The organism is Actinoallomurus sp. NBC_01490, from assembly GCF_036227085.1.
In the GTDB taxonomy this organism is placed as follows: domain Bacteria; phylum Actinomycetota; class Actinomycetes; order Streptosporangiales; family Streptosporangiaceae; genus Actinoallomurus; species Actinoallomurus oryzae.
On sequence record NZ_CP109433.1, the window covers coordinates 1,302,070 to 1,357,934 of the forward strand.

The 55,865-nt window shown below is 71.1% G+C and carries 54 protein-coding genes (2 of these 54 only partly in view); 35 read left to right on the top strand and 19 right to left on the bottom strand.

Going from position 1 to position 55,865, the window contains the following annotated elements; all coding sequences use genetic code 11:
* From OG417_RS06650 to OG417_RS06675, 6 genes are all read left to right on the top strand, one after another.
* Positions 1–157, top strand: partial view of an FtsK/SpoIIIE domain-containing protein gene (locus tag OG417_RS06650; RefSeq protein WP_329251237.1) — the 3' portion only. 2,381 nt of this gene lie to the left of the window's left edge; the window shows 157 of its 2,538 coding nt (coding positions 2,382–2,538); its start codon lies beyond the left edge, outside the window; its stop codon occupies positions 155–157.
* 87 nt (positions 158–244) lie between these two features.
* Complete coding sequence (locus tag OG417_RS06655) at positions 245–892, top strand: hypothetical protein (protein ID WP_329251241.1); 648 nt, start codon at positions 245–247, stop codon at positions 890–892.
* Between the two features lie 81 nt (positions 893–973).
* Positions 974–1,462 (top strand): PH domain-containing protein, encoded by a 489-nt coding sequence (locus OG417_RS06660; protein WP_329251244.1) that lies wholly within the window; start codon positions 974–976, stop codon positions 1,460–1,462.
* Between the two features lie 16 nt (positions 1,463–1,478).
* Positions 1,479–2,450 carry an adenylate/guanylate cyclase domain-containing protein gene (locus tag OG417_RS06665; RefSeq protein WP_329251246.1) on the top strand — a complete coding sequence of 324 codons (972 nt, stop codon included), beginning with the start codon at positions 1,479–1,481 and terminating at the stop codon, positions 2,448–2,450.
* Positions 2,451–2,550: 100 nt separating this feature from the next.
* Entirely contained in the window at positions 2,551–4,044 is a 1,494-nt protein-coding gene (locus OG417_RS06670; RefSeq protein WP_329251249.1) for an SEL1-like repeat protein, read from the top strand.
* A gap of 53 nt (positions 4,045–4,097) precedes the next feature.
* Positions 4,098–5,582 (top strand): tetratricopeptide repeat protein, encoded by a 1,485-nt coding sequence (locus OG417_RS06675; RefSeq protein WP_329251252.1) that lies wholly within the window; start codon positions 4,098–4,100, stop codon positions 5,580–5,582.
* 202 nt (positions 5,583–5,784) lie between these two features.
* Here OG417_RS06675 and OG417_RS06680 read toward each other — a convergent pair whose 3' ends face one another.
* Positions 5,785–6,669, bottom strand: a complete 885-nt coding sequence (locus OG417_RS06680; protein WP_329251254.1) for a LysR family transcriptional regulator — start codon at positions 6,667–6,669, stop codon at positions 5,785–5,787.
* 89 nt (positions 6,670–6,758) lie between these two features.
* Between OG417_RS06680 and OG417_RS06685 the strand changes: the two genes are divergently transcribed.
* From OG417_RS06685 to OG417_RS06715, 7 genes are all read left to right on the top strand, one after another.
* Positions 6,759–8,114, top strand: coding sequence for an MFS transporter (locus OG417_RS06685; RefSeq protein ID WP_329251255.1), 1,356 nt, complete (start codon positions 6,759–6,761; stop codon positions 8,112–8,114).
* Positions 8,115–8,214: 100 nt separating this feature from the next.
* Positions 8,215–9,129 carry a hydroxymethylglutaryl-CoA lyase gene (locus OG417_RS06690; protein ID WP_329251257.1) on the top strand — a complete coding sequence of 305 codons (915 nt, stop codon included), beginning with the start codon at positions 8,215–8,217 and terminating at the stop codon, positions 9,127–9,129.
* Positions 9,130–9,207: 78 nt separating this feature from the next.
* On the top strand, positions 9,208–11,277 hold the full coding sequence (locus tag OG417_RS06695) for an RNA degradosome polyphosphate kinase (RefSeq protein ID WP_329251259.1): 2,070 nt from the start codon (positions 9,208–9,210) through the stop codon (positions 11,275–11,277).
* Complete coding sequence (locus OG417_RS06700; protein WP_329251262.1) at positions 11,270–12,154, top strand: NUDIX hydrolase; 885 nt, start codon at positions 11,270–11,272, stop codon at positions 12,152–12,154. Before OG417_RS06695 ends, OG417_RS06700 begins: the two co-directional genes overlap by 8 nt.
* Before the next feature lie 53 nt (positions 12,155–12,207).
* Entirely contained in the window at positions 12,208–13,293 is a 1,086-nt protein-coding gene (locus tag OG417_RS06705) for an S-(hydroxymethyl)mycothiol dehydrogenase (protein ID WP_329251264.1), read from the top strand.
* On the top strand, positions 13,290–13,922 hold the full coding sequence (locus OG417_RS06710; RefSeq protein ID WP_329251267.1) for an MBL fold metallo-hydrolase: 633 nt from the start codon (positions 13,290–13,292) through the stop codon (positions 13,920–13,922). Before OG417_RS06705 ends, OG417_RS06710 begins: the two co-directional genes overlap by 4 nt.
* Before the next feature lie 88 nt (positions 13,923–14,010).
* Entirely contained in the window at positions 14,011–15,225 is a 1,215-nt protein-coding gene (locus tag OG417_RS06715; RefSeq protein ID WP_329251269.1) for a protein kinase domain-containing protein, read from the top strand.
* Positions 15,226–15,349: 124 nt separating this feature from the next.
* Here OG417_RS06715 and bfr read toward each other — a convergent pair whose 3' ends face one another.
* Both bfr and OG417_RS06725 read right to left on the bottom strand, forming a co-directional pair.
* Complete coding sequence (gene bfr, locus OG417_RS06720; protein ID WP_329251271.1) at positions 15,350–15,838, bottom strand: bacterioferritin; 489 nt, start codon at positions 15,836–15,838, stop codon at positions 15,350–15,352.
* Between the two features lie 67 nt (positions 15,839–15,905).
* Positions 15,906–16,100, bottom strand: coding sequence for a (2Fe-2S)-binding protein (locus tag OG417_RS06725; protein ID WP_329251273.1), 195 nt, complete (start codon positions 16,098–16,100; stop codon positions 15,906–15,908).
* 494 nt (positions 16,101–16,594) lie between these two features.
* Between OG417_RS06725 and OG417_RS06730 the strand changes: the two genes are divergently transcribed.
* Positions 16,595–17,671: an RNA-guided endonuclease InsQ/TnpB family protein gene (locus OG417_RS06730; RefSeq protein ID WP_329251275.1), complete on the top strand. Its 1,077-nt coding sequence runs from the start codon at positions 16,595–16,597 to the stop codon at positions 17,669–17,671.
* On the opposite strand, the gene OG417_RS06735 is transcribed toward OG417_RS06730, so the two are convergent.
* A complete protein-coding gene (locus tag OG417_RS06735) occupies positions 17,648–18,112 on the bottom strand; it encodes an RNA polymerase sigma factor (protein WP_329251278.1) in 465 nt (154 codons plus the stop codon). The genes OG417_RS06730 and OG417_RS06735 overlap by 24 nt on opposite strands.
* Positions 18,113–18,267: 155 nt before the next feature.
* Here OG417_RS06735 and glgX point away from each other — a divergent pair, with 155 nt between their 5' ends.
* From glgX to OG417_RS06765, 6 genes are all read left to right on the top strand, one after another.
* On the top strand, positions 18,268–20,352 hold the full coding sequence (glgX, locus tag OG417_RS06740; protein WP_329251280.1) for a glycogen debranching protein GlgX: 2,085 nt from the start codon (positions 18,268–18,270) through the stop codon (positions 20,350–20,352).
* Entirely contained in the window at positions 20,345–22,627 is a 2,283-nt protein-coding gene (treY, locus tag OG417_RS06745) for a malto-oligosyltrehalose synthase (RefSeq protein WP_329251283.1), read from the top strand. The genes glgX and treY overlap by 8 nt, the downstream gene beginning before the upstream one ends.
* The gene (gene treZ / locus OG417_RS06750; RefSeq protein ID WP_329251286.1) at positions 22,624–24,327 is read left to right on the top strand and encodes a malto-oligosyltrehalose trehalohydrolase; all 1,704 of its coding nucleotides are present in this window, start codon (positions 22,624–22,626) and stop codon (positions 24,325–24,327) included. The genes treY and treZ overlap by 4 nt, the downstream gene beginning before the upstream one ends.
* A gap of 149 nt (positions 24,328–24,476) precedes the next feature.
* Positions 24,477–24,953, top strand: coding sequence for a hypothetical protein (locus OG417_RS06755; protein ID WP_329251288.1), 477 nt, complete (start codon positions 24,477–24,479; stop codon positions 24,951–24,953).
* Positions 24,954–25,475 carry a hypothetical protein gene (locus OG417_RS06760; RefSeq protein ID WP_329251291.1) on the top strand — a complete coding sequence of 174 codons (522 nt, stop codon included), beginning with the start codon at positions 24,954–24,956 and terminating at the stop codon, positions 25,473–25,475. It abuts the gene before it with no gap.
* Between the two features lie 122 nt (positions 25,476–25,597).
* Entirely contained in the window at positions 25,598–25,786 is a 189-nt protein-coding gene (locus OG417_RS06765; RefSeq protein WP_329251293.1) for a hypothetical protein, read from the top strand.
* Between the two features lie 69 nt (positions 25,787–25,855).
* On the opposite strand, the gene OG417_RS06770 is transcribed toward OG417_RS06765, so the two are convergent.
* On the bottom strand, positions 25,856–27,025 hold the full coding sequence (locus OG417_RS06770; protein ID WP_329251295.1) for an acyl-CoA dehydrogenase: 1,170 nt from the start codon (positions 27,023–27,025) through the stop codon (positions 25,856–25,858).
* Positions 27,026–27,124: 99 nt separating this feature from the next.
* On the opposite strand from OG417_RS06770, the gene OG417_RS06775 reads away from it, so the two are divergent.
* Positions 27,125–28,459 carry a UDP-glucose dehydrogenase family protein gene (locus OG417_RS06775; RefSeq protein WP_329251297.1) on the top strand — a complete coding sequence of 445 codons (1,335 nt, stop codon included), beginning with the start codon at positions 27,125–27,127 and terminating at the stop codon, positions 28,457–28,459.
* A gap of 131 nt (positions 28,460–28,590) precedes the next feature.
* Here OG417_RS06775 and OG417_RS06780 read toward each other — a convergent pair whose 3' ends face one another.
* A complete protein-coding gene (locus OG417_RS06780; protein WP_329251299.1) occupies positions 28,591–28,947 on the bottom strand; it encodes a hypothetical protein in 357 nt (118 codons plus the stop codon).
* Positions 28,948–29,382: 435 nt separating this feature from the next.
* Between OG417_RS06780 and OG417_RS06785 the strand changes: the two genes are divergently transcribed.
* Positions 29,383–29,754 carry a LytR/AlgR family response regulator transcription factor gene (locus OG417_RS06785; RefSeq protein WP_329251301.1) on the top strand — a complete coding sequence of 124 codons (372 nt, stop codon included), beginning with the start codon at positions 29,383–29,385 and terminating at the stop codon, positions 29,752–29,754.
* Positions 29,755–29,807: 53 nt separating this feature from the next.
* A complete protein-coding gene (locus OG417_RS06790) occupies positions 29,808–30,260 on the top strand; it encodes a CoA-binding protein (RefSeq protein ID WP_329251304.1) in 453 nt (150 codons plus the stop codon).
* Between the two features lie 10 nt (positions 30,261–30,270).
* Here the strand turns inward: OG417_RS06790 and OG417_RS06795 are convergent, their stop codons facing one another.
* Entirely contained in the window at positions 30,271–30,633 is a 363-nt protein-coding gene (locus OG417_RS06795) for a dihydrofolate reductase family protein (RefSeq protein ID WP_329251307.1), read from the bottom strand.
* Between the two features lie 29 nt (positions 30,634–30,662).
* Between OG417_RS06795 and OG417_RS06800 the strand changes: the two genes are divergently transcribed.
* Positions 30,663–31,238 (top strand): TetR/AcrR family transcriptional regulator, encoded by a 576-nt coding sequence (locus tag OG417_RS06800; RefSeq protein WP_329251309.1) that lies wholly within the window; start codon positions 30,663–30,665, stop codon positions 31,236–31,238.
* Positions 31,239–31,250: 12 nt separating this feature from the next.
* Here OG417_RS06800 and purE read toward each other — a convergent pair whose 3' ends face one another.
* Genes purE through OG417_RS06815 form a run of 3 tightly spaced genes read right to left on the bottom strand, consistent with a single transcriptional unit; the run spans position 31,251 to position 34,047 of the window.
* The gene (gene purE / locus OG417_RS06805) at positions 31,251–31,739 is read right to left on the bottom strand and encodes a 5-(carboxyamino)imidazole ribonucleotide mutase (RefSeq protein WP_329251311.1); all 489 of its coding nucleotides are present in this window, start codon (positions 31,737–31,739) and stop codon (positions 31,251–31,253) included.
* Complete coding sequence (locus OG417_RS06810; protein WP_329262145.1) at positions 31,736–32,848, bottom strand: 5-(carboxyamino)imidazole ribonucleotide synthase; 1,113 nt, start codon at positions 32,846–32,848, stop codon at positions 31,736–31,738. Before OG417_RS06810 ends, purE begins: the two co-directional genes overlap by 4 nt.
* Positions 32,849–32,901: 53 nt before the next feature.
* Entirely contained in the window at positions 32,902–34,047 is a 1,146-nt protein-coding gene (locus tag OG417_RS06815) for an acyl-CoA dehydrogenase family protein (protein ID WP_442875662.1), read from the bottom strand.
* A 199-nt stretch (positions 34,048–34,246) separates the two neighbouring features.
* On the opposite strand from OG417_RS06815, the gene OG417_RS06820 reads away from it, so the two are divergent.
* Positions 34,247–34,810: a GtrA family protein gene (locus tag OG417_RS06820; RefSeq protein WP_329251313.1), complete on the top strand. Its 564-nt coding sequence runs from the start codon at positions 34,247–34,249 to the stop codon at positions 34,808–34,810.
* 111 nt (positions 34,811–34,921) lie between these two features.
* On the opposite strand, the gene OG417_RS06825 is transcribed toward OG417_RS06820, so the two are convergent.
* From OG417_RS06825 to OG417_RS06835, 3 genes are all read right to left on the bottom strand, one after another.
* A complete protein-coding gene (locus tag OG417_RS06825) occupies positions 34,922–36,202 on the bottom strand; it encodes an ATP-binding protein (protein WP_329251316.1) in 1,281 nt (426 codons plus the stop codon).
* 60 nt (positions 36,203–36,262) lie between these two features.
* On the bottom strand, positions 36,263–36,934 hold the full coding sequence (locus OG417_RS06830; protein WP_141956913.1) for a response regulator transcription factor: 672 nt from the start codon (positions 36,932–36,934) through the stop codon (positions 36,263–36,265).
* 128 nt (positions 36,935–37,062) lie between these two features.
* Entirely contained in the window at positions 37,063–38,622 is a 1,560-nt protein-coding gene (locus OG417_RS06835) for an acyl-CoA carboxylase subunit beta (protein WP_329251318.1), read from the bottom strand.
* A gap of 59 nt (positions 38,623–38,681) precedes the next feature.
* Here OG417_RS06835 and OG417_RS06840 point away from each other — a divergent pair, with 59 nt between their 5' ends.
* Positions 38,682–39,614, top strand: a complete 933-nt coding sequence (locus OG417_RS06840) for an ASCH domain-containing protein (protein ID WP_329251321.1) — start codon at positions 38,682–38,684, stop codon at positions 39,612–39,614.
* On the opposite strand, the gene OG417_RS06845 is transcribed toward OG417_RS06840, so the two are convergent.
* The 3 genes from OG417_RS06845 to OG417_RS06855 all read right to left on the bottom strand — a co-directional run bounded on the left by OG417_RS06845 (position 39,598) and on the right by OG417_RS06855 (position 43,165).
* Positions 39,598–40,626, bottom strand: a complete 1,029-nt coding sequence (locus tag OG417_RS06845) for a zinc-dependent alcohol dehydrogenase family protein (RefSeq protein WP_329251324.1) — start codon at positions 40,624–40,626, stop codon at positions 39,598–39,600. The two genes, OG417_RS06840 and OG417_RS06845, sit on opposite strands and share 17 nt — an antisense overlap.
* A gap of 69 nt (positions 40,627–40,695) precedes the next feature.
* Complete coding sequence (locus tag OG417_RS06850) at positions 40,696–41,418, bottom strand: hypothetical protein (protein WP_329251327.1); 723 nt, start codon at positions 41,416–41,418, stop codon at positions 40,696–40,698.
* A gap of 142 nt (positions 41,419–41,560) precedes the next feature.
* Positions 41,561–43,165: an LCP family protein gene (locus tag OG417_RS06855; RefSeq protein WP_329251330.1), complete on the bottom strand. Its 1,605-nt coding sequence runs from the start codon at positions 43,163–43,165 to the stop codon at positions 41,561–41,563.
* 80 nt (positions 43,166–43,245) lie between these two features.
* Here OG417_RS06855 and OG417_RS06860 point away from each other — a divergent pair, with 80 nt between their 5' ends.
* Positions 43,246–44,262: a glycosyltransferase family 2 protein gene (locus OG417_RS06860; protein WP_329251332.1), complete on the top strand. Its 1,017-nt coding sequence runs from the start codon at positions 43,246–43,248 to the stop codon at positions 44,260–44,262.
* Here OG417_RS06860 and ispD read toward each other — a convergent pair.
* On the bottom strand, positions 44,225–44,944 hold the full coding sequence (gene ispD / locus OG417_RS06865; protein WP_329251335.1) for a 2-C-methyl-D-erythritol 4-phosphate cytidylyltransferase: 720 nt from the start codon (positions 44,942–44,944) through the stop codon (positions 44,225–44,227). The two genes, OG417_RS06860 and ispD, sit on opposite strands and share 38 nt — an antisense overlap.
* Before the next feature lie 231 nt (positions 44,945–45,175).
* On the opposite strand from ispD, the gene OG417_RS06870 reads away from it, so the two are divergent.
* The 8 genes from OG417_RS06870 (at position 45,176) to OG417_RS06905 (ending at position 52,117) form a co-directional block, all read left to right on the top strand.
* The gene (locus OG417_RS06870; RefSeq protein ID WP_329251338.1) at positions 45,176–46,837 is read left to right on the top strand and encodes a CDP-alcohol phosphatidyltransferase family protein; all 1,662 of its coding nucleotides are present in this window, start codon (positions 45,176–45,178) and stop codon (positions 46,835–46,837) included.
* Positions 46,838–47,028: 191 nt separating this feature from the next.
* Entirely contained in the window at positions 47,029–47,721 is a 693-nt protein-coding gene (locus OG417_RS06875) for a DUF5941 domain-containing protein (protein ID WP_329251341.1), read from the top strand.
* Positions 47,718–48,449, top strand: a complete 732-nt coding sequence (locus tag OG417_RS06880) for a phosphocholine cytidylyltransferase family protein (RefSeq protein ID WP_329251345.1) — start codon at positions 47,718–47,720, stop codon at positions 48,447–48,449. Before OG417_RS06875 ends, OG417_RS06880 begins: the two co-directional genes overlap by 4 nt.
* Positions 48,449–49,522 (top strand): iron-containing alcohol dehydrogenase family protein, encoded by a 1,074-nt coding sequence (locus OG417_RS06885; RefSeq protein WP_329251347.1) that lies wholly within the window; start codon positions 48,449–48,451, stop codon positions 49,520–49,522. Before OG417_RS06880 ends, OG417_RS06885 begins: the two co-directional genes overlap by 1 nt.
* Complete coding sequence (locus tag OG417_RS06890) at positions 49,500–50,291, top strand: CDP-alcohol phosphatidyltransferase family protein (protein WP_329251349.1); 792 nt, start codon at positions 49,500–49,502, stop codon at positions 50,289–50,291. The genes OG417_RS06885 and OG417_RS06890 overlap by 23 nt, the downstream gene beginning before the upstream one ends.
* 23 nt (positions 50,292–50,314) lie before the next feature.
* A complete protein-coding gene (locus OG417_RS06895; protein ID WP_329262150.1) occupies positions 50,315–51,148 on the top strand; it encodes a glycosyltransferase family 2 protein in 834 nt (277 codons plus the stop codon).
* A gap of 111 nt (positions 51,149–51,259) precedes the next feature.
* Positions 51,260–51,469 (top strand): hypothetical protein, encoded by a 210-nt coding sequence (locus OG417_RS06900; RefSeq protein ID WP_329251352.1) that lies wholly within the window; start codon positions 51,260–51,262, stop codon positions 51,467–51,469.
* Positions 51,470–51,766: 297 nt separating this feature from the next.
* On the top strand, positions 51,767–52,117 hold the full coding sequence (locus tag OG417_RS06905) for a hypothetical protein (protein WP_329251355.1): 351 nt from the start codon (positions 51,767–51,769) through the stop codon (positions 52,115–52,117).
* Between the two features lie 44 nt (positions 52,118–52,161).
* Here the strand turns inward: OG417_RS06905 and OG417_RS06910 are convergent, their stop codons facing one another.
* Together OG417_RS06910 and OG417_RS06915 are read right to left on the bottom strand one after the other, a co-directional pair.
* Complete coding sequence (locus tag OG417_RS06910) at positions 52,162–54,186, bottom strand: hypothetical protein (protein ID WP_329251358.1); 2,025 nt, start codon at positions 54,184–54,186, stop codon at positions 52,162–52,164.
* Positions 54,183–55,865 carry the 3' portion of a hypothetical protein gene (locus tag OG417_RS06915; protein WP_329251361.1) on the bottom strand. It continues 261 nt past the right edge of the window, so only the last 1,683 of its 1,944 coding nucleotides appear in the window; the start codon falls outside the window, past its right edge; the stop codon is at positions 54,183–54,185. The genes OG417_RS06910 and OG417_RS06915 overlap by 4 nt, the downstream gene beginning before the upstream one ends.

Below are 55,865 nucleotides of genomic sequence, written 5' to 3' on the forward strand. Positions count from 1 at the left end.
TTTGGACGTACGCGACAGCGAGCTGACGCCGCTGCCGGGCGGGCAGTTGCAGAGCTGGACTCCGCGGAAGCGGCGCGCGCTCTTCTACGACCAGCGCACCGGCAGCGCGCCACAGCCGATCATCCCGTTCACCGTACTGAGCGACCAGGGTGAGTGACGTGATGGAGGGAGTGTGACGAGCGAGCGGCGTGGGCGGCCGAGGAACGAGGTGGCCCGCGGAGTGAGTGAGGAGCGCGAGCGACCCATGAGCACGTACCAGGTTGTCGATCCGCTGGCGGCGCGGCGGGCGTACAAGGAGCTGGCGGCCGAGGCGGGCCGGCTGCTGCACGCCGCCGACGACGCCCGGCGGCGGCTGGCCGAGGCCGAGGAGCGGCGCACCGCGACGTACGCCTCGGTCGAGCAGGAGTGGGCGCGCCTCGACGGTCTCGAGGAGCGCGCGGCCGGCATCTGGCGGGAGCTGACCACGCGGTTCGGCCCGCATGTGACCGGGCCGCTGCCCGAGCCGGCCGACCGGATCGCACGCGGGCCCGACGCCGAAGTGCTGCTGAACGACGCGCGCCGGCGGGTGCGCGAGCCGGTCGACCACCCCCTCGCCGGCCGCTACGCCCGGATGGGCGTCCTCGGGTTCGCCGTCGCGGTGGTCCTGACGCTGGTCGGGCTCGAGGTGAGCATGGCCCTGCACGGCGCGGGCCGGGTGCGGTGGTTCGCCGCCGGGCTGCCGGCGCTGCTCGCGCCCTGGCTGGGCCACCTCGCGGCGAACGGCTGGATCCGCTACCGCACGTCGCACGAGGAGCAGGAGTACGCGGTGGACACCGCGATCGCGGGGGCGATCGGCGGCGGGGCGGTGTGGCTGTTCGCCCTGACGTTCATCATCATCCGCGTCGCCACCTGAGCGACCCTTTCATCGTGTTCACGGCACGTCGCCCAGGCGATTTCTGTCAAGATATCCGCCATGGGTCTTCCGAAGAATTCGTTGACCGAGGATGAAAGGATCATCCTCGAATTTCATCCTCACTGGTCGACGCTCGTTTCGACGATCTTCTGGGCGATCGTCACGGTCGTCGTGGCGGGGGTGATCATCTTCTTCATCCCGGACGGGGATTCTCAGACGCTCATCCGCCTGATCGTCGCGGCCGTCGGCGTCGTGGCGATCATCGTGGTCGGCTTCCTGCCCTTCCTGCGCTGGGTCACGACCAGCTACACGCTGACGAACCGCCGGTTCGTGATGCGCCACGGCATCCTGTCCCGCTCCGGCCGCGACATCCCGCTGACCCGCGTGAACGACGTGTCCTTCTCGCACAGCCTGATCGAGCGGATCTTCGGCACCGGCACGCTCGTGGTCGAGTCCGGCGGTGAGAACGGCCAGCTCGTCCTCAAGAAGATCCCGCGAGTCGAGTACGCCCAGAACCAGCTGTACCGCCTCGTCGAGGAGCTGACGGACGGCGACGGCATCCGCCCGTGACGGTGGTCACGAGGCGATGAGCGAACTGCCGGGGCCGCGTCGGCTTGAGGAGCTGCTCCTCGGTGGTGAGCTGCGCTACACCAGGCTGGAGGCGATCCAGGCCGCCGGGGTGTCGGAGGAGTTCGCCCGGCGGCTCTGGCGCGCCCTGGGGTTCCCGCACGTCCCCGACGGCGTGGTCGCCTTCACCGAGGGCGACGTGGCCGCGCTCGCCGGGGTCGCCGGGCTGCGGGCCAGCGGCATGCTCGACGAGGAGATCACGCTCCGCATGTCCCGCGCCGTCGGGCAGACCATGGCGCGGCTCGCGAAATGGCAGGTCGACATCCTCGTCGAGACGATGACCGACCCGCTCGAACCACCGGACCCCGAGACCCTGCGGGTGATCACGGCCAACGCCGAGAGCCGCCTGGCCGATCTCGAACCCCTGATCACGCATGCCTGGCGCCGGCAGCTCGCCGCCGCCGGCGCACGGCTGCTCGCCGCGCAGGGCACCGAGGAGCTCCAGACGCGGGCGGCCGTCGGGTTCGCCGACCTGGTCGCGTTCACCCGTACGAGCCGCGACCTGGACGAACGCGAGCTGGCCCGGCTCGTGGAGCGGTTCGAGGAGACGGCCTCGGACGTCGTCGCCGAGCACGGCGGGCGGCTCGTGAAGACCCTAGGCGACGAAGTGCTGTTCAGCGCCGACACCGCACGGACCGGTGCCGAGATCGGCCTGGCCGTCGCGGAGGCGGTACGCGAGGACGAGGGCATCCCCGACGTGCGGGTCGGCATGGCGTACGGCCCGGTGCTGCCGCTGCGCGGCGACGTGTTCGGCACCACGGTGAACCTCGCCAGCCGGCTGACCGCGATGGCCCGCCCGGGCACGGCGCTGGTCGACGCGGACATGGCCGGAGAGCTGCGCGAGGACGACGCGTACGACCTGCAGCGCATCACCCGCCGCCGCGCCCACGGCCTCGGCATGGTCCAGCCGTACGTCCTCCGGCGCCGATAGATCCGGATCGGCCGGGAACGCGGCCACGGCCGCACGCGTCGGTAGTCATGATCGAATACCCGATCCGCCCATCACGCCGACATCTGTGGAGGCTTCTCGTATGACCGACGCCCAGTACCCGCCCGCCGCGGTCGACCTGCGTGAGCGCGCCCTGGCCGCGCAGCGTGAAGGACAGTGGGCGGAGGCCGAGGCGCTGTTCCGTCAGGCTTTCGAGGCCGGGCACCCCGTCGCCGCGTACGAGCTCGGCCTCGGCCTGCTCGACCATGGCGACCGCGACGGGGCGAACGCATGGTACCGGCGCGCCGCCGAACAGGGCGTGCCCGCCGCCGCCTTCGAGATCGGCTACGAGGAGCAGCGCCGGGGCGACCTGGGCGAGGCCGAGCGGCTGTACCGGCAGGCCGCCGACGGCGGTCACCGCAGCGGGATCCTCAACCTGGGGGTGCTCCTGGAGAACCGGGGCGACCTGCCCGAGGCCATGGACCTCTACCGCCGTGCCTGGGACCTCGGCGAGGACAAGGCCGCGTTCAACATCGGCAAGATCCACGATGACGACGGCAAGGGCGACCTCGCGCTGGCCGCCGAGTGGTACGAGCGTGCGGCCGAACGCGGAAACGCCGGCGCCGCGTACAACCTCGGGCACGTCCGGCGCGACCAGGGCGACGAAGCCGCGATGGTGAAGGCCTGGCAGCGGGCCGCGGATCTCAAGCATCCCAAGGCCGCCTACAGCCTCGGGCTGATATTCAGGCAGCAGGGTGACAAGGAATCGGCCGTCGTGTGGCTGCGCCGGGCGGTGGAGGACTTCGCGCACACGGGGGCGGCCGGGAAGCTCGCCGACATCTACGAAAGGGACGGCGACCGGGACCGGGCCCGGTTCTGGCGGGATGTCCCGTACGGGCTCGGCGCCTACAGCCCGGAGTTCGAGGCGTTCGCGAGCGAGGGTTCGGTCGCGGCGATCCACCGGCAGGACGTGCTGGGCGAGGCCCTGGGCGACGGCGACGTCAGCTTCGACGTCGATGAGCGGACGCTGACCACGGGGGGCCGCACCTACCACGGCGTCACGCTGCTCGGCAGCTTCTCGCACCTGGACCGGTCGTGGCTGTGGGCGTGGGCCAACGATCACTACCAGGACGACCACCCGGCCGTGGAGCCGCTGCGCGCCGTCCGCGAGTACGGCCGGGACCACGGCATCGCCGAGTTCACGGTCGGGCGCCTCGACCTTTCCGGGTTCCCGAATCCGCACCAGGCCGGGACCACGATGGCGATCGCCGCGGGGGCGCTGCTGGGCGGCAACGGCGTGCACAGCTGCGGGATCAACGACGGGCAGGGCTCGGCGTACTTCCACCTCGACGACCCGGAGCTGCCCGTCGCCGCCTACGACCCGCTCAAGGCCGCGGGCCTGGTGATGAGGGCCGTCGAGGTCTTCCCGTCCGATCCCCGCCGGGTCGTCCGGGGCCTCGTCGCCCACTACGGCTCGCGGATCGCGGAGGGCCCGGACGTGATCCAGGGACGCTTCCCGGACGGTCACACCCTCACGGTCGGGTTCACCTCCGACGGGCTCGTCGGCGGCATCACCTCAAAGCATGACCCGTCCTAGCACCTCCGATCCGTTCAGATGCCAGTCGATGACCGCTCATGGAGATTTCCCGCATGACCGATGACCAGTACCCGCCCGCGGCGGTCGGACTCCGTGAGCGTGGGCGAGAGGCCGAGCGTCAGGGCCGGTGGGCGGAGGCCGAAGGGTTGTTCCGGCAGGCGTTCGAGGCCGGAGATCCCGTCGCCGCGTACCACTTCGGCAACGGCCTGGCCGACCGCGGTGACGACGCCGGGGCGGAGACCTGGTACCGGCGTGCCGCCGAGCAGGGCGTGGCCGCCGCCGCCTTCGAGATGGGTTACCTGGAGGAGAGCCGGGGCGGCCAGGACGAGGCCGAGCGGTGGTACCGGCGGGCCGCCGACGGCGGTGACCGAAGCGGAACCCTCAACCTCGCGGCGCTGTTGGAGAAGCGTGGGGACCTGCCCGCCGCCATGGACCTCTTCCGGCGTGCCTGGGAGCTGGGCTCCGACAAGGCCGCGTTCAACCTCGGCAGGCTCTACGACGACGGCGGCAAGGGCGATCTCGCGACGGCCGCGGAGTGGTACGAGCGTGCCGCCGAACGGGGCAACGCGGGCGCCGCGTACAACCTCGGGCACGTCCGGCGGGATCAGGGCGACACAGAGGCGCAGGTGGCGGCATGGCGGCGGGCCGCGGACCTCGGCGAGCCCAAGGCCGCCTACAGCCTCGCGGTCGAGTTCAGGCGCCAGGGCGACCAGGAGTCGGCCGCCACGTGGCTGCGGCGGGCGGTGGAGGAGTTCGGCGACGCGACCGCCGCCGGGGTGCTCGCCGAGTCGTACGAAGGGCGCGGCGACCGGGACCTGGCCATGTTCTGGCGGAATGTCCCGTACGGGCTCGGCGCCTACAGCCCGCGGTTCGAGGCGTTCGCGAGCGAGGGTTCGGTCGCGGCGATCCACCGGCAGGACGTGCTGGGCGAGGCCCTGGGCGACGGCGACGTCAGCTTCGACGTCGATGAGCGGACGCTGACCACCGGAGGCCGCACCTACCACGGCGTCACGCTGCTCGGCAGCTTCTCGCACCTGGACCGGACCTGGCTGTGGGCGTGGGCCAACCAGCACTACGGCGACGACCATCCCTCCGTCGAGCCGCTGCGGGCCATCCGCGAGTACGGCCGGGACCACGACGTCCCCGAACTCACGATCGGGCGCCTGAACCTGTCCGGCTTTCCGCAACCGCACCAGGCCGCGACCACGATGGCCATCGCCGCGGGAGCCCTGCTCGGCGGCAACGGTGTCCACAGCGTCCGGATCAACGACGGCAGGGGCTCGGTGTACCTCCACCTCGACGACCCGGAGCTGCCCGTCGCCGCCTACGACCCGCTCAAGGCCGCGGGCCTGGTGATGAGGGCCGTCGAGGTCTTCCCGTCCGATCCCCGCCGGGTCGTCCGGGGCCTCGTCGCCCACTATGGCGGGATGATCGCCGAGGCTCCGGACGTGATCCAGGGGCGCTTCCCGGAGGGTCACACCCTCACGGTCGGGTTCACCTCCGACGGGCTCGTGAAGGCCATCACGTCCGAGCGCTAGTGCGGTCCACTAACGTTTCCCGGCTTGCGGGAGGACGTGGGTGGATCCTCGCCGTGAGGCGAGCGACTCCTCACCGCCCACACGCGGACCGGAAACTTAGAGTGAACAAATGGATACGTTAAGTCAATTCAATGCTGGGTCGGACTCGCGAAGTCGCTGGCGCCGACCCGGTGAACGTTCGTGGTCACCGCACTAGCCCCGGTCACGCGCAGGCGGCGTAGAGGACGTCACGGAGGCCGGGGACGTCCTCCTGGTCGCCGCGCCAGACGAGACGCAGGCTCAGCGCAGGGGCCGGCAGGTCGAGCCGGGTGAGGGTGCCGGCGTCGCGGGCGGACGCCACCGCGAACTCCGGAAGCAGCGCCACGCCGAGGCCCTGCTCGGCCCAGGCACGCATCACCGGGACACCGCCGGTCCAGACGCGCTCCGGGCCGGGCCCCACGACCCGGTCCGCGGCCATGAGGAACGAGCAGTTCGGGGCGTTGACGAGCAGGCGTTCCTCCGCCAGGTCGGCCGGGGTCAGGCCGGCGCGCCCGGCCAGCGGGTGGCGCGGGGCCGCGACGAGGGCGAGCGGCACCTCGTCCACGTCGAGGAAGGTCAGCGGCTCCGGCGGGGTGGGGAAACCCAGGTCGCCGAGGGCCTCGCCGGTGTCCAGGACCAGGGCCGCCTCCAGCCGCCCCGCGATGACGTCCGCCAGCAGGTCGGCGCGGCTCACGCTGGGGCGTACCTCGACCTCGACGCCGGGGCGGCGCTCGGCGAGCCGGGCCAGCACGCGGGGCACGTACGTGGCGGCGATGGTCTCCAGCGCGCCGAGCCGTACCTGCCGGGACCGCCCGGCCACCTCGGCGCGTGCCTGTTCGGCCTGGGCGAGGAGGCGGCGGGCCCACACCAGCAGCCGCTCGCCCGCCCCGGTCGGGCGCATCCCCGTCGGGGTCCGCTCGAACAGCGGCACCCCGAGCGACCGCTCCAGGGCGCGGATCTGCGCGGACACGCTGGAGGGCGCGTGGTCGAGCGCGACGGCGGCGTCGGTCACGGTCCGGTGGCGTACGACGGCCTCGAAGATCCGTAGCTGGTGGAACTCCATGGCCATCGCAACCCCGCCGTGGCGTTCGGAAATTCCGAACGGGCGTGCGGACGGGCCGGTGGAGCACTCGCGGCCCGATCCGGACAGTGGGGCGCATGACCACTCTGAGATCTCCCGCCCGGGAGACGACCGGGCACGGGCTCGCGCTCTTCGGCATCGCTCTGGGCTACTTCATGGTGCTGCTCGACATGACCGTGCTGTCGGTGGCCGAGCCGGACCTGGCCGCCTCGCTGCACACCTCGGTGTCCGGCCTGCAGTGGGCGACGACCGGCTACACCGTGGTGTTCGGGGCGCTGCTGCTGTCGGCGGGCGCCGTGGCCGACCGGTACGGGGCGCACCGGGTGTTCCGCGTCGCGGTCGCGGTGTTCGGGCTCGGCGCGCTGCTGTCGGCGTTCGCTCCGGCGCTGGGCGTCCTCATCGCGCTGCGGGTCGTGCTCGGCGTCGCCGGTGCGGCGTGCGTGCCGGCGTCGATGGCGATGATCGCGCGGCTCTACCCGGTGCCGGCCGAGCGCACGCGGGCCGTCGCGGTCTGGGCGTCCGTCAGCGGCGCCGCGGTCGCGGCGGGCCCGATCGCCGGCGGCGTGCTGGTCGACCTCGTGGGCTGGCGTGCGATCTTCTGGGTGAACGTGCCGATCGCGCTGGCCGTCCTCGCGCTGGTCGCGGGGCCCGCGGTGCACTGCCCCCGCGGTGACCGGCGGATCGACTGGGCGGCCCAGCTCGCCGCCTGCGCCGTGCTGGCGCTGCTGACCGACGCGCTGATCGCCGCCGGCGCCCGCTCCTGGGCGCACGTGGCCGGGTCCGGGGCGGCCACGGTGCTCGCTGCGGCCGGGTTCGCCGTCCTGGAGCGGCGCAGCGCGGCGCCGGTGCTCGACCGGGTGCTGCTGCGCGCGGGTGGGGTACGGGCCGGGCTGGCGGCCGGGGCGGCGGTGAACTTCGCCCTGAACGGTGGCCTGTTCGTGCTGCCGCTGCTGCTCCAGGAGCAGCGGCACCTCGGCGCGGCCGTCAGCGGGCTGGCCTTCCTGCCGCTCACCCTGCCGTTCGTGGCGAACCCGCCGGTGACCGGCCGGATCGTCGCGCGGGTGGGACCCCGTCCGCCGATCCTGGCGGGGATGGCGCTGCTGACGCTGGGCGGTGCCGCGCTCGGCTGGGCGGTCGCCGCCGGGGCCGGGTACGCCGTGCTCGCCGCCGGGCTGCTGCTGACCGGGTTCGGCGTCTCGTTCGTGCTGCCCTCGCTGGTCGCGGCCATCCTCGACGTCGCGCCGGAGGGGACGGCCGGCGCGGCGGGCGGGACGCTGAACGCCGTACGCCAGACCGGGGCGACGCTCGGGGTCGCCGCCATGGGCGGTCTGTACGGGCACGGGGCAGCGTACGCTCTGCTCCTCGCCGCCGCGGTGTGCCTGGCGGCGGGGACTTGGTTCGCCCGCGCCGGCGGCCGAGCCCGCAGGGTGTGAGGGGGCCCCTCACCCCGTCAAGGCGGGGTGAGGGGCCCCCTCACACGCGTTTCCGCGCGACCGGGGGGCGCGGGTTAGATTTGGCGGCAGGAGGTGCTACATGAGCGACCTGCCCGACCGGATCTCGCTGCGCGAGGTGGGGCCCCGTGACGGTCTGCAGAACGAGGAGCCGGTGCCGACTGAGGCGAAGGTCGAGCTGATCGACGCCCTGTCGGGCACCGGCGTCGGCCGCATCGAGGCCGTGTCGTTCGTGCATCCGAGGGCGATCCCGCAGATGGCGGACGCCGACGAGGTGTGGAGCCGGGTGCGGCGCGCCGGCGACGTACGCTACTCGGCCCTGGTGCCCAACCTCCGTGGCGCCGAGCGCGCGCTGGACGCCGGCTTCACCGAGCTGGAGGTCGTGGTCTCGGCCTCCGACACGCACAACCGCAAGAACGTGGGTCGCTCCACCGAGGAGTCGCTCGACGACATCACCAAGATCATCGATCTCGCGCACGGCCGTGGCGCCGCCTGCCAGGTGATCGTCTCCACCGCGTGGGGCTGCCCGTACGAGGGTGACGTGCCGGTCGAGCGGGTCGTCGCGACCGCCACGCGGGCGGTGCGCGACGGGGCGGACAGCGCCTCGTTCGGCGACACGACCGGCATGGCGACTCCGTCGCGCGTGACCCGGCTGGTCGGGGAGTTCCGCATGGCCAACCCCGAGACCTCGCTCAACCTGCACTTCCACAACACCCGGGGCACGGGCCTCGCGAACGTGCTCGCGGCGCTCCAGCTGGGCGTGGCCGACTTCGACGCCAGCGTCGGTGGCCTGGGCGGTTGCCCCTACGCCCCCGGGGCGACCGGGAACATCGCGTCCGAAGAACTGGTTCACATGGTGGAGGACATGGGCGTGGCCACGGGCGTCGACCTCGATGCCCTCATCGACGTCGCCGCCCGGGCGGAGACGATGGTCGGCCACAGGTTGCCCTCACAGGTGCTGCGCGCGGGCCCCCGGAGCCGCACGATCTCTCCCTGAGCGATCGGGCCGCCTGGGTAGCAGGAAGGTAAGCCCCCGTTGGCTTCAAGTTCAGATTGGACGGGGAGCATATCTGTCATGAGTGTCGAAGCCGGACAATTCTCCGAAGTGGAAGGCGAGTTCCCCGAAGACCGGTTTCTTGATCGCGAGGAGAGCTGGCTGCGGTTCAACCAGCGTGTGCTGGACCTGGCCGGCGACCCCGATCTGCCCCTGCTCGAACGCGTCCGCTTCCTCTCGATCTTCGCCAGCAATCTGGACGAGTTCTTCATGGTCCGGGTCGCCGGGCTGACCCGGCGCATGGCCACCGGGATCGCCGTGCAGACCGCGAGCGGCCGGCAGCCGCGCGAGGTGCTCGCCCGCACCTCCGAGGTCGCCCACGAGCTGATGCTCCGGCACGCCGCCTGCTTCCACGACGAGATCCTGCCCGCCCTCGCCAAGGAGGGCATCGAGATCCTGCGCTGGGACGAGCTGGCCGACACCGAGAAGGAGGAGCTCCACCGCCTGTTCCGGCGGCGGATCTACCCCGTGCTCACGCCACTCGTCGTCGATCCGGCGCACCCGTTCCCCTACATCTCCGGCCTGTCGCTCAACCTCGCCGTCGTCGTCCGCGACCCCGAGACCGAGGAGACGCTCTTCGCCCGGGTCAAGGTGCCGCCGCTGCTGCCGAGGTTCCTGGAGGCGTCGCCGTCGCGGTTCGTCCCGCTCGAGGACGTGATCGCCGAGAACCTCCCGCAGCTGTTCACCGGCACCGAGATCCTCGAGCACCACGCGTTCCGCGTCACCCGCAACCAGGATCTCGAGGTGGACGAGGACATCGCGGAGAACCTCCTCCAGGCGCTGGAGCGCGAACTGCTGCGCCGCCGCTTCGGCCCGGTCGTCCGGCTGGAGGTCGAGGAGTCGATCACCCCGGAGGTGCTCGAACTGCTGACCACCGAGCTCGGCCTGGACGAGAGCTCGGTCTACCGGGTGCCCGGCCCGCTCGACCTCGGCGGCCTCGACGCGATCGCCGACCTGGACCGCAGCGAGCTGAAGTACCCGCCGTTCGTGCCCTCGGAGGCGGCCCTCCCGCACGACACCGACATCTTCGCCACACTGCGCGACCACGACGTGCTCGTGCACCACCCGTACGACTCGTTCACGACGAGCGTCGAGCGGCTCATCGAGGACGCCGCCGCCGACCCGCAGGTGCTGGCGATCAAGCAGACGCTCTACCGGACGAGCGGCGACTCGCCGATCATCGACGCGCTCATCGACGCGGCCGAGGCGGGCAAGCAGGTCGTCGTGGTGGTGGAGATCAAGGCGCGGTTCGACGAGCGCGCCAACATCACCTGGGCACGCAAGCTGGAGCAGGCCGGCTGCCACGTCGTCTACGGCTTCGTCGGCCTCAAGACGCACTGCAAGCTGGCCCTGGTCGTCCGCGAGGAGTCCGACGGGACCCTGCGCCGCTACTGCCACATCGGCACCGGCAACTACAACCCCAAAACCGCCCGCATCTACGAGGACTACGGCCTGCTCACCGCCGACCCGCAGGTGGGCGAGGACGTCACGGACCTGTTCAACCACCTCACCGGCTACACGCGTGACACCGAGTACCGGCGGCTCCTGGTCGCGCCGTACTCCCTGCGCGCCGGCCTGGTGAGCCGCATCGAGCGGGAGACCGACAACCAGCTGCGAGGGCGGCCGGCGCGCATCCGCTTCAAGTGCAACGCCCTCGTGGACGAAGTGATCATCGACGCGCTGTACCGCGCGTCGCAGGCGGGCGTGCCGATCGACATCTGGGTGCGTGGCATCTGCGCGCTGCGGCCCGGCGTGAGCGGGCTGTCGGAGACGATCCAGGTGCGCAGCGTCCTCGGCCGCTTCCTGGAGCACTCGCGCATCTACGCCTTCGAGAACGGCGGCGAGCCGGAGGTGTGGATCGGCAGCGCCGACCTCATGCACCGCAACCTCGACCGCCGCGTCGAGGTCCTCGTCCGCGTCACCGACCGGAACCACTGCGCGGACCTGCTGGGCCGCTTCGACCTGGCGATGGGCATGGACACCCAGTGCTGGCTGCTGAACGAAGACGGCGACTGGACCCGGCACGGGGGCTCCACGCACATCCAGACCCACCTCATGCGGACGCGGCGATGGAGGACCGTCGATGGGTGATGGCCCCGACCCGATCCGGGCGGCGGGCGCCGTCCTGTGGCGGCCCGGAGAGAGCGGTCCCGAGGTCGCGCTGGTCCACCGGCCCAGGTACGACGACTGGTCCTTTCCCAAGGGCAAGGCCAAGGACGGCGAGCACGTCCTCCGTACGGCCGTACGCGAGGTCTGGGAGGAGAGCGGCGTCCGGCCGGTCCTGGGCCGCCGCCTGCCCGCGCGCGAGTACGAGAAGGAGCGTCGGCCCAAGCGCGTCGACTACTGGGCGGCCACCGGAGACGGCGGCGACTTCCGCCCGAATGAGGAGATCGACCGGGTCGAGTGGCTGCCGGTGTCCGAGGCCGAGCGGCGGCTGAGCTACGAGCACGACGCCGACCTGCTGCGCGAGTTCGCCTCCGGCCCCAGCCGGACCACGCCGTACATCGTGCTGCGGCACACCTCGGCCGGTGACAAGCGCGCGTGGGACGGCGACGACGGGCTGCGGCCCCTCGACGAGCGCGGTCGTGCCGGGGCCGCCGCGCTGGCCGAGACGCTGGCGGCGTACGGCCCGGCCCGGGTGTTCAGCTCCGCGACCGCGCGGTGCGTGGAGACCGTGCTGCCGTACGCCGCGCGGATGAGCACCGACATCCGTACCGACTGGGCGTTCTCGATGGGTACGCCGATGGGCGCCTCGAAGGAGGCGGGCGGCCGGTTCGCCCGGCTCATCGGCGAGGGCGTCGCGGCGCTCGTCTGCACCCACGGCGAGCTGGTGCCCGAACTGGTCGAGCGCGCCTGCGAGACGCTCGGCGCGCCCGCGCCGGAGGATCCCCGGCTGCCCAAGGGCGGCTTCTGGGTGCTGCACGTCGCCGACGGCGCGCTCGTCTCCGCGGAGCGGCACCGCTTCTAAGGCGATGTGATACTTCTCGTACATCATCGGCGGACGAAAGGGTGTGTGATCGGATGCCGCACGAGGTGCGAGGGGTCGTCGCGCGTTCCAAGGGAGCGCAGGTCGCCATCGAGACGATCGTCGTCCCCGACCCGGGGCCCGGCGAGGCGCTGGTCGAGGTCCGGTCCTGCGGCGTGTGCCACACCGACCTGCACTACCGCGAGGGCGGCATCAACGACGAGTTCCCGTTCCTGCTCGGCCACGAGGCCGCCGGTGTGGTCGAGGCGGTCGGCGAGGGCGTCACCGACGTCGCGCCGGGCGACTTCGTCATCCTCAACTGGCGCGCGGTCTGCGGGCAGTGCCGCGCCTGTCTGCGCGGCCGTCCCTGGTACTGCTTCGCGACGCACAACGCCGCACAGAAGATGACGCTGACCGACGGCACCGAGCTCTCACCCGCCCTCGGCATCGGCGCGTTCGCCGAGAAGACCCTCGTGCACGCGGGCCAGTGCACCAAGGTGAACCCCGCCGCCTCGCCCGCCGCGGCCGGGCTGCTGGGCTGCGGCGTCATGGCCGGCCTCGGCGCGGCGATCAACACCGGCGGCGTGACGCGGGGCGACTCGGTCGCGGTCATCGGCTGCGGCGGTGTCGGCGACGCCGCGATCGCCGGGGCACGCCTGGCCGGCGCCGCGAAGATCATCGCCGTCGACATCGACGACCGGAAGCTGGAGTGGGCCCGCGGCTTCGGCGCCACCGACACCGTGAACTCCCGCGAGACCGATCCGGTCGAGGCGATCCGCGCGCTGACCGGTGGCAACGGCGCCGACGTGGTGGTCGAGGCCATCGGCCGCCCCGAGACGTACGAGCAGGCGTTCTACGCCCGCGACCTGGCCGGCACGGTCGTCCTCGTCGGCGTGCCGACCCCCGAGATGAAGATCGAGCTGCCGCTGCTGGAGGTGTTCGGCCGCGGCGGGGCGCTGAAGTCCTCCTGGTACGGCGACTGCCTGCCCTCCCGCGACTTCCCGATGCTCGTCGACCTGTACCTCCAGGGCCGGCTCGACCTCGACGGCTTCGTCTCCGAGACGATCGGCCTGGACGACGTCGAGGAGGCGTTCGCCAAGATGGAGCGCGGAGAGGTGCTGCGCTCGGTGGTGACCCTGTGAGCGACACGGCGATCGGTCACCTCGTCACCTCCGGCACGTTCAGCCTGGACGGCGGCACCTGGGACGTCGACAACAACGTGTGGCTGGTCGGCGACGACCGCGAGGTGCTCGTCATCGACGCCGCGCACGACGCCGACGCGATCGCCGCCGCGGTCGGCGACCGCCGCCTGACCGCGATCGTCTCGACCCACGCCCACGACGACCACATCGACGCCGCGGCCGAGCTGGCCGACCGTACGGGCGCGCCGATCCTGCTGCACCCGGACGACATGGTGCTGTGGCGCATGACCTACCCCGACCGCGAGCCGGACCGCGGCCTCGCGGACGGCGACGAGCTGACCGTGGCCGGCACGACCCTGCGGGTGCTGCACACGCCGGGCCACGCCCCGGGCGCGGTCTGCCTCTACGCCCCGGACCTGGGCACGGTCTTCACCGGCGACACGCTGTTCAACGGCGGCCCGGGCGCGACGGGCCGTTCCTACTCCGACTTCGGCGTGATCATCGACTCGATCCGCGACCGCCTGCTGACCCTCCCGCCGGACACCGTCGTACGGACCGGCCACGGCGACAGCACGACGATCGGCGATGAGGCGCCGCACTTCGAAGAATGGGTTTCCAGAGGACGTTAAGCCCTTACTTCTTGTAAGATCGCCGGGAAGAAATGCCATTCTTACGTCGAATGTAGACAAATTCATGGCAGGGGATCCTGTGCGGGTATTGGCGGGTAGGTACGAGCTGCACACGACGCTGGGGCGTGGTGGCATGGGCGTCGTACACAAGGGCCTCGACCGCGAGCTTGGGCGTACGGTCGCCGTCAAGCTGCTTCCGCCAGAGTTGCTCCGGCAGCCGGACTTCCGTGCGCGGTTCCGCCGGGAGGGACGGACCGCCGCGGCGCTCAGCCACGGATCCATCGCGGTCATGCATGACATCGGGGAGGACACCGCCGACGGTCAGCCGGTTCCCTACCTGGTCATGGAGTACGTTGACGGCACCCCCCTGAACGAGGTGATCGCGGCCGGGCCCCTGCCCCTGGACCAGGTCCGCACGATCATCGCCAACGTTCTCGACGCGTTGGAGCACAGCCACCGCAACGGCATCGTGCACCGGGACATCAAGCCCGCCAACGTGATGGTCGATCTGCGCGGCTCCCGCCCGCGCGTGAAGATTCTGGACTTCGGTATCGCCAAGCTCATGGCCGATACCGCCACGCGCCTCACCGCCACCGGCCATATGGTCGGCACGGCCCTCTACATGTCGCCCGAACAGGCCGAAGGCCATGGCGCGGACGCGAAGTCGGACATATACGCGGTCGGCTGCATGCTGTACGAACTACTCACCGGCCGCCCGCCGCTCACGGCCGAGACGCCCACCGCCGTGCTGTTGCAGCACATTCGCCAGACACCCCAGCCGCCGTCCGCCCGGCGCCCCGATCTGCCGCCCGCCTGGGACGAGGTCGTCATGCGGGCGCTGGCCAAGCGCCCGGAGGACCGCTACGCCGACGCGGCCGAGATGCAGGCCGCCGTGCTCGCGACCGACGGCGCCCCCGCTCCCAGGGTGGCGCCCGACGCCATCGGCGTCACCCGGCCGGCGGCCGAGGGCGCTCCGGCCGCTCGGCCGGCCGGCCGCGGTATTCCCTCCGCGGTCCCGATCGCCCCGATCGCCCCGACCGTGCCGTCGCCTCAGCCGCCGCCTCCAGGCCCTCCAGGTCATGACACGGGCCACTCAGAGCAGCAGTCAGGGCCCGGTAGGCCCGAGGTTCTGTCGAACATCGGCATCGTGTGCTGGGTTCTCCTCCCGCCGGCGGCGATCGTGCTCGGCCTCGTCGCCCAGAAGAGATTCCGCGCCCAGGGACGGCCGGACACGCGGGCCAGGGTGGCGTGGATCGGCGGCGTCGTCATGACGTTGCTCGGCCTCCTGGGCCTGATCTTCTAGGCGGCGCTCCTCTACTTCACCGGCGGCCGACGACGCGCCTTAGGCGGGCCGGGATTGTCTCCGGCCTGGTCGCGGCTCTGACCGCCGGGTCCGGGTCGAGGTCGATCCGCCTCGCCGGCGCGGCTCAGTCGTCGTTCGCCTCGCGGGGTGTGGCGTAGCGCTGGAGGTAGAGCTGTTCGCCGAGCGCTTCCAGCAGTTCCAGCTCGGTCTCCAGGTAGTCGACGTGCTCCTCTTCGTCCTCGAGGATGTGCTCGAAGATGCGCGCCGAGGTGACGTCGCCCCGTGAGCGCATCAGCTCGATGCCGGGGCGCAGCCGGCCGACGGCCTCCATCTCGATGGCCAGGTCCGAGCGGATCTGCTCGGGAACCGTCTGGCCGATGCGCAGCGGGTTGATCCGCTGGTAGTTGGGCAGCGCCGACAGCATGAGCAGGCGGTCGGTGAGGGTCTCCGCGTGCCGCATCTCATCGAACGACTCGGCCCTGGTGTGCTCAGCCAGCGCGGTGTACCCCCAGTGCTCCTGCATCTTCGAGTGCAGGAAGTACTGGTTGATCGCCGTGAGCTCGGCCGTCAACTGCTCGTTGAGCAGGTTGATGACGTCGGTGTCGCCTTCCATGTCTCCCAATCGTGGCACGCGCACGGCAAAGCGCGGGCAATGCCCCGCCACGCGCGCTGATCAGGCGTCAGGCGGCCGCGTCGACGGCCTCCTCGGGCTCCGCCGGGGTATCCCTGAGCATCGCGCAGATGCGGTTGACGCACGAGCCGCAGCCCGGCCGCATGCCGCACGCCGCCCGGACCTCCTTGGCCGTACAGGCCCCGGCCGCCATGTGCTCACGCACGACGTCCTCGGTGACGGCGTGGCAGACACAGACGTACATGGCGGGGGAACCTCCGGGGGACGAGGCGATTAGGTAAGGCTCCCCTAAGCTAACGCACGGACCCGGGCTTTGGCCAATCTTCGCTGGTCAGATGCGATGTAGCGTACGTCACAAAGCCTGTTCGCGCGACGCGGCCCCGCGCCGCGGGCGGACGCGGGGCCGTCGAGCCCATGGCGGTCAGGGACCGGAAGGGGGTTGGGGGCCTCGTTGGTCCAGCCGGCCTTCAGCATGATGTAGCGAGGAACCCTGGTCCTTTAGGGCCGAGAGGAATCGCTTCCTCGAGTGCGGCGCGCTAGCGCCGCCTGGACCGGTGCTGGGGTGCGCGGGAAACCAAGTGTATGTGCGAGGTGTAGGCGACGCTGTTGCCCGGTGTTTATCGGGAGATTCCCCTCCTGTGTGACACAGAGAACGCTACCGGTACTGGCTGTGAAGGTCGTGGTGCAGGTCGAACTCATGCCGCCGGTCAGGCGCTGGCGCTTGAGCGGACCCTGCGCGTGGTCAACGAGGCGGCGAACTGGGTATCGGCCGTGGCGTTCGAGCGCGGTGTGCCGCACGTGTACGAGTTGCGTAAGCACACCTATGCGGAGCTGAAGTCCCGGGGCCTGGGGGCGCAGGCCGCCCAGCATGTCATCAAGAAGGTCCGTGACGCCTACACGACGTTGAAGGCGAACCTCGGTGCGGGGAATCTCGGCAGGCCGGGCTCTCGCCGCCGTCTCAAGGCCGAGACCAAGCCGATCGTCTTCCGCCCCGAGGCCGCGCAACCCTACGATGACCGGTGCTTGTCGTGGCGGTACGACGCCGGGACCGTGTCGGTGTGGACGGTCGAGGGCCGGGTGAAGAACGTCCGGTTCGTCTGCTCGGCGGGTGCGTTCAAGACGCTGCAGGAGCACCGGCAGGGTGAATCCGATCTGGTCCGGCGTGACGGGGTGTTCTATCTGATCGCCACCTGTGAGGTATCCGAGGCCGAGCCGTACGAGCCCGGCCGGTTCATCGGCGTGGACCTGGGCATCGCCGCCATCGCCACCGGTTACCAGGCCGCCGGGCGGGGACTCAACCGGCACCGCAGGCGGCAGCTCGAACTGCGCCGCAAGCTCCAGAAGAAGCGGACCAAGTCCGCCAAGCGGCTGCTGAAGAAACGCAGCCGGAGCGAGAAGCGTCATGCGGCGAACCAGAACCACATCATCGCCAAGACGATCGTGACCGAGGCTGAACGCACCTCATCCGGAATCGCCCTAGAAGACCTCAAGGGAATCCGGCAGAGGGTACGGCTCCGCAAGCCCCAACGGGTCGCGCTGCACTCCTGGGCCTTCGCCCAGCTCACCGACTTCATCGCCTACAAGGCCAAACGAGCCGGCGTTCCCGTGGTCTTCGTCGATCCCGCCTACACCTCACAGCAATGCAGCGAGTGCGGCCACATCAACGACAAGAACCGGGCAAGCCAATCGGTCTTCATCTGCCGGAACTGCGGGGTCGTTGCCCACGCCGACCGCAACGCCTCCCACAACATCGCCCGCAAAGGCGAAGCTGCGTGGACCGCGGGGCGTGAGTCACGCGTCCCTGCCACCCCATAGCGGTGGCTGAACGGAGAAGCCCACCCAGCAGCCGGCCGGGCGCCACCTCCAAACCCGGCCCTTCAGGGCCGAGTCAAGTTGACGTAGGTCGTCGCCCCGTACTTCCCATCCGCGGTGGTGCTTTCGGCGAGCAGCGTCGCGGTGGACGGGTCGCCCTTGATCTCGGCGAGGGTGAACCGGCGATCGGACAGCTCGAAGGGACGTGAGGACGCCGGCGTGCGGTTCCCGATCTCCTTCGGGTGGCCGAAGTCTTCCGGCGGTGACGAGCTTGTTGAGCCTCTTGCGTGCTCTGGACAGCCGGGAACGCACCGCGCCGACCGGCACGCCGAGCGCTTCGGCGGCCTCGGCGTAGTCGGGTTGTAGACCGAGCGAACGTGCTCGTCGAAACAGCTCTCGGAACGCATCCGGGTCCCCGGCGTTGACACGGGCACGCATACTCATCTCCACACACACCGCCTGTCCGCCCGCACCATCGAGTTCCTGTGGTCTATCTCACACATGGTCGGTCGAGGAACGGCCCCCGGAGTTCCGGGAGGAGCCGCGAGCGCGTCCCCCCGGGCGGGGTTGAGTCGATCACTTGGGGGAAATGGACCGATGTGATGCGTATTTGGCCAGGTGACCCCTATCCCTTGGGGGCCACCTATGACGGCGCGGGCACGAACTTCTCCGTCTTCTCCGAGGCCGCCGACAGGATCGAGCTCTGCCTGTTCGACGACGCCGGCGAGGAGACCCGAATCCCCCTCACCGAGCTCGACGGCTCCGTCTGGCACGGCTACGTGCCCTGGGTCGGCCCCGGCCAGCGGTACGGCTTCCGGGTGCACGGCCCCTACGACCCGGCCCAGGGGCTGCGCTGTAACTCCGCCAAGCTGCTGCTCGACCCGTACGCCAAGGCGGTCGAGGGCGACGTGGAGTGGAACGAGGCGCTGTTCGCCTACCGCTTCGCCGATCCGGGCGTGCGCAACGACGACGACAGCGCCCCGTACGTGCCCAAGAGCATCGTGGTCAACCCGTACTTCGACTGGGGCGACGACCGCGCGCCGCGCACGCCGTACCACGAGACGGTGGTCTACGAGGCCCACGTGAAGGGCCTGACCCGGCGGCATCCGGAGATCCCCGAGGCGGAGCGCGGCACGTTCGCGGCCCTGGCGCACCCGGTGATGATCGACTACCTGCGGGGGCTCGGCGTCACCGCGATCGAGCTGATGCCGGTCCACCAGTTCGTGCACGACGACGCGCTGCTCCAGCGCGGCCTCACCAACTACTGGGGCTACAACAGCCTCGCCTTCTTCGCCCCGCACAACGGGTACGCGGCGAGCGGTTCGCGCGGCGAGCAGGTACAGGAGTTCAAGCTGATGGTGCGGACCCTGCACCAGGCGGGGATCGAGGTGATCCTCGACGTGGTCTACAACCACACCGCCGAGGGCAACCACCTCGGGCCCACGCTGGGGTTCCGCGGCATCGACAACCGCAGCTACTACCGGCTCGTCGACGGCGACCCGCGGTACTACATGGACACCACCGGCACCGGCAACAGCATCAACGTCCAGCACCCGCACGCGCTTCAGCTGATCATGGACTCGCTGCGCTACTGGGTGACCGAGATGCACGTGGACGGCTTCCGTTTCGACCTCGCCTCGACGCTGGCGCGCGAACTGCACGCCGTGGACCGGCTGTCCGCCTTCTTCGATCTGGTGCAGCAGGACCCGGTCGTCTCCCAGGTCAAGCTGATCGCCGAGCCGTGGGACGTCGGCGAGGGCGGCTACCAGGTCGGCAACTTCCCCCCGCTGTGGACCGAGTGGAACGGCAAGTACCGCGACTCGATCCGCGACTTCTGGCGCGGCACCGACGGGATGCTGCCGGAGTTCGCGCGCAGGTTCACCGGCTCCAGCGACCTGTACGCCGACGACGGCCGCCGGCCGCTCGCCTCGATCAACTTCGTCACCTGCCACGACGGCTTCACGCTGCACGACCTGGTCTCCTACGACCACAAGCACAACGAGGCCAACGGCGAGGACAACCGCGACGGCACCGACGACAACCGCTCGTGGAACCACGGCGCCGAGGGGGAGACCGGCGACGCCGACATTCTCGCGGTGCGCGAACGGCAGAAGCGCAACTTCCTGGCCACGCTCCTGCTGTCGCAGGGTGTGCCGATGATCTCGCACGGCGACGAGCTCGGCCGTACGCAGCGCGGCAACAACAACGCCTACTGCCAGGACAACGAGCTGACCTGGGTCGACTGGACCGACCGGCCGGAGAGCGGCGCGCTGCGGGAGTTCGTCCGGCGGCTCACCACGCTGCGCCGCGAGCACCCGGTCTTCCGCCGCCGCCGGTTCCCCTCCGGGGACAACGTCCAGTGGTTCACCCCCGAGGGCGGGTCCATGACGGACGGTGACTGGCAGACCGCGTACGCCAAGGCGGTCACGATCTTCCTGAACGGCGACGCGATCACCGAGCCGGACCGCCGCGGCGAGCCGGTGCAGGACGCCTCGTTCCTCCTGCTGATCAACGCCTCCGACCGCGACCTGACGTTCACCGTGCCCGAGGCGCACCGGGGGCTGTGGACGACGGTGATCGACACCACCACCAGCTTCATGCTCGAAGACGAGGAGACCGCGCCGATGACAGGCGACAAACCGTTGGTCGAGGCACGCTCGATCCAGGTGCTCCAACGTGTCTAAGGTGCCGACCGCGACGTACCGGTTGCAGCTCAGGAGGGGGTTCGGGTTCGCCGAGGCCGCCGAGCTGGCCGGCTACCTGGCCGCCCTCGGCGTCTCCCACGTGTACCTGTCGCCGATCCTCCAGGCCGCTCCGGGCTCCGCGCACGGGTACGACGTCGTCGACCACTCCCGCCTCGCGGAGGACCTGGGCGGTGACGACGCGTTCCGCGAGATGGCCGCCCGCCTGCGCGAGCACGGCCTGGGCATCGTGATCGACCTCGTGCCCAACCACATGGCCATCCCGGCGCCGGAGACGCTCAACCCGGCGTTCTGGGACGTCCTGCGCCACGGCCCGGACTCGCCGTACGCGCGGTGGTTCGACATCGACTGGTCCGAAGGGGCGGTCGTGCTGCCGGTGCTCGGCTCGCCGGAGGACGAGCCCGAGAGCGACGGCGACGTCGTCCGCTACCACGACCACGTCTTCCCGCGCGGCGGCCGCTACCGCCTCGGATACTGGCGCGACACCGAGCCGAACTACCGGCGCTTCTTCGACGTCTCCACGCTCATCGGGCTGCGCCCGGAGGATCCGGAGGTCTTCGACCGCACGCACGCGCTGCCGCTGCGGCTGCTGCGCAAGGGGCTGATCGACGGTCTGCGCATCGACCACCCGGACGGTCTGGCCGACCCGCGCGGCTACCTGCGCCGGCTCTCCGGCCGCGCGAGGCCCGGCACCTGGATCGTCGCCGAGAAGATCCTCATCACCGACGAACGGCTCCCCGAGGACTGGCCGTGCGCGGGCACCACCGGCTACGACGCCCTCGGCATGGTCGGCGGGCTGTTCCAGGACCCGGCGGGCGAGGGGCCGCTGACCGAGGCGTACACCGCCCTCACCGGCGGCCCCGGCGACTTCGAGACGGTCGAGAGGGAGGCCCGCCGGTACGCGGCCGAGCGCCTGCTCGTGCCCGAGGTCGACCGGCTCGCCGGCCTGCTCGCCGAGATTCTGCCCGGCGACGACCCGGCGGCGCTGCGCCGGGCGCTCGTCGAGCTGCTCGTCGCGATGCCCGTCTACCGCACGTACGTGGTGCCGGGCGAGGAGCCGTCAGCGCGCGACCTGGAGATCGTCGCCCAGGCCGCCGCCGGGGCCCGCGCCGCGCTGCCGGACGGCGAGCTGCTCGACCGGGTGGTCCCGCTGCTGCTCGGACTGGCGGGCCGCGACGCGCTGCGTGACGAGTTCGTCGTCCGGTTCCAGCAGACGTCCGCGCCGATGATGGCCAAGGGCGTGGAGGACACGGCGTTCTACCGCTGGTCCCGGCTCGCGGCGCTGAACGAGGTCGGCGGCGACCCCGTGCGGTTCTCGGTGCCGCCCGAGGAGTTCCACGCGTACTGCGCGGAGGTCGCGGCCCGGCGGCCCGGCACGATGACCACGCTGTCGACACACGACACGAAGCGGCAGGAGGACGTACGCGCGCGGCTGGCCGTGCTCAGCGAGCTGCCCGGCGACTGGGCCGAGGCGGTCGGGCGGTGGCGCGCCCGGGCGCCCGAGAGCCCCCTCGACCCCGACCTGGACTACCTGATGTGGCAGACGATCGTGGGGGCGTGGCCGCTGTCCGGGCAGCGGCTCAAGGGGTACCTGACCAAGGCCATGCGGGAGGCCAAGACGCGCACGGCCTGGGTGGACGGCGACCCCGCGTACGAGGAGGCGGTGCTCGCCCACGTGGACGCCGTCCTCGCCGACCCGGAGCTCGCCGACGACATCGAGGGGTTCGTGGCGCTGCTCGCGCCGTACGCGCGGGCGAACTCCCTGTCCCAGAAGCTCGTGCAGCTCACCATGCCGGGCGTGCCCGACGTGTACCAGGGCTGCGAACTCGCCGGGCTGTCGCTGGTCGACCCGGACAACCGGCGTCCGGTGGACTACGTGCGCCGCCGCGAACTGCTCGCCGACCTGGACGCCGGGACGGTGCCGGCGGACCTCGGCGGGGAGAAGCTGCTCGTCACCTCGCGCGCCCTGCGGCTGCGGGACGAGCACCCCGAGTGGTTCTCCGGCGGCCACGAACCGCTCGCCGCCCAGGGGCCGGCGGCCGAGCACGCCCTGGCGTTCCGCCGCGGCGGCGCCACCACGGTGGTGACCCGGCTGCCCGCCGGCCTCGACGCCCGCGGCGGCTGGGACGACACGCATCTGCCGCTGCCCGGCGGTCCCTGGCGCGACCTGCTCACCGGCCAGTCGTACGTCTCGCCGGCGCCGCTCACGGGCCTGCTCGGCATGCTCCCCGTCGCACTCCTGGTCGAGGCCGGATGAGGCACGAGGTGTGGGCGCCGGACGCCGCGAACGTCGAGGTGGAGACCGGTGGCCGCCGCCACGCCATGGCCCCCTCGCCCGTACGGCGGGGCTGGTGGACCGCCGAGGCCGAGGGCGAGGACTACGGGTTCGTGATCGACGGGAGAGGGCCGTTTCCCGACCCGCGGTCGCGGTGGCAGCCGGACGGGGTGCACGGTTTGAGCCGGGCCTACGACCACGGCGCGTTCGCCTGGACCGACGGCGCGTGGCGCGGGCGACCGCTCGCCGGCGGCGTCCTGTACGAGCTGCACGTCGGAACCTTCACGCCGGGCGGCACGTTCGACGCCGCCGTCGAGCGCTTGGACCACCTGGTCGCGCTGGGCGTCGACGCCGTGGAGCTGATGCCGGTCGCGGCCTTCCCGGGCCGGCACGGCTGGGGGTACGACGGCGTGCACCTGTGGGCCGTGCACGACCCGTACGGCGGGCCGGACGGGCTCAAGCGCTTCGTCGACGCCTGCCACCGGCGCGGGCTGGCGGTCGTCCTCGACGTCGTCTACAACCACCTCGGGCCCAGCGGCAACTACCTGGGCGAGTACGGGCCGTACTTCACCGAGGCCCACCGGACGCCCTGGGGACCGGCGGTCAACCTCGACCGGCCCGGGTCCGACGAGGTGCGCGCGTTCATCGTCGAGAACGCCCTGATGTGGCTGCGCGACTACCACCTGGACGGGCTGCGGCTCGACGCCGTGCACGCGCTGAGCGACGAACGGGCGCTGCACATCCTGGAGGAGCTGGCCGTCGCGGTGGACGCGCTGCGGGCCGCGACGGGCCGGGAGCTGTTCGTCGTCGCCGAGTCCGACCTGGGCGACCCGCGGCTGGTCACCTCGCGCGAGGCCGGCGGGTACGGCCTGAACGCCCAGTGGAACGACGACTTCCACCACGCCCTGCACGCGGCGCTCACCGGCGAGCGGCAGGGCTACTACTGCGACTTCGGCTCGATGGGCGCCCTGGCCAAGACGCTGCGCGGCGCGTTCTTCCACGACGGCACGTGGTCGACCTTCCGCGGCCGTTCCCACGGCCGTCCGGTGGACCGGCTGCGCACCCCCGGCCATCGGTTCGCCGCGTTCCTGCAGAACCACGACCAGGTCGGCAACCGCGCCACCGGCGACCGGATCTCCGCGACGCTGTCGCCGGACCTGCTCAAGGTCGGCGCCGGGCTGCTCCTCACCTCGCCGTTCACGCCGATGCTGTTCATGGGGGAGGAGTGGGGCGCCACCACGCCGTGGCGTTTCTTCACCGACCACCAGGAGCCGGACCTGGCCCGCGCGGTGAGCGAGGGGCGGCGGCGCGAGTTCGCCACGCACGGATGGGCGTCGGAGGACGTGCCCGATCCGCAGGACCCCGAGACGTACCGCCGGTCCGTGCTCGACTGGACGGAGCCGTCGCGGGCCGGGCACCGCGATCTGCTGGACTGGTACCGGGAGCTGATCGCGCTGCGCCGCTCCTGCCCGGAGCTGACCGACGCACGGCTGACCGAGGTCGAGGTGGAGCACGACGAGTCGTGGATCGTCGTCTACCGGGGCTCGGTGCGGGTCGCCGCCAACCTGGGCGGAGATCCCGTACGGCTGCCGGACGGCGCGCTGCTCCTCGCCTCCGCACCCGGCGTACGCCCCGGCGGCGAGCTGCCCGGTGAGTCCCTCGCGATCCTGCGCATGGATTGAGTCGGCGGGCGACCTCGGCCCGCGGCGCGCACGTCATCCGGCCGGAGCCGCCGCATCACGTACTGGTAAAGGATCAACAGCCGGGTAACCGGACACTCCGCCATGGACGTCTCTTGTAGCGCACCAGGTCACGTAACAGGAGATATCCGTTGTCCAGTGAGAATGCGGGGCGTTCTTCGACGGCCCGCCCCTTGATCCGGTCACTCGCCGTCGTCGCGGCCTTCACGGCCGTTCTGGCCGGGCTCGCCGGATGCGGAGGCGGGCGCGCCCCGGCCGGCGCCGGCGCCTCGCCGGGCGAGGTTCCGGCCGAGGACGCCCCGGCTGCGGCCGTCGCCGGTGCGGCCCAGCCCTGGTGCGGCGACACCGAGTGGCTGCCCCCGGCCGCCGGAATGTACGTGTCGGCCTACCGGAAGAAGCGGCGCCCGATCACGGCGGCCACCATCGACGCCGACCTGGCCGACGGGGGCAGGCTGTGGAAGGCCTACCGCCGGCTGGCCGACGAGGGAATCCTGCCGGCGGACACGCACGAGGTGCGGGAGTTCCTCGTGTCGGTCGCCGCCGCCGAGAAGGCCGGCACCGACCCGGAGGGCTACGCCCACCACATCGTCGCCACCTGCGAGAGCTAGATGCGCACTCTCGCCCTCACCACCGTCCTGCTCGTCGCCGGTTGTGCCGGATCGCCCCCGGCTGGGTCCGCACCGCGCCCGGCCGCCTCACCGTCACCGGCCGCGACGGGCCTGCCGGTGCCCGTGGCGGCCGGGACGGTCCACAACGACCGGACGAGCTTCCTGGTCCGGATCCGTTCCGCGCGGATAGCGAAGCACTACTTCGTCGACGGGCGCATGGCGCAGGACGCCCCGCCCGGTTCGGAACTCGTCATCGTCCAGCTCGTCGTCACGAACACGGGGCGGGCGCCGAGCCACCTGGAGGCCACCGACCCGCAGCCGCTCGTCCTCATCGACACCAAGGGGGGTACCCACGGGATCGTGCGGCAGTGGGCGACGGGCCACGACTTCGCCCCCGGCTCGGCCGTGGTCGAGCCCTACGTCTTCTACTCCACGAGCGGGAAGAAGCCGGCGTCCGTCACGGTGACCCTGACCGGCGCGGACGGGAGCCGCTCCGTCGCCAACCTGGCGCTGCCCCGGTGATATGCGGTTAATGAGCTATATGTCTGTTTTTATGGCCGGCTCCTGGTAGCCTCGCGCTTCGCGTGTGCCGTGCCGTGACGCGGGCCCGCCCTCCACTCCTGCCGGCCCCCCGAGGAGAGACCGTGCCCAACGGATTGTTCGAGGTCCCCGCCGTCATGCTGGCGCGAAGCGCGGTCCTCACCGCCGACATCCGGCCGTTCGTCGGTGTCGTCGCCGCCGTCCTGGCCGCCATTCTGGCGGCCTACGCGAGCTGGCACGTCACGGACCGCATCGTGTCCCGATGGAACCGCACCGACCGGGACGAGTTCTGAACTCACCCGGACATAGGCCGCCCCTCGGTCCGGGCATCGTTCCGAGGGGCGAGAGTGCGGGTCGGGCGGCTACTTCAGCAGGGCGCGGGACATGACGACGCGCTGGATCTGGTTGGTGCCCTCGTAGATCTGGGTGATCTTGGCGTCGCGCATCATGCGCTCGACCGGGTAGTCCTTCACGTAGCCGTACCCGCCCAGGAGCTGGACGGCGTCCGTGGTGATCTCCATGGCGGCGTCCGAGGCGAAGCACTTGGCCGCGGAGGAGATGAACGTCAGGTCCGGCTCGGCCGCGCCGAGCATGCGGCGTTCGGACTTGGCCGCGGCGGCGTACGTCAGCTGCCGTGCCGCCTCCAGCTTCATCGCCATGTCCGCCAGCATGAACTGTACGCCCTGGAAGTCGCCGATCGGCCGGCCGAACTGCTTGCGCTCCTTGACGTACCCGACCGCGTAGTCGAGGGCGCCCTGGGCGATGCCCAGCGCCTGGGCCGCGATCGTCACGCGGGTGTGGTCGAGGGTGGCCAGGGCGGTCTTGAAGCCGGTGCCCTCCTCACCGATGATCCGGTCGGCCGGGATGCGCACGTCGTCCATGATGACCTCGCGCGTCGGCGATCCCTTGATGCCGAGTTTCTTCTCCGGGGCGCCGAAGCTCACGCCCGGGTCGTTCTTCTCCACCACGAACGCCGAGATGCCGCGGGCGCCCTTGTCCGGGTCGGTGACCGCCATCACGGTGTAGTACTCCGAGACACCCGCGTTGGTGATCCAGCGCTTGGTGCCGTTCAGCACCCAGTGGTCGCCGTCGCGGACCGCGCGGGTCTTCATCGCCGCGGCGTCGCTGCCCGCCTCCGGCTCCGAAAGGGCGTAGGAGAACATGGCCTCACCGCGCGCCACGGGGCTCAGGTAGCGTTTCTTCAAATCCTCAGAACCGGAGAGCAGGATCGGTACCGTGCCGAGCTTGTTGACAGCAGGGATCAGCGACGAGGAGGCACATGCCCGGGCGACCTCCTCGATCACGATCACCGTGGCGAGGGCGTCCGCGCCGACTCCCTCGTACGCCTCAGGGATGTGCACGGCGTGCAGCTCGGCCTGGCGCAGCGCCTCGTACGCGGCCTGGGGGAACTCCGCCGTCTCGTCGGTCTCGGCCGCCTTCGGAGCGATCTTGGCGTCGGCAAGGGCCCGTACCGTTTCCCGCAGGAGCCCGTGCTCTTCGGAGAGTTCGTACAGAGGAAAGTCTGAGGTCATGTGCCGATCGTACGCCGTCTACCTACTCGCCAGTAGGGCCGGTAGCATGCCGAGCGGCCCGTGGGGAAAGTCAGTGGGGTCGGGCATCAAATTCTCATGATGGGAGGCAGGGCCTTGGCACAACGCTTGACCGTGATCGGCACTGGCTACCTGGGCGCCACCCACGCGGCTTGCATGGCCGAGCTGGGCTTCGAGGTGCTCGGCATCGACGTGGACGCCGACAAGATCGCTCGCCTGTCCGCGGGTGAGCTGCCGTTCTACGAACCCGGTCTCGAGCCCATTCTCCGGCGCAACCTCGAGAACGGACGGCTACGCTTCACCACCTCCTACGACGAGGTGGCCGAGTTCGGCGACGTTCACTTCATCTGCGTCGGCACACCGCAAAAGCCCGGCGAGTACGCCGCCGACATGAGCTACGTCGACGACACGATCACGGCGCTTGCGCCGCGCCTCACGCGCGCCTGCCTCGTCATCGGCAAGTCCACGGTGCCGGTCGGCACCGCCGAGCGGCTCGCACGCCGGCTGGCCCGGCTCGCCCCGGCCGGTGACCTGGCCGAGCTCGCGTGGAACCCGGAGTTCCTCCGCGAGGGCTTCGCCGTGGAGGACACCCTCCACCCCGACCGCATCGTCATCGGCGTGGAGTCCGACCGCGCCGAGAAGGTCCTGCGCGAGATCTACGCGCCGATGACCGCCGAGGGCATCCCGCTGATCGTCACCGACTACCCGACCTCCGAGCTGGTCAAGGTCTCCGCCAACGCCTTCCTCGCCACGAAGATCTCCTTCATCAACGCGATGGCCGAGGTCTGCGAGGCCGCGCACGCCGATGTGACCAAGCTCTCAGAGGCCCTGTCCCACGACGACCGCATCGGCGGCAAGTTCCTCGGCCCCGGGCTCGGCTTCGGCGGCGGCTGCCTGCCCAAGGACATCCGGGCGTTCATGGCGCGGGCCGGTGAGCTGGGCGTGGATCAGGCGCTGTCGTTCCTCCGCGAGGTCGACGCGATCAACATCCGCCGCCGCATCCGCATGGTCGACCTGGCCCGCGAGCTCCTCGGCGGCTCGTTCATCGGCCGTACGGTCGGCGTGCTCGGCGCGGCGTTCAAGCCCAACTCCGACGACATCCGCGACTCCCCGGCGCTCGACGTGGCGACCACGATCCGCGCGCAGGGCGGCAACGTCACCGTGTACGACCCGCAGGCCCTGGACAACGCCCGCCGGGCCCACCCGGAGCTGGCGTACGGCACGTCGGCGCAGGACGCCGTCGCCCACGCGCACGTCGTCCTGCTGCTCACCGAGTGGCGTGAGTTCCGCGAGCTGGACCCCGACGAGCTCGGGGCGGTCGTCGCGGAGCGCAACATCGTGGACGGCCGCAACGCGCTCGACCCCGAGCGCTGGCGCGCCGCCGGCTGGCACTACCGCGCACTCGGCCGCCCCTGACGGTTCGGCGGTTCACCGGTCCGGCCCCGGGCTCACGGCCCAGGTGCCCGGACCGGCGGCTCGCGGTCCGGCCTTCCGGCTCAACGGACCGGGTGCCCGGACTGACCGCTCGTGGTCCGGCCGTCCGGATCTCAGCAGTCCGGCTCTCCGGCCCCGGGGGGCGGGTTCTGGTCGTCCGCGACCACCTTGAGCTGGACGAACGGGAGCCGCAGCAGGCGCACCGCGGCGTGCACCGCCTCTTCGCTCTCCGCGGTGAACACGCACAGCAGGCGCGTCTCCGCGGGCATGTACATCCCGTTCATGTACCGCACCGGATGCCCCGACCGGGTCATCCGGTCCGCGGCGGCGGCGAGTGAGTGCTGGATCCGGGCCAGCCCGCCGGGCATGGCGTCGGCCGGCAGCCCGATCGACAGGTAAACGGTGAGGGGCCCTCCTTCGCCGGAGGGGACGCCCGTTCGGGCCGCGTCTTCGATTCCGTGTTCGGCCATGGGACTCCCATCGTCCGAGGGGGTGCCCGCTGGGGCCGTCTCTTCGATTCCCTCGCTCCGCTCGGTCACGGGGTGAGGCGACCAGTCGCCGGCGGCGCCGTACGGGTCGCCGGAAGAGCCGGGGGAGCCGGGGGAGCCGGGGGTGGGCTTCACCTGCGGCCTAGAAAGACATCGAAGCCGGAACGGCATGACCATCGTGGGAGACCTCCGTGTCACCCACGCGGACGCGCTCCGGGCGCGCGTTCGACGGATGATCGATCGCATGACGGTGTGACTGCACGTGTCTCCCCCTCTCGCCGTCGGACCTACGTTCCACCATGGGATGCGCGGGGGGTCGCCGTCTTCACGGCCACCCTCCGTTCCTTGCCCCCTGCCAGCCGTACCCCCGGATTCCGGCTACCAGGAAGCCGCGAAAAGCGCGCGTACTGTTGAGGGATGGCTGTCCGCTGCCTGATCGTCGACGACGATGACGGCTTCGCCGATGTGGCTCGCGACCTGCTGCGACGTGAGCAGATCGACGTCGTCGGCGTGGCCGCGAACAGCGCCCGCGCCATGCGACTGATGGTGAGCGCTCGACCCGACGTCATGCTCATCGACGTCAACCTCGGTGACGAGAGCGGCTTCGATCTGGTCGAGGCGATCCGGGGTGTCGACGGGCGGCCGATCCTGATCCTCATCTCCACCTACCGGCTGGACGACTACATCGACCTTCCCGTGTCCGGCGCCGCGGCGTTCGTCCGCAAGTCCGAGCTGTCGGGTACCGCGATCCGCCGGATCCTGGTCGACGCCGGAAGGCCTCCCGCCTGACCGAAGCCGGGAGTCCCGGGAAGCCCGGGCCGTCCCGAACGGTTGTGACGGTCATGAGCGACCGTTACGCCGACGAAGTCGTCATCCGGCGCATCCTCCTCGAATCCCGGACGTGGGCGTTCGTGGGCCTGCGCGACAACCCCGGGCGCACCGCGTACGACATGGCGCAGCTGCTCCAGTCGCGCGGCAAGACGATCGTGCCGGTCCATCCCGACGCGGCGACCGTGCTCGGCGAGCCCGGTGTCGCCTCGCTCGCCGAGCTGCCCTCACCGGTGAACGTCGTCGGCGTCTACCGGCGAGCCGAGCACGCCGGTCAGGTCACCGACGAGGCGATCGAGCTGTTCCGCTCGTACGGCCCGCGGACCGACGGCGAGATCCGGGCCATCTGGTATCCGCTCGACGTGGTCGACGAGGCCGCCGCGGCCAGGGCCGCCGACGCGGGCCTGGACGTCGTCATGAACCGCTGCCCGGCGATCGAGTGGGCACGCCTGCGGCTCCCGCGCTGAGCCGGGGCCCTCATCCGGACGTCCTCGCGTAGGTGAGGATGAGGTTCCCCTTCCCGAACACGCCGCTGTCGGTGAGCGTGAAGACGCGCGGCGAGAACTCGGCGCGGAAGAGCGGAATCCCGGAGCCGGCCACGATCGGGTACTGCTTGACGATCAGTTCGTCGATCTCGGGGAGCAGCTGCCCGGCCAGCTCGGCGCCGCCGCAGAGCCAGATGCCCAGGCCCTCCTCCTGCTTGAGCCCGCGGACCAGCGCGATCGGGTCCTCGGCGGTCACCTCCACCGACGGGTCGGTGCCGGAGGTGAGCGAGCGTGAGAAGACGATCTGGCGCAGATGCGCGTACGGGCTGGTGAGACCGGCGGCTAGTGGTTGCAAGAAGACGCACTGACGGAGGATCAGCCGCCATGGTCCAGAACCCGGCCCGCCGCGCCGCCCTCACCGACGCCGCCATCGACGTCCTGGCCCGGGAGGGCGCCCGCGGCCTCACCTTCCGTGCGGTCGACGCCCAGGCCGAGGTCCCGGGCGGCACCGCGTCCAACTACTTCGCCGGCCGCGACGACCTGCTCCACCAGACGGCCCGCCGCATCCACCACCGCATCGCACCGGATCCGGCCGTCATCACCGGCCTGTTGCGCGCCCCGCGCGACCGCGCCCTGGTGACGGCCCTGATGCACAACCTCATGAGCAGGATCAGCGCCGACCGGGCCGGCTACCTGGCGATGCTGGAGCTACGGCTGGAGGCCACCCGCCGTCCCGAGCTGCGGGCCGAACTCACCGGGACGATCCGCGACGACCTGGAGGCCAACATCGCCTACCACCTGGGCGAGGGACTCCCCGGAGACCGGGAGACCGCGGTCGTCCTCTACCTGGCCATGACCGGCCTGATCGTCGAGCACCTCACGCTCCCCGACGTGCTGGGCCCCGGCGCCCCCGGCACGCTGGTCGACACCATCGTCGAGAGGATCGTCCCGGCGGTCTGACGGACGAAGGGCTCAGCCCGCCGCCTGGCGCAGGCGCTCACCCTTGGCCTTGGCCTGGGCGTGCAGGTCGCGCTGGAACTCCTCCATCCGCGCCCGCAGGTCGGCGTCGCTCGCCGCCAGGATGCGTACGGCCAGCAGGCCGGCGTTGCGCGCGCCGCCGACCGCGACGGTCGCCACCGGCACCCCCGCGGGCATCTGCACGATCGACAGCAGGGAGTCCATGCCGTCGAGGTACTTCAGCGGCACCGGCACGCCGATCACCGGCAGCGGCGTCACGGACGCGAGCATCCCCGGCAGGTGGGCGGCGCCGCCGGCGCCCGCGATGATCACCTGAAGGCCGCGCGAGGCCGCCTCGGAGCCGTACGCGATCATCTCGTGCGGCATCCGGTGCGCGGAGACCACGTCGGCCTCGTACGGCACGCCGAACTCCTCCAGCGCCTCGGCGGCGGCCTTCATGACCGGCCAGTCCGAGTCGCTGCCCATCACCACGCCAACGGTCATCGCGGTCCGTTCCTCAGGTAGTCGGCCGCGTGCCGCGCCCGTTCGCGTACGTCGTCCAGGTCGTCGCCGAGCGCGGTGACGTGCCCGATCTTGCGGCCCGGCCGGATCTCCTTGCCGTAGAAGTGCACCTTCACGCCCGGGTCGTGCGCCATGACGTGGATGTAGCGCGGGTAGATCTGGGGCTCGTCGCCGCCGAGGACGTTGGCCATCACCGTGTAGGGCGCGGTCGGCCGGGTGTCGCCCAGCGGCAGGTCGAGCACCGCGCGCAGGTGCTGCTCGAACTGCGAGGTGCGCGCGCCCTCGATCGTCCAGTGCCCGGAGTTGTGCGGCCGCATGGCCAGCTCGTTGACCAGCACGCCGTCGACGGTCTCGAACATCTCGACCGCCAGCAGGCCCGTCACGCCGAGCCGCTCGGCGATGTCGAGGGCCAGCCGCTGGGCCTCCTCGGCCCGGTCGGGGTCGAGCCCGGGGGCCGGCGCGATCACCTCGTGGCAGATGCCGTCGCGCTGCACCGTCTCGACGATCGGGTACGCCGCGCCCTGGCCGTACGGCGAGCGCGCCACCAGCGCGGCCAGCTCGCGGCGGAACGGCACGTGCTCCTCGGCCAGCAGCGGAACCCCTTCGGCCGCGGCCCGCTCGATCACCTCACGGGCCTCGGCGGGGTTCTCGCAGACCCAGACGCCCTTGCCGTCGTAGCCGCCGCGCACGGCCTTGAGCACGAGCGGCCACGCCCCGAACTCCTCGGCCTCCGCCAGGCTCGCGACCGGCGCGAACCGCGGCACGGGTACGCCCAGCGCGCTCAGCCGCTCGCGCATCACGCGCTTGTCCTGGGCGTGCAGGAGCGCGGCGGAGCCGGGACGGCACGCCACCCCGGCCTCCTCCAGCGCCCTGATGTGCTCGCCCGGGACGTGCTCGTGGTCCCACGTCACCACGTCGCTGTCCTTGGCGAAGGCGAGCAGGTCGTCGAGGGAACGATGGTCACCGACGCGGACGTCGGAGATCACACGCGCGGCGGAGGCGTCGACGCTCTCGCCGAGCACGCGCAGGGTCACGCCGAGACCGATCGCCGCCTGCTGGGTCATGCGGGCGAGCTGGCCGCCGCCCACCATGCCGACCGCGGGAATACCTTGCCTGTCCGTCACCCCCGCAGCCTATCGAGCCCTCAGAGGCCCAGCTCACGGGCGATGAGCATGCGCTGGACCTCGGAGGTGCCCTCGCCGATCTCCAAGATCTTGGAATCGCGCCAGTGACGGGCGACCGGGTACTCGTTCATGAAGCCGTAGCCGCCGTGGATCTGGGTGGCCTCGCGGGCGTTGGTGACCGCGATCTCCGAAGAGTGCAGCTTGGCGATGGCGGCCTCCTTCTTGAACGGCTCGCCGCGCATCATCCGCTCGGCCGCGCGGTACCACGCGAGACGCGCGGTGTGCGTGCGCACCTCCATGTCGGCGATCTTGAAGGCGATGGCCTGGTTCTTGCCGATCGGCGTGCCGAACGCGGTGCGCTCCTTGGCGTACTTGATCGACTCGTCGAGGCACGCCTGGGCGAGGCCGGTGGCGAGCGCGGAGATCGCGATCCGGCCCTCGTCCAGGATCGACAGGAAGTTCGCGTAGCCGCGGCCGCGTTCGCCGAGGAGGTTCTCGGCCGGCACGTGGCAGTCGTTGAAGGACAGCTCGCGGGTGTCGGAGGCGTGCCAGCCGACCTTGGAGTACTTCGGCGCCACGGTGAGGCCCTCGCGCGGCGTCGGGACGACGATCGAGGAGATCTCCCGCGCCGCCCCCTCGCCGCCCGTGACGGCGGTGACCGTCACCAGGCGGGTGATGTCGGTGCCGGAGTTGGTGATGAAGCACTTCGTGCCGTTGATCACCCACTGGTCGTCGACCGCCTTGGCGGTGGTGCGGGTGGCGCCGGCGTCGGTGCCGCCGCCCGGCTCGGTCAGCCCGAACGCGCCGAGCGCGCGGCCCGTCACGAGGTCGGGCAGCCACGTGCGCTTCTGCTCCTCGGTGCCGAACCGGTAGATCGGCATCGCGCCGAGCGACACCCCGGCCTCCAAGGTGATCGCCACGGAGGAGTCGACGCGTGCCAGCTCCTCCAGTGCCAGGCAGAGGGCGAAGTAGTCACCGCCCATCCCGCCGTACTCCTCGGGGAAGGGCAGCCCGAACAGTCCCATGTCGCCCATCTGGCGAACGATGTCGTACGGGAACTCCTCGTGCGCGTCCAGTCGTTCGGCCTGTGGAGCGACGACGTCGCGGGCGAACTCCTCGACGGTCTTGCGCAGGGTCTCGTGCTCGTCGTCGAGCCGGTAGTCCATGATCACCTCGGTCGGAGAGACATGAGCCTGATCCCGTCATACCCCGGACGGCCGCGGTCGGCGGCTGCCAGAATCTGGGACCACAGGCACATGCTGCCACGAACGCCGTCTATCCTCTTCGTGCCGGGGGTAAGGAGAGTTGCGGGCCTGCCGAGGTAACGCGAGATCAACCGCGACCGCGAACGAAAGGTCTCCCTTAGTGAGGATCGCCGTAAACCTGTACCGACGATTCGCCCACCTCGTTCACGAGCTGGCAAAGTTCGGCGTGATCGGCGTACTCAACTTCGTCATCACCATCGGGATCTCCGACACCCTGCACCTGGGCCTCGGGGTGGGGCCGCTGACGTCCTTCGGCGTCGGCACCGTCGTCGCGACGACGTTCTCCTACTTCGCGAACCGCTACTGGACCTTCCGGCACCGCGACACCAGCGGCCTGGGTCGCGAGTACGTCCTGTTCTTCGTCCTGAACGCCGTCGCCCTGGTGATCACCTGGGTGTTCATCGGCTTCACGCACTACATCCTGGGCCTGCACGGCGGCATCGCGTACAACGCCGCCCAGATCGTCGGCACCGGTGCCGCCACGCTGTTCCGCTACTGGGCGTACAAGAAGTGGGTCTTCCTGCCCCCGTCCGCGCCCCCGGTCGACCCGCACACCGGCCTCCCCGAGGGCGAGGCGAAGACGACCGAGACGGCCGCCGCCGAGCGGGAGCCCGCGGACGAGCCCGAGCCGGTCCCGGCCGGGCTCGCCAAGCGTTCCCGCTGAGCGTTCTCACCGCGTCGCCGACCACCCGTTCCCGTACACCGCCGCATGGCGGTCACTGCGGCCTGTCTCAGAGTCCCCGTCCATAGGACAGCGGGGCTTTGAGAAGGTCCGCTAGGCGGGGCCGCTGACCACGCGCTCCTTGGCGAGCAGCGCCTCCTCGCGCTTGCGCAGGAAGATCGCGAAGGTCGCCGGGCGCGCCCGGATCAGCTCCAGCCGCCCGCCGTCGGCGGTGGCCAGGGAGCGCGCCAGGTAGAGGCCCAGGCCGGTGCCCTGCCGGCCGCTGACGTTGCGGTCGAACACCCGGCGTTCGAGCTCGGGCGGCACGCCCGGCCCCTCGTCGCCGACCTCCACGACGATGGAGGCCGGCGTCTCCTTGGTGTGGATGGTGACCTCGCCGTCGCCGTGGACGAGGGAGTTGTCCAGCAGCGTCGCGACGATCTGCGACAGGCCGCCGGGGCTGACCACGGCGGTCAGCCCGCGGACGCCCGACATGCCGATCCGGCGGTTCTCGCGGCGGAAGACCGGCTCCCACTCCTTGACCTGCTGCGCGACGATCTCATCCACCCCGATCGGGACCGCGTCGCCGGTCGGGTCGTGTTTGGCGCGTGCGAGGAGCTGCTCGACGACGGCGGCCAGCCGCTCCACCTGGGCGGCGGCGGCGACGCCCTCCTCGCGTACGACGTCGGGGTACTCCGCGGCCTCGATCATCTCCTCCAGCCGCATCGACAGCGCGGTGAGCGGCGTGCGCAGCTGGTGGCTGGCGTCGGAGGCGAACTCCCGGCTCGCCGCCAGCAGGTCGGCGATGCGCACGGCGCTACGGTCGAGGACCTCCGCCACGCGGTCGACCTCGGGCACGCCGTAGCGGCGGCGCCGTGGCCGCGCGTTGCCGGACCCGAGGCGGTCGGCGGTCTCGGCCAGGTCGATGAGCGGCAGCGTCAGCTTGCGCGCCTGCACCATCGCGAGCCCGACCGCCACCCCCACACCGAGCACGACGAGGCTGCCGATGAGCAGGAACGTGCGCACGGCGTCCGCCTCGACGTCGCCCGCGTCCCGTGACACCTGGACGTGGATGCCGCGGTCGTTCGCCGCCATCTTCGTGATCACATGGTCGCCCTTGGCCGGGGCCTCGCCTGCGGTGATCTGCGTGCCGTCGGCCATGGTCACCACGATGTAGCGGCCCGGGAACTCCTTGGCGATCTGGTCACCGGTGACGGACTGGCGCAACTCCTCACGCAGGTTGACGCCGGCGACGACGCTCGCCGCCTCGCGCTCGACCTGCTGCTGGGCCTCGTCGTAGATCAGGCGTTCGGTGGCGTAGGCCAGCGGGATGCCGAGCAGGAGCACGGCCACGACCGCGACGGCGAGCGTCGACAGCAGCAGACGTCGCCTCATGGGGGTGCCTCTCTTCCGACCGTGACGTGATGCCGTGGTTCACGTCACGGTCCACCGTTTTCAGTCGCCGCGCTCGAACCGGAATCCGACTCCGCGCACGGTCGTGATGTAGCGAGGGCTTCCCGCGTCGTCACCGAGCTTGCGGCGCAACCAGGAGATGTGCATGTCGAGGGTCTTCGTGGAACCCCACCAGTTGGTGTCCCACACCTCGCGCATGATCTGCTCACGGGTGACGACCTTGCCGGCGTCGCGTACGAGCACGCGCAGCAGGTCGAACTCCTTGGTCGTGAGCTGCAACTCCTGGTCGCCCATCCAGGCGCGTCGCGACTCGGCGTCGATCCGCACCCCCTGCACGATCGGCGTCTCGGTGCTGCCTCGGCGCAGCAGGGCACGGACGCGGGCGAGGAGTTCCGCCAGACGGAACGGTTTGGTCACATAGTCGTCCGCCCCGGCGTCGAGACCGACAACGGTGTCCACCTCGTCGGCGCGGGCGGTGAGGATGAGGATCGGCACACCATGGCCCTCCGCCCGGACGCGGCGGGCCACCTCGAGGCCGTCGAGTTCGGGAAGACCGAGGTCGAGCACGATCAGGTCCACCCCACCGCCCAGCGCCCGTTCGAGGGCCTGCGGACCGTCGGGACTGACTTCGACGTTGTATCCCTCCCGCCGCAACGCTCTGGCGAGAGGCTCGGAGATGGACGTGTCGTCCTCGGCGAGCAGTACTGAGGTCATGAGCCGATCGTAGAGCTATTCAGAGTTGTTTCCTCCGTACTAGAGGGGGCTTGACCTGCGATTTGCCAGTCATAGAGCTCCAAGGAACGCGCCAAATCCGAGCTAATGAGCGGTAATTGGAACGACCTTCAGACCGGCGTGACCCCGTGTCGGCGGTGCGAGAATGATCGATCTTTTCCGCGGGCGGCGGCGAGGCGCCCGGCGAGCTCGTCCCGCAGCTCCTCCGGCTCGACGATCGCGTCGACCACGAGTTCGCCTGCCAGGCGGACGATGTCGATGTCCCGCTCGTACTCCGCGCGGAGTTTCTCGACGTACGCCTCGCGCTCCTCGGCGTCCTCGATCGCCATGATCTTGTTGTAGTAGACCGCGTTCACGGCCGCCTCGGCGCCCATCACGGCGATCTTCGCGGTGGGCAACGCAATTGTGGCGTCGGGGTCAAAGCCCGGACCCGCCATGGCGTACAGACCGGCCCCATAGGCCTTCCGGACGACTACGCAGATTTTGGGCACTGTGGCCTCGGAGACGGCTGAGATCATTTTTGCGCCGTGACGGATGATGCCCTGGCGTTCGACCGCCGTGCCGACCATGAAACCGGGCACGTCTGACAGGAACAGGAGCGGTACGTTGAAAGCGTCGCACAGCTGGATGAACCGCGTCGCCTTGTCCGCGGAGTCGACGAACAGCACGCCGCCCTTGAACATCGGGTTGTTCGCGACCACGCCGACGACCTGGCCCTCGAGCCGGCCGAAGCCGACGACCAGCTCCTTCGCCCACAGGTTGTGGATCTCGAAGAAGGAGTCCTCGTCCAGCAGGCCCTTGACGTAGCGGCGCATGTCGAAGGCGACCCGCTCGCTGGCCGGCACGAGTGCGCGCAGATCGACCGGCTTGGGGTCGCGCGCCTCGGTCGCCGGCGGCTGCTGTTCCCAGTGCGACGGCAGGTAGGACAGGAAGTCGCGTACGGCGTCGAGGGCCTGCCCCTCGTCCTTGGCGAGGAAGTGCCCGCAGCCGGAGACCGAGCAGTGCATCTTCGCCCCGCCCATCTCCTCCAGCGTCGTCTGCTCCTTGACCACCATCTCGACCATGCGCGGGCTGCCGAGGTACATCGAGGCGTTGCCGTCCACCATCGCCACGAAGTCGCAGAAGGCCGGGATGTACGCCCCGCCCGCCGCGCTCGGCCCGAACAGCGCGCACACCTGCGGGATCGAGCCGCTCGCGCGCACCTGGGTGTGGAAGATCTTCCCGGCGCCGCGGCGGCCGGGGAACATCTCGACCTGGTCGGTGATCCGCGCGCCGGCGGAGTCGACCAGGTAGATCATCGGGACGCGGGTGCGGTAGGCGCGCTCGATGATCCGAATGATCTTTTCGACCGTACGCGCGCCCCAGGAGCCGGCCTTGACCGTGGAGTCGTTGGCCATGAGCGCGACCGGCCGGCCCTGAATCGTGGCGGTGCCGGTGATCACGCCGTCGGCGGGAAGGTCTTCGGCGAGCGCGTTGGCGTACATGCCGTCCTCGACGAAGGACAGCGGGTCGACGAGCATCGCGATCCGCTCGCGTGCGAACAGCTTGCCCTTGGCGGCGTTGGCGTCGTGGTACTTCGGCGCTCCGCCGCGCTCGATCGTCTCCCGGAGTTCGGCCAGGTGAGGGTGGCCCGGCTCATCCTGTGATGGCTGCATTGTGTGCTCGGTCACGATCGGACCTTACCCCGCGGCTCCCCGCCCGCCACGCCCGGCGCCTCTACTCTGTGGCCATGCCGCACGAGGATCTGCCCCGGTTCGAACTGGCCTTCCCCGGACCGCTGCGCGACCGGCTCGTCGCCGCCGTCCTGTCCGGGGTGAAGACGGCCACCACCGGGCTGTGGGAGGAGTACGAGCGGCTGGGCGAGCCGCTGCCCGCCGCGGGGGAGCGGTCCGTGGTCGTGGACTCCGGCGGCCGGCCGGTGGCCGTCGTGGAGACGACGGACGTGCGCGTCGTGCCGCTCGGTGAGGTCGACCTGCCGTACGTCATGGAGGAGGGCGAGGGCCACACGTCGGTGGCGGAGTGGCGTGCCGCGCACGAGAGGTTCTGGCACGGCGAGGAGATGCGGGCGGCCCTCGGCGACCCGGAGTTCACAGTCGACGACCGCACGCGGGTGGTGACGCAGCGGTTCCGCGTAGTGGAGCGGCTCGCCGCGCGTGCGGCCGAGGAGATCCTGGACATCGTGGACGAGCACGACAACGTGATCGGCACGGCGCCACGGGCCGAGGCGTACGCGCGCCGCCTGCGGCACCGGTGCGCGTTCGTCTTCGTCCGGGACGGGCAGGGCCGGATCTTCGTGCACCGGCGCACGCCCGGCAAGCTCATCTTCCCCTCGCGCTACGACATGTTCGTCGGCGGAGTGGTCGGGGCGGGCGAGTCCTACGACGACGCGGCGCTGCGGGAGGCCGAGGAGGAGCTCGGCGTGTCCGGGCTGCCCCGGCCGGTCCCGCTGTTCTCGTTCCTGTACGAGGGCGCGGCCGGGCACACGTGGTGGTCGCGCGTCTATGAGGTCCGGTGCGACCTGCCGGTCTCCCCGCAGGCCGAGGAGGTCGCCTGGCACGCCTTCCTGACCGAGGAGGAGCTCGAGCGCCGCCTGCCCGAGTGGGACTGGGTGCCCGACGGCCTGGAGGCCTACCACCGGCTGCGCGCTAGGCGACCGCGATGACGACCTTGCCGAAGGGCGCGCCGTCCCGGTAGTACGCGTAGGCCTCGCGCGCCTCGCCGAAGCCGAAGACGCGGTCGATCACCGGGCGCAGGAGGTTCGCGGAGATCGCCCGGTTCATCGCCTCGTGGTCGGCGCGGCTGCCGACGAAGACGCGCCGGATCGTCGCGAGCGAGGCCTTGTAGGCGTCGCCGGAGATCTCCAGGTTCGCGCCGGGCGCCCCGGCCGGGACGGTCGGCACCGACAACAGCACGACCTGGCCGTACAGCGCGGCGGCCCGTACGGACTGTTCGATGGTGGGCCGCCCGTTCGTCTCGACCACGAGGTCCGCGCCCAGGCCGCCGGTGACCTCCCGCACCGCCCGCCACCACTGCGGGGTCGCGGTGTAGTCGATCACGTGGTCGGCGCCGAGCTCCCGCAGCCGGGCGGCCCTGGCCGCGCTGGAGGTGGTCGCGACGGTCCGGCAGCCCATCGCCTTGGCGAACTGGAGGCCGAACAGGGCGACCGGCCCGGTGCCGAGCGTGAGCACCGTCTGTCCGGGCTCCAGCGGGGCGCCGCCGACGAGGGAGGTCCACGCGGTGAGCGCGGCGCACGGCAGCGTGGCCGCCTCCTCCCAGCTCAGATGCTCCGGTACGGACACGGCCCACTGTTCGTCCAGCACGGCGTACTCGGTGAGCATGCCGTCGAGCGTGCAGCCGAGCTGGTCGATCAGCTCCGGCCGCAGCCGCCCGTCGTGCCAGCGGGGCCAGTAGGCGCCGACGACCCGGTCGCCGGCGCGGAAGCGGGTCACCTCCGAGCCCACCGCGACGACCTCGCCCGCGCCGTCGCTGACCGGGATGACGCCCGGCGCGGACGGCAGCGGGTAACGCTGCTGGAGGATGAGCAGGTCGCGCCGGTTGAGGGAGGTCGCGCGGACGCGGACCACGATCTGGGCCGGGCCGGGCTCCGGTTCGCCGGTCTCGTGCCGGACGATCCCGTCGATCTCTCCCGGCCTGTCCAAACGGTAGGTGTGCATGCGGCGATCCTCAGGCCGCCGCGCGGGCCCGGCAATACCGTGCGAGGTATGGCCTGAGGTGCGGTTACGTCACTGGGGGCGGTACATCTCCCGGGTGCCGCCGTCCTCGTCGGGCGGGCTGAACGGCGGCCGCCCGGCGTACGGGGACTGCTCCTGCCGGGTCGGTTCGTACAGCGGTGGCTCGTAGCTCGTGCGCTGCGGGTCGTAACCGGCCTGCGTCTGCTCGTATCCGCTCTGCGGCTCGCCGTACACGGCCGTCTGGTCGTCCCGGGCCGCGTGACGCCCGCCGAAGGTGTCACCCGCGACGTGCTCGCTGTACGGCTCGCGGCGGGTGTCCGGCGGGCTGTACTCGTAGCCGTCGTCCGCGCCGTCGTCCCCGCGCGCCCGCCAGCGGGAGGGGAAGAACGAGGCGAACAGGAGCCCGACACCGGCGAAGAGGAGGAACCCCTCCTCCTCCAGCCCGGCGAGCGTGACGCGCTGCTCCTTGAACGGGAAGCGGTTGATCAGGTCCGCGGTCGTCTTCTGGGAGACGAAGAACATCACGCCCGCCGCGGTGAGCACGATGCCGCCGATGAGCGAGGCCAGCGGCGACAGCCGCGACGAGGCGAGGATCGCGAACACGACCGCCGCCCCCGCGATGAGGCCGCCACCGATCCACTTGTCCTGTTTGTGGAATTCGGTGAGGTAGCCGTGCTGCAACCGGTACGTGCCGTAGATCAACAAAGCCGCCAGGGCCGCCGTGAGCACGATTCCAGCAAAGAAGCCCCAGGTATGACGAGCGCCGTTGGACATCGCTACTCCTCCAGAGTGGCCGCGGCCTGCTCGGGCGTTAGTCCAGCAGGCTAGTAGCCAAATGCCATGTTTGGGGCAATAGCGACCAGCGACTTGTCGGCGAAGCCCGCCGTCCGGGGCCGACCTGCCGAGAGGGCGCGCGTCACTTGCAGAGGTTCTGGGTGGCGGTCTTGGCGTTGATCCGGCCGCCCGAGGACGACGAGGAGGCCGACGGCGTCGCCACCTTCACCTGCTTGGCGCCGGTCCAGGACGGGCCGACCACGACCTGCAGCCGGGAGCCCAGAGACGACACCGCCCTGAGCTTCGCGCCCGGGATGGCCGCCTTCAGCGTCTTCGCGGAGTCCTCCCGGCCCGGTCCGTACTGGATCACCGTCGCCGTGGCCCCGTGCTGTGTCCCCGGTGCCACGGTCGTGCCGAAGCCGGCCCGGTGCAGGTCGCGGGCGGCCCTGGTGGCCAGGCCCTGGACGCCGACGCCGTTGACGACGCGGACGTCGATCTGGCTCGGCGGCACCGTCAGGCCGTTCTTCGGGGCGGCGGACGCGGTCGGCGTCGGCTGCGCCGGCTGGATGATCGGCTTGTCGTCCTCGATCTCGTTGAACAGCCGGTTGCCGGCCGACTGGTCCCACAGCACGGTGGACTGCTGCTGCCCGCCGATCGAGACCGTGTAGTCGGAGTTGGCCAGGGGCACGGTCGTGAACGCGATGCTGTCGGTGCTCATGCCCTTCATCTGCATGGCGAGCGCGCTCAGCGTGCTCTTCGACAGGCCCTTGTCGGCGCGGATCGCATCCAGCGAGGCGCCCAGGAACGCCGGGAACTTCGCCGGCTCGCTCAGCGCCTTGTGTACGACCGCCGACATGAACTGCTGCTGCCGGTCGATCCGGCCCAGGTCGCTGCCGCCGGTCAGGGTGTAGCGGGCGCGGGCGTACGCGAGGGCGGTGGCACCGTCGACGTTGCTCTTGCCGGCCGGCAGCCGCAGGCCGCTCTTGGGGTCGTTGACCGCCGTCGGCGTGCAGACCGTGACCCCGCCCAGGGCGTTGACGACCTTGAGGAAGCCGAGGAAGTTGACCTCGACGTAGTGGTCGACGTGCACTCCGGTGGCACGCTCGACGGTCTGCACGGTCAGCGGCGCGCCGCCGTACATGTAGGCCCAGTTGAGCTTGCCCTGCCGCTGGCCGACCTCGGCGCCCTTGGCGCCCTCCACCCCGTTGGAGCGGTGCGCCGGGATGGTCACGAGCGAGTCGCGCGGCAGGCTCACCACGGTGACCTTGTCGTGCTTGGAGGAGATGTGCACCAGCATCATCGTGTCGGATCGCTGGCCGCCGACCTTGCCCAGGTGCAGGTCCCTGATCTGCTGGTCGGTCAGGCCCTCGCGCCGGTCGACGCCGGCGAGCAGGATGTTCATCGAGCCCTCGGGCCCGGCGTCGGGGCGGTTCTTGAGACCGTCGAAGGCGTCCACGCGCTGGACGTTGCCGAGCACGTAGTCCTGGAACGCCCAGCCGCCGCCGGCGAACAGGAGCACGAACGCGGACATCGCGCCGGTCGCCATGAGACCGCGGCGGTGCCGCCGCGCCCCGTGGGCGTAGGTCCGGGACGGCCGCCGCTCGACCTTGACGTGCGTGGACTCGGCGTCGCCGACCGCCACTCCGTCCGGGGGCGTCGTATCATCGCCGTCGCCGGGAGTGTCGGGGGGACCGAGTCGCGGGCGGAAGTATCGCTCCTGTGGGTCGGACCCGGTGTCTTCAGACATGCCGCTCACGCCTCCCCGAGGTGCGAAGTCTTGCCTACATTGCGGCGTTCCTCGCGTTCGTACAGTACCGTGGCGCCGTCATGAATCCCTCGCCTAACACACCCCTTGCCGGAAACCGCGTCTGGCCGGCGGTGTCAGTGATCATGCCGGTGCTCAACGAGGAGCGCCATCTCGCCGAGGCGGTCGGCGGCATCCTCGGTCAGGAGTATGCCGGTGAGCTCGAGCTCGTGCTGGCCATCGGCCCTTCTCGTGACCGTACGCAGGAGATCGCCGAAAAGCTCGCGGCCGACGACCCGCGGATCGTCATCGTCCCGAACCCCACCGGGCGCACCCCGCAGGGGCTCAACGCCGCCATCAAGGCCTCCCAGTACTCCATCGTGGTCCGGGTCGACGGGCACTCGCTCCTGCCGCCCGACTATGTGCGTGCCGCCGTGGAGACGCTGGAGGAGACCGGCGCGGACAACGTCGGCGGCATCATGGCCGCCGAGGGCGTCACGCCGTTCGAGAAGGCCGTGGCGCGTGCGATGACCTCCAAGATCGGCATCGGCAACGCGCCGTTCCACACCGGCGGCGGTGCCGGTGAGGCGGACACGGTCTACCTGGGGTCGTTCCGGCGCAGCGCCCTCGAACGCGTCGGCGGGTACGACGAGACGTTCGTCCGCGCGCAGGACTGGGAGATGAACCACCGGATCCGCCAGACCGGCGGCAAGGTGTGGTTCACGCCCCGCATGCACGTGACGTACCGGCCCCGGCCCAACATCCGGGCGCTCGCCAAGCAGTTCTTCCACACCGGCCGCTGGCGGCGGGTCGTGGGCCGCGAGCACCAGGGCACGCTGAACCTGCGCTACCTCGCGCCGCCGATCGCCGTCGTGGCGATCGTGGCCGGCGTCGTGGTCGGCGCGGTCGGCTTCTGGCCGGCCTGGATCCTGCCGGGCGGGTACGCCGCCGCCGTCATCCTCGGCTCGGTGCCGACCGGGCGCGGCCTGCCGGCGTCGGCGTGGCTGCGGCTGCCGATCGTGTACGCGACGATGCACCTGTCGTGGGGGCTCGGCTTCCTGCTCAGTCCGCCGAGCCTGGGGCGTTCTCGCGAGACGTGATCTGCTCGGCGACGATCAGGTCGACCGGGTGCGTGATCTTGATGTTCTGCTCGCTGCCCGGCACCACGACGATCGGCACGCCGGGCAGGTAGCGGTGCACCACGCCGCAGTCGTCGGTGGGCGGGTTCGCCGCGAACTCCGGATCGGCGAGGGCGCGCTCGTACGCCGTGCGGATCGTGGCCAGCCGGAACCCCTGCGGCGTCTGGAACCGGCGCAGGCTGCCGCGGGGCGGCATCTCGACCACGCGGTCGCCCTCGATCACGACGACCGTGTCCGATGACGGCACCGCCACCGCCACCGCGTCGGCGTGGTCGAGCGTCGCGACGCACTCGGCGATGATCCGGGCGTCCACGAACGGCCGCGCGGCGTCGTGGAACAGCACGCGCGTGTCGCCCGGCCGGTTCTCCAGCGCCGACAGCGCGCACAGCGTGGAGTCCGTACGGCTCGCGCCGCCCGCGATGACGCCGGTCACCTTCGGGTACGGTCCGGCGGCCAGCTCCGCGGCGGCGAGGTGACCGGGGGCCATCACGACCAGGATGTCGTCGATCTGCGGCGCGGCGTCGAACGCGGCGATCGCGCGGGTCAGGATGGGGCGCCCGCCCACCGTCGCGAGCTGTTTCGGCGCCTCGAGGCCGAGCCTGCGGCCCGTCCCACCGGCCAGGATCACGGCCGTCGTCGTCATGGGCGTCATGAGGCATTCACTCTACTGTCCGCGCCTACGGAACAGCGGTCGCGAGCGACGGTAACCTATGGGGACTCTCCATCCATCCGTCCGGCGGACGAACGGATGTTCACGCGAGAGCGGCGGCAAGGTTACGGTCGCGGTATGGTCGGCGCTCGTATCTCGCGGCGTTCGCCGGAGATGACCCCCAACACCTGAAGGACTGCCTGACATGACGTTCGGAGGGCGCCGATGACGTTGGCAGTGGTAGTCGCGACGGAGACCGTCGCGCCTGAGTCCTCGCCGACGGCCGGCCTCGCGCTCCGCGGCGGCACTGTGATCGGCCGCCTGCTCGAGCAACTCAAGTCCCTCGACGTGGGCGACCGCCGTGTGATCACCCGTCCCGACACCGCAGCCGAGCTCCGCGACCTCGGCTGTGAAGTGATCGAGTCCAAGGGGCTCGCCGAGGACCTGCGAGAGATCGCGCGCGTGGCCCGCGAAGCCACCGAGCCGATGCTGGTCATGCACGGTGACGTCGTGGCGCACCGCGAGGTGTTCGCCCGCCTCGTGTTCAACTCCAAGGCCCCCGCGTCGGCCTCCGCCACCAGAGTACGGCCCATCGGCGACGCGCCCACCCGCCCCGTCCTGAAGATCCGGCGCGGCCGGATCTCCTCCGCGGGCACCCGCTTCCACCAGGTGACCGACCCGAACGCCCTCTTCCGCGGCGTGCTGCGCGTGGGCGAGGAGGAGACCGGCACCCTCGCCGCGGTGGCCGAGCGGTTCGCCGAGCTCGTCGACACGCCCGACGGCCTCACCGAGATCAGCCCGGTGCGCATCCTGTGGAGCGGCCCGGACGAGACCGAGGCCGGGGTCCAGGAGGAGGCCGAGGCGCAGAACACCGGGCTGCCTCCGGTCCTGGCCAGCACGCCGGTCACCGGCGACGACGCGCCGGCCCTGCTGGTCACCGGCCTGGTCCGCTCCGGCGTGAAGGTCACCGCCCGCGGCAGCCGCGAGCTCGTCTGCGAGCGCGTCCTCGACCAGGAGCAGGCCGCCGCGGCCCAGCAGGCCGTCGACGCCGTCGACGAGGACCGGGTGCGGCTCAACGCGGCGGTCAAGAACAACGACGGCTTCTTCACGACCTACGCGGTCAGCACCTACTCGCGTTACATCGCCCGCTGGTGCGCCAAGCGCCGCTGGACGCCCAACGGCGTCACCGCGATCTCGATGGGGATCTCGGTGGTGGCCGCCGCCTGGTTCGCCACCGGACACCGCTGGGGCATGCTCCTCGGCGCGGTGTGCCTCTACTTCGCGTTCGTCTTCGACTGCGTGGACGGGCAGCTGGCCCGCTACACCCGGCAGTTCAGCACGCTGGGCGCGTGGCTCGACGCGACCTTCGACCGCGCGAAGGAGTACACCGTCTTCGCCGGGCTGGCGGTCGGTTCGTCCGCCGCCGCGGTGGGCAGCTCGGTGCACGGCGGCGACGTCTGGTACCTGGCGGTCGCCGCGCTGACCGTGCAGACGTGCCGGCACATGGTCGACTTCGCGTTCGGCGCCTCCAAGCGCCGCAAGCCGCCCGAGCCGATCCCGGTGCTGGCCCTGGAGATGCCCGACGACAAGGCGCTCGACGAGCCCGAGCCGACGAAGAGCCGTCCCAAGGGCGGCGGCCTGGGCCACCTGGCGGTGTGGCTGTCCGGCCGGTCGGAGAAGGTCCGGATCTTCCACTGGTTCAAGAAGATCATCGTGCTGCCGATCGGCGAGCGGTTCGCGCTGATCGCCCTCACCGCGGCGATCTTCAACGCCAAGGTGACGTTCATCGCGCTGCTCACCTGGGGCGCCATCGCCGCCTCGTACACCATCGGCGGCCGATTCCTCCGGTCCCTGACCCAGCCCAGGGCGGCCCGCCTTGACGCCTGACATCACAACTGCGACGCGAGGAGTGAGCGACCGATGAGCCGGAGCGAGCGTGCCGCAGCGAGCGGAGTGGACGGCCGAGGCACGAGGTCGGCCGCGGAGCGAGTGAGGAGCGGGAGCGACCAATGAGCACAGTGCTTCCCGGGGGTATGTCGTCTGGGGGGACGGAGCGGCCGGCTCGGAGCGAGGCGTTCATGTTCCACGGCGACCGGCTGGTCGCCTACCGTGACGACGGCCCCGTCTCCCACCTGCTCGGCCGGCTCAGCGGCGGCCAGCTCCCGCCCCTGCTGCCGCTGCTCGTCGCCGGCATCGTCACCGGCATCCTGCTGATCGCCGGCGTCAACGGCCAGGACAGTCCCGCGATCTTCGCGCCGGTGCTGGCGCTGCTGCTGTGCGGGCCGGCCTCGACGCACCCGCACAGCGGGCGCCTCGACTGGCTGGTGCCGCCGATCATGCGCGCGATCGAGTACGGCTACCTGGCGACGCTCTGCTTCGCGCACGACGTCTCCAAGCCGCTGACGTATGCCTTCATCGGCATACTCGCCTACCACCACTACGACACCGTCTACCGCACCCGCCAGCGCCTGTGGCCCGCCAAGTGGGTCTTCCGCGCGGGTCTGGGCTGGGACGGCCGCCTGCTCATCGCGGCCGTGGCCACCCTCGTCGGCGTACTCCCGATCGTCATCGCGGTGCTCGCCGTCTATCTCGGGCTGCTGTTCGGCATCGAGAGCGTCTACACCTGGACGCGCACCGGCACCGGCAAGGGCGTCATGGTCGACCTCGAGAACGAGGGAGACACCACCGGGGGAACCTCGGCGCAGCAGCAAGAAGAGGAAGCCGCGGCGGAGCAGGCCGAGGCGAAGCAAGCAGAGGAGGCCGTTCGATGATCGGCATGGTTCTCGCCGCCGGTGCCGGACGCCGGCTCCGCCCCTACACGGACACGCTCCCCAAGGCACTGGTGCCCGTGGACGGCGAGACGACGATCCTGGACATCGCACTCGGCAACCTCGCCGAGGTGGAGCTCACCGACGTCGTCATCGTCGTCGGCTACCAGGCGGGCGCGGTGGAGGAGCGCAAGGCCGGGCTCGAGAGCCGGTACGGCGTCGACATCACCCTCGTGCACAACGACAAGGCCGAGGAGTGGAACAACGCCTACTCCATGTGGCTCGCCCGTGAGCACTTCAAGGAGGGCGTGCTCATGGTGAACGGCGACACCGTCCACCCGGTGAGCGTCGAGCGCACCCTGCTGGAGAACCGCGGCCCCGACGTCCTGCTCGCCATCGACGACGTGAAGAAGCTCGCCGACGAGGAGATGAAGGTCATCCTCGGCGCCGACGGGCACCTGGAGCGCATCACCAAGCTGATGGACCCGGCGAGCGCGAACGGCGAGTACATCGGCGCGACGCTGCTGGAGCCGGCCGCCGCCGAGCCGCTCGCCGACGCCCTCAAGGCGACCTGGGAGCGCGACCCGAACCTCTACTACGAGGACGGCTACCAGGAGCTGGTGAACCGCGGTGGCAAGATCGCGGTCGCCCCGATCGGCGCCGTCGACTGGGTCGAGGTCGACAACCACGACGACCTGGAGAAGGCCCGCCGGATCGCTGGTCTTTACTGATGCCCCTGCTCACGCGGATGCTCCCGGCTCCGCTGTCGATCGACGTACGCCGGGGCGCGATCGCCCATCTCGGTGAGCTGCTCGCGGACCGGCGCATCGCGACCGAGGGCCGCGTCGCCATCGCGGTCGGCCCGGGGCAGGGCGACCAGATCGCCGAGCACGTACGCCCGAGCCTGGCGGCCTGCGAGGTGTTCCAGGTCGAGGGCGCGTCCGTCGACGCGGCCATGGCCCTGGGCTCCCGGCTGCGGAGCGGGTCGTACGAGGCGGTCGTCGGCATCGGCGGCGGCCGTACGATCGACGCCACGAAGTACGCCGCGACCCTCGCCGGCATGCCGATGGTGTCCGTCGCGACCAACCTCTCCCACGACGGCATCTGCTCGCCCACCGCCTCCCTGGAGCACGAGAAGGGCAAGGCGTCGTTCGGCGTGACGATGCCTCTCGCCATGATCGTGGACCTCGACTACGTGCGCTCGGCGCCGGAACGCCTCGTACGGGCCGGCATCGGCGACGTGCTGAGCAACTTCTCCGCGGTCGAGGACTGGATCCTGTCGAACCGGGAGCAGAACGACCCCATCGACCGGCTCGCCCTGACCCTGGCCCGTACGGCCGGCGAGGCGCTCATCCACCAGCCCCGCTCCATCGAGTCGGACGAGTTCCTGACGGTGCTGGCCGAGGGGCTCGTGCTGTCGGGGATGGCGATGTCGTTCGCCGGGTCCTCGCGGCCGGCGAGCGGCGGCGACCACGAAATCCTGCACGCGATCGACGCCCTGTTCCCCGGCACCGCCAACCACGGCGAGCTGGCCGGGCTCGGGGCGGCGTTCTGTTACCACCTGCGCGCGACGCATCTGGGCGAGGGCACCGAGCGCCTCACCGAGATCGTCGCGAGCCTCGACCGTCATGGGTTGCCCAAGGCTCCCCAGGACATCGGTCTGACCGCGGAGCAGTTCGCCCAGGCGGTGGCCTACGCTCCCCAGACCAGGCCGGGTCGTTACACCATCCTGGAGCACCTCGCCTTGGACGAAGGTGCCCTGCTGAAAGCGGTACGCGAATATGTCGGCACCTTCGCTGGCTGAGGTCAAGGCGGGCGGACAGCCGCCCGGCCTGAAGAACCGGCGCAACGAGGAACACTGGGCGGGTCGCCTCTACATGCGCGACATCTCGCCCCTCTTCACCTGGCTGTTCGTCCGGATCGGGTTCAGCCCGAATCAGCTCACCTACATGATGATCGCCTGCGGCATACTCGGCGGCGCGGCCGTCGCGGTCTCCGCGGGCGGCACCACGGGCCTCGTGTGGGCGATCGTCGGGGCCGTGCTCATCCAGGCGTACCTCCTGCTCGACTGCTCCGACGGCGAGGTCGCGCGGTTCCGCAAGCGCACCTCGGTGACCGGGGTCTACCTCGACCGGATCGGGCACTACATGTCCGAGGTCGCGCTGCTGGCCGGCCTCGGCGTACGGGCCCAGGGCGCCTGGGAGAACGGCGGGTACGTCGAGCTGGGCCTGCTCGCCGCGCTCGGCGCCGCGCTGATCAAGGCCGAGACCGACAACGTCGTGGTGGCCCGCGCCAAGTCCGGCCTGCCCGCCGACCCGGCGACCGGCGACCGCGCGCTGCGGCCCGAGTCCACCGGCCTGGCCCTCGCCCGGGAGGCCGTGTCGCTGCTCAAGCTGCACCGGATCATCGGCGCCGTCGAACTGTCCCTGCTGATCCTGGCCGCCGCCGTGGTCGACAAGGTGACCGACACCCTCACCGCGACCCGGGTTCTCGCCGTCGCGGTCGCCGTCGTCGCCGTGGTCCAGACGGGCCTGCACTTCGTCAGCGTCGTCGCCTCACGGAGGCTCAAGTGAAGCTCTCGGTGGTCGTTCTCACCATGGGCAACCGCCCGGTGGAGCTCAAGAAGGCCGTCGACAGCGCGCTGAGCCAGAAGGGCGTCGACGTCGAGATCATCCTCGTCGGCAACGGCGCGGACGTGCCGGGCTCCTGGGGCGACGCCGTACGCGTCGTGCGGCTCCCGGAGAACGTCGGCATCCCCGCGGGCCGCAACCGCGGAGTCGAGGCCTCCACCGGCGAGGTGATCCTGTTCCTCGACGACGACGGCTGGTACGAATCGACGGAGCTGGGCGCGTACCTGCGCGACCGCTTCACCGCCGACCCGAAGCTCGGCATCGTGTCGTTCCGGGTACGCGACCCGGAGGGCGGCCCGGGAGAGCGCCGGCACGTGCCCCGGCTGCGCGCGGGCGACCCGCTGCGCTCGTCGGAGGTGACGACGTTCCTGGGCGGCGCCTGCGCGGTGCGCCGCGCGGTCTTCGACGCGGCCGGCGGGCTGCCGGAGGACTTCTTCTACGCCCACGAGGAGACCGACCTCGCCTGGCAGGCGCTGAACGCCGGCTACCACATCGTGTACGACGCGGAGTGCGTGATGTTCCACCCCGCGGTCGCTCCGACGCGCCACGCGATGTTCTACCGGCTGAACGCCCGCAACCGCGTGTGGCTGGCCCGCCGCAACCTCCCGTGGCCGGTCGCGCTGACGTACCTGACGGTCTGGATCGGCATGACGGTGCTCCGCGAGCGGAAACTGTCGTCGCTGCGCCCGTGGTTCGGCGGCTTCCGCGAGGGCTGGCGCAAACCGGCGGGCCCCCGCCGCCCGATCAGGTGGCGCACGGTCTGGCGCATGACCCGCCTGGGCCGTCCCCCGATCATCTGACCCCGGCGCAGCAGCCTAGGAGTTCGTGGCGCACGGATCTCTTTGCAGGAATCCTCTAGAACTTTTTCACTTACCCTCCGTAATATGTTCACTACGTATAGTGTCCCTATCATGCCGACACGAGAACATGACGTCCTCGCCGAGTTGTTCCGCTGGCGCCCCACGCTCGCGGCCGACCTCGTCAGCACAGCCGGCGTGGACCTGCCGGATGTCCGGGGAGCGTCACACTGCTCGGAGTCCTTCACCGACCTCAAGACCAGCGAGTACACCGGCGACGCGGCCGTCTTGTTAGAACTCGATCCGGCAGGTTCGGTGTCGTAGTAGAGGTCCAGCGCGGCGAGGACAATGACAAGCGCTGGACCTGGCCGCTGTACATCGCCACACTCCGCGCCCGCGAGCGATGCCCCGCCATGCTTCTGGTGATCGCCCCGGATCGCGGCGTCGCCAAGTGGTGCGCCCAAAAGATCGAGACCGGCCACCCCGGCCACACCCTCACTCCGCTGGTCCTGCAACCGGACCACGTCCCCCCACTGACCGACCCGAAGGACTTCCTGGCCGACCCGCTGATGGGCGTGCTGTCGGCGATGTTCCACCACAGCGGCCCGCGGGGTATGAAAAGTGTTGCAGGCAGCGTCGAGCGGTATCGACCTCATCGCCGACGCCGACCGGCAGCTCGCCCGCCGCTACGTCGACTGCGTCCTCGCGGTCGTTCCCCAAGCCGCCCGCGACGCCTTGGAGGCGCTCATGATGACTGAATCTGAGTTCTACAGCGACACCTTCCGAAACGCCGAAGCCAAAGGCGAAGCCAAGGGCGAGGCTAAGGCCGTAGTGATGGTTCTGCAGGCCCGGGGCCTCACCCTGACAGAGACGCAGAAGGAGCGCATCAACGGCTGTCACGACCAGACACAGCTTGAGACTTGGATAGCCCGCGCGGCAACGGCCGAGTCGGTCGGCGAGCTTTTTGACTGACCGCGTTGCAGGGCTCGTCGTGCCGCTCGGGCGGTGGGGTGTGTTCAGGCCGAGTCGGCGACCTCCAGGGCGGTGCGGGTGCGCTTGGCGGCCAGGGCGTTCACGGCGTCGGTGAAGCGGGTCATCGCGTCCGGCTCGTCCGCGCCCAGCAGGTCGTGCTTCAGGGTCCGTCTGCGGTCGGCCATCGGGTCCTGGCCCTCCGCCGCCACGGCCGCCAGCACCTCGCTCAGGCCCGTGCAGTCGCGGGGGATGAGGTAGGCGGCCGACGCGCTCGGGTTCTGGGTGCGGAACTCCGTGTCCGGCAGGTTCGCGCCGTTCGTCACCGCGTACGGCTTGCCGCTCGCGATGAAGTCGGCGACGACGCTCGAGATGTCGGTGATGAGCAGGTCGGCCCGGTTGAAGCACGAGTACAGGTGCGGGATCGTGCCGGTCACCACGCGGTGGCGCCACCAGCCCTCGGCCGCCCAGTACGCCTGCTCGCACTGGGCCGCGGTGTCGCGCCACAGGGCGTCGCCCGCCAGGTCCGGCTCGGCCGCGCGCCGTGACTCCTCCGCCTCGTCGGCCGCGCGGCTCGACTCCCGGCCCAGTGCCGTCAGCCTCGCGGTCAGCACCTCCAGGTCGCGCCGGGCCGCGGCGTAGCGGGCCGGGTCGGCGGGCCACTGACCACTCGCGTCGCGGGCCGCGTTCGCCTCGGCGATCATGCTGACGATCTTGTTGTGGGCGCGGCGTACGGCGGGGTCGTTCTTGCCGGCCATCGGGTGCGGCTTGTAGAGCAGCCGGACGTGCGGCGCGTGGTCCAGCAGCGCGCGGACCAGCTTGACGCCCATCACCGCGACCGAGGTGTGGTACGGATCGCCGGTCCAGCCCTCCCAGGTCGGAGCGTACAGGACGGTGAACATCGGGTCCGGGGTGACGCCGGTGGTGTCGATCGGCGCGAGCTGCGGCCGGCCGACCTCGACGATCTCGTCGTCGCGCACGCCCGCGTCGCTGCGCCGGTACCGCTCGCGCCCGGCCGGCCCGGCCACCCAGACCTCGTCGTAGACCTTGCTGAACGGGCTGAAGCTGGCCGCCTTGTCGCTGTCGCCGTGGCCGATGAACACGCAGCCGATGTCCGGCAGGCGCAGCATGTGGATGTTCTTGCCGGCGTTGGCCGGGAAGAGCGCGACGCGCGTGGTCGGCGGCATCGGGAAGTTCATCATCTCGGTGCCGCCGGGGAAGCACAGGACCGGCGAGGAGGTGCGGCCGAGCAGCGGCATGTTCCCCCGCTCCCGCATGATGATCATCTTCTTGTGCGGCAGCCGGTCGAACGTCTCCAGCCACATGTTGACCTGGTACACGCAGTCGTCGGCGCCGGAGAAGTACAGCACCACCTCCGGCCCGTACGCGGCGATCTCCTCGGCGACCTCCTTCAGGATCCGTTCACGGTCGGCCAGGTGCCGGTTCAGCCGGACGTGCCAGGCGGCGAGGACGAGCGCGACCACGGCGGCCGCCAGCGCCACCACGAGCCCGGCGGCGACCGGTCCCGGGGTCTCGAGCCAGACCGTGAGCACGGCGCCCGCCAGTACCGGCACGTCGAGATAGATCATCGACCGGTGCTCCCGCACCGTCGCCGGCGGCGGTGCGGGAAGGCGCAGCCGCGTCAGGTCGATGCCCCGGGTGATCACCGGGAGCTTGCGCCGTTCGATGACGAGGACGGCGAGGGATGAGTGGGCCGTGCGCAGGACGTGCAGCAGCACCAGCGCACCCGCGGCCGTGGCGAACCAGCCGGCGGACAGCGTCGCCGACCGGGCCAGCATGACCAGCACGGCCACGTCCCGTATGGTCGCGCGCAGCGTCAGGCCGATGCCGACCTGGCTCAGCGCGGCGTTGAAGTACGTCGCGCGACGGGTCAGCAGCGGCTCGGTGACGTAGCCGGTCACCGCGAACACGGCGACGAACAGCGCGCTCGGCCACACGGCGGCGACGACGAGCAGGGCGTACGACAGGACGAGGCCGCCGGCGATGACGGGTCCGGCGGCGTCGCCTCCGAAGCGGCGGCCGATCTTGGAGAGGAGCTGTGACGGGTTCACGCTGCTGGCCGATCGTCGTCGGTGCGGGTGAGGGACTTGGCGGCGAGCGCGGAGACGGCCGCGTCGAACCGCTTGGCGGAGTCGAGGCCGTCGGGTCCGAGCAGGTGAGCGCGCAGCTCGCGCCGCCGCTCGGTGAGCGGGTCGGGGCCCTCGCCCTGGGCGTACGCCAGGATCTGCCCGAGCTCGGTGCAGCCGGGACCGATGAGGTACGCCGCGAGGGCCGCGGTCGGGAACAGCTCCCGGAACTCCTCGTCGCTCAGCCCCTTGACGTTCGTCACCGCGTACGGCTTGCCGCTGACGATGAAGTCGCCCGCCACGCTGGAGATGTCGGTGATGAGCAGGTCGGCGTGGTTGAAGCAGTCGTACACGTGCGGCCGCGGGCCGGTGATGACGCGGTGCCGCACCGGGCCGCCGGCCTGCCAGTACGCCGCGGTCCACGCCTCCTCGACCTCGCGCCGGTCGTCCGACGCGCCGGCCGCGGCGCTGTCCCGCGTGAGCTGGGCCTCGTCGCCGGCGGTCTCGTCCCCGGCGAGGGCGTCCAGGCGCCGGGTCAGCGTCTTGAGCCGGTCGGCGTGCTCGCCGCCGCTCGCCGGGCGTCCCGCGTTGGCCCGCTCGATCATCGCGACGATCTCGTTGTGACGCTGGATCGCCTTCGGGTCGCGGGTGCCGGTGAGCGGGTGCGGCTTGTAGAGCACCCGGACCTGCGGCGCGTGCTCGAGCAGCGCCCGGACGATCGCCGGCCCCATCGTCGCGACCGAGCTGTGCGCCAGGTCGTCCGACCAGCCCTCCCAGGTGGGCGCGTACAGGACGGTGAACATCGGGTCCGGGGTGACGCCGCTGGTGTCGATCGGCGCGAGCTGCGGCCGGCCGACCTCGACGATGTCCTCGTCCCGTACGCCGGTGCGCATGGTCAGGTACCGCTCGCGCCCGGCCGGCCCGGCCACCCAGACCTCGTCGTACGCGCGGGCGAACGGGTTGAAGCTCGCCGGCTTGTCGCTGTCGCCATGGTTGATGAAGGCCGACCGGATGCCGGACATCCGCAGCATGTGGAGGTTCTTGCCGACGTTGGCCGGGTACAGCGCGGTGCGGATCGAGGACAGGTCGAGCCGCACGAGGTCCATCGCCTTCGGCACGCACAGCACCGGCGTCTTCGTCCGGCCCAGCAGCGGCACCATGGGGCGCTCGCGCAGGATGATCACTGCCCGGCGGTCGAGCTCGTCCACCGTCGAGAGCCACATGTTGGCCTGGTATGCGGAGTCGGGCGAGCCGGAGAAGTACAGCGCGACCTCCGGCCGCAGCTCCGCCAGCCGCTGGTTGACCAGGTCGAAGACCCGGTTCTCGTCGCCGAGGTGGCGGTTGCGTGCGGCGTGCCGCGCCATGACAGCGAAGGCGACGAGGCCGAGGACGTACGTCGCGGCCAGGCCGCTCGCCCCGCCCCGCAGGCCGAAGAGCCCGGCGAGCAGGACCGGCAGCACGTCGAGGTGCAGCATCGTGCGCGAGTGCCGGGTGGTGAGCTGCGGGCTCGGCGCGTCCGGGATGCGCAGCCCGGTGAGGTCGATGCCGCGCGTGACGACGGGGAGCCGCCGGCGGCGGATGACGTAGAGGGTGAGCGCGGAGTACGCCCCGCGCAGCGCGTGCAGGCCGAGCAGGCCCAGCGCCAGGACGGCGAAGACGGTGTC

Excerpts from the sequence above, each read along its gene's own strand:
- OG417_RS06890 (WP_329251349.1), top strand. The coding sequence starts at position 49,500 with ATGTCGGCACCTTCGCTGGCTGAGGTCAAGGCGGGCGGACAGCCGCCC.
- OG417_RS06845 (WP_329251324.1), bottom strand. The coding sequence starts at position 40,626 with ATGCACACCTACCGTTTGGACAGGCCGGGAGAGATCGACGGGATCGTC.
- OG417_RS06675 (WP_329251252.1), top strand. The coding sequence starts at position 4,098 with ATGACCGATGACCAGTACCCGCCCGCGGCGGTCGGACTCCGTGAGCGT.
- OG417_RS06855 (WP_329251330.1), bottom strand. The coding sequence starts at position 43,165 with ATGTCTGAAGACACCGGGTCCGACCCACAGGAGCGATACTTCCGCCCG.
- OG417_RS06705 (WP_329251264.1), top strand. The coding sequence starts at position 12,208 with ATGCCGCACGAGGTGCGAGGGGTCGTCGCGCGTTCCAAGGGAGCGCAG.
- OG417_RS06885 (WP_329251347.1), top strand. The coding sequence starts at position 48,449 with ATGCCCCTGCTCACGCGGATGCTCCCGGCTCCGCTGTCGATCGACGTA.
- OG417_RS06770 (WP_329251295.1), bottom strand. The coding sequence starts at position 27,025 with ATGACCTCAGACTTTCCTCTGTACGAACTCTCCGAAGAGCACGGGCTC.
- OG417_RS06830 (WP_141956913.1), bottom strand. The coding sequence starts at position 36,934 with ATGACCTCAGTACTGCTCGCCGAGGACGACACGTCCATCTCCGAGCCT.
- OG417_RS06695 (WP_329251259.1), top strand. The coding sequence starts at position 9,208 with ATGAGTGTCGAAGCCGGACAATTCTCCGAAGTGGAAGGCGAGTTCCCC.
- OG417_RS06810 (WP_329262145.1), bottom strand. The coding sequence starts at position 32,848 with ATGGTGGGCGGCGGCCAGCTCGCCCGCATGACCCAGCAGGCGGCGATC.
- OG417_RS06800 (WP_329251309.1), top strand. The coding sequence starts at position 30,663 with ATGGTCCAGAACCCGGCCCGCCGCGCCGCCCTCACCGACGCCGCCATC.
- OG417_RS06840 (WP_329251321.1), top strand. The coding sequence starts at position 38,682 with ATGCCGCACGAGGATCTGCCCCGGTTCGAACTGGCCTTCCCCGGACCG.
- OG417_RS06700 (WP_329251262.1), top strand. The coding sequence starts at position 11,270 with ATGGGTGATGGCCCCGACCCGATCCGGGCGGCGGGCGCCGTCCTGTGG.
- OG417_RS06725 (WP_329251273.1), bottom strand. The coding sequence starts at position 16,100 with ATGTACGTCTGTGTCTGCCACGCCGTCACCGAGGACGTCGTGCGTGAG.
- OG417_RS06685 (WP_329251255.1), top strand. The coding sequence starts at position 6,759 with ATGACCACTCTGAGATCTCCCGCCCGGGAGACGACCGGGCACGGGCTC.
- OG417_RS06900 (WP_329251352.1), top strand. The coding sequence starts at position 51,260 with ATGCCGACACGAGAACATGACGTCCTCGCCGAGTTGTTCCGCTGGCGC.
- OG417_RS06870 (WP_329251338.1), top strand. The coding sequence starts at position 45,176 with ATGACGTTGGCAGTGGTAGTCGCGACGGAGACCGTCGCGCCTGAGTCC.
- OG417_RS06825 (WP_329251316.1), bottom strand. The coding sequence starts at position 36,202 with ATGAGGCGACGTCTGCTGCTGTCGACGCTCGCCGTCGCGGTCGTGGCC.
- OG417_RS06655 (WP_329251241.1), top strand. The coding sequence starts at position 245 with ATGAGCACGTACCAGGTTGTCGATCCGCTGGCGGCGCGGCGGGCGTAC.
- purE (WP_329251311.1), bottom strand. The coding sequence starts at position 31,739 with ATGACCGTTGGCGTGGTGATGGGCAGCGACTCGGACTGGCCGGTCATG.
- OG417_RS06790 (WP_329251304.1), top strand. The coding sequence starts at position 29,808 with ATGAGCGACCGTTACGCCGACGAAGTCGTCATCCGGCGCATCCTCCTC.
- OG417_RS06670 (WP_329251249.1), top strand. The coding sequence starts at position 2,551 with ATGACCGACGCCCAGTACCCGCCCGCCGCGGTCGACCTGCGTGAGCGC.
- OG417_RS06690 (WP_329251257.1), top strand. The coding sequence starts at position 8,215 with ATGAGCGACCTGCCCGACCGGATCTCGCTGCGCGAGGTGGGGCCCCGT.
- OG417_RS06815 (WP_442875662.1), bottom strand. The coding sequence starts at position 34,047 with ATGGACTACCGGCTCGACGACGAGCACGAGACCCTGCGCAAGACCGTC.
- OG417_RS06785 (WP_329251301.1), top strand. The coding sequence starts at position 29,383 with ATGGCTGTCCGCTGCCTGATCGTCGACGACGATGACGGCTTCGCCGAT.
- OG417_RS06875 (WP_329251341.1), top strand. The coding sequence starts at position 47,029 with ATGTTCCACGGCGACCGGCTGGTCGCCTACCGTGACGACGGCCCCGTC.
- ispD (WP_329251335.1), bottom strand. The coding sequence starts at position 44,944 with ATGACGACGACGGCCGTGATCCTGGCCGGTGGGACGGGCCGCAGGCTC.
- OG417_RS06850 (WP_329251327.1), bottom strand. The coding sequence starts at position 41,418 with ATGTCCAACGGCGCTCGTCATACCTGGGGCTTCTTTGCTGGAATCGTG.
- OG417_RS06880 (WP_329251345.1), top strand. The coding sequence starts at position 47,718 with ATGATCGGCATGGTTCTCGCCGCCGGTGCCGGACGCCGGCTCCGCCCC.
- OG417_RS06860 (WP_329251332.1), top strand. The coding sequence starts at position 43,246 with ATGAATCCCTCGCCTAACACACCCCTTGCCGGAAACCGCGTCTGGCCG.
- OG417_RS06665 (WP_329251246.1), top strand. The coding sequence starts at position 1,479 with ATGAGCGAACTGCCGGGGCCGCGTCGGCTTGAGGAGCTGCTCCTCGGT.
- treZ (WP_329251286.1), top strand. The coding sequence starts at position 22,624 with ATGAGGCACGAGGTGTGGGCGCCGGACGCCGCGAACGTCGAGGTGGAG.
- OG417_RS06760 (WP_329251291.1), top strand. The coding sequence starts at position 24,954 with ATGCGCACTCTCGCCCTCACCACCGTCCTGCTCGTCGCCGGTTGTGCC.
- bfr (WP_329251271.1), bottom strand. The coding sequence starts at position 15,838 with ATGGAAGGCGACACCGACGTCATCAACCTGCTCAACGAGCAGTTGACG.
- OG417_RS06775 (WP_329251297.1), top strand. The coding sequence starts at position 27,125 with ATGGGAGGCAGGGCCTTGGCACAACGCTTGACCGTGATCGGCACTGGC.
- OG417_RS06735 (WP_329251278.1), bottom strand. The coding sequence starts at position 18,112 with ATGAGTATGCGTGCCCGTGTCAACGCCGGGGACCCGGATGCGTTCCGA.
- OG417_RS06780 (WP_329251299.1), bottom strand. The coding sequence starts at position 28,947 with ATGGCCGAACACGGAATCGAAGACGCGGCCCGAACGGGCGTCCCCTCC.
- OG417_RS06680 (WP_329251254.1), bottom strand. The coding sequence starts at position 6,669 with ATGGCCATGGAGTTCCACCAGCTACGGATCTTCGAGGCCGTCGTACGC.
- OG417_RS06895 (WP_329262150.1), top strand. The coding sequence starts at position 50,315 with ATGGGCAACCGCCCGGTGGAGCTCAAGAAGGCCGTCGACAGCGCGCTG.